The organism is Actinopolyspora xinjiangensis (assembly GCF_900104475.1).
Taxonomy (GTDB): Bacteria; Actinomycetota; Actinomycetes; order Mycobacteriales; family Pseudonocardiaceae; genus Actinopolyspora; species Actinopolyspora xinjiangensis.
This window is the reverse complement of record NZ_FNJR01000003.1, coordinates 377056-434726: the sequence shown is the minus strand read 5'-3', so window position 1 is coordinate 434726 and position 57671 is coordinate 377056. Positions and strand designations below refer to the sequence as shown.

The 57671-nt window shown below is 67.8% G+C and carries 46 protein-coding genes and 1 pseudogene (2 of these 47 only partly in view); 29 read left to right on the top strand and 18 right to left on the bottom strand.

What is annotated here, in order from left to right; genetic code table 11:
• The 6 genes in view from BLQ75_RS06920 to BLQ75_RS06895 are tightly spaced (at most 45 nt apart) and all read left to right on the top strand, a layout consistent with a single transcriptional unit that may run on beyond the window.
• Positions 1-208, top strand: the 3' end of a protein-coding gene (locus tag BLQ75_RS06920) for a fumarylacetoacetate hydrolase family protein (RefSeq protein ID WP_211481203.1). 758 nt of this gene lie to the left of the window's left edge; 208 of the gene's 966 nt are visible here — the last part of the coding sequence; its start codon lies beyond the left edge, outside the window; it ends in the stop codon at positions 206-208.
• The gene (locus BLQ75_RS06915; protein ID WP_092599474.1) at positions 208-1161 is read left to right on the top strand and encodes a cyclase family protein; all 954 of its coding nucleotides are present in this window, start codon (positions 208-210) and stop codon (positions 1159-1161) included. The genes BLQ75_RS06920 and BLQ75_RS06915 overlap by 1 nt, the downstream gene beginning before the upstream one ends.
• 10 nt (positions 1162-1171) lie before the next feature.
• Positions 1172-2296: an FAD-dependent oxidoreductase gene (locus BLQ75_RS06910; protein ID WP_092599471.1), complete on the top strand. Its 1125-nt coding sequence runs from the start codon at positions 1172-1174 to the stop codon at positions 2294-2296.
• Positions 2293-3324, top strand: coding sequence for an amidohydrolase family protein (locus BLQ75_RS06905; RefSeq protein ID WP_170837367.1), 1032 nt, complete (start codon positions 2293-2295; stop codon positions 3322-3324). Before BLQ75_RS06910 ends, BLQ75_RS06905 begins: the two co-directional genes overlap by 4 nt.
• A 45-nt stretch (positions 3325-3369) precedes the next feature.
• Positions 3370-4305, top strand: a complete 936-nt coding sequence (locus BLQ75_RS06900; RefSeq protein WP_092599468.1) for a VOC family protein — start codon at positions 3370-3372, stop codon at positions 4303-4305.
• A 39-nt stretch (positions 4306-4344) separates the two neighbouring features.
• Positions 4345-5313 (top strand): fumarylacetoacetate hydrolase family protein, encoded by a 969-nt coding sequence (locus tag BLQ75_RS06895; protein WP_092599467.1) that lies wholly within the window; start codon positions 4345-4347, stop codon positions 5311-5313.
• Positions 5314-5374: 61 nt separating this feature from the next.
• Here BLQ75_RS06895 and BLQ75_RS24690 read toward each other — a convergent pair.
• Positions 5375-6203, bottom strand: a pseudogene (locus tag BLQ75_RS24690) (peptidase associated/transthyretin-like domain-containing protein).
• 478 nt (positions 6204-6681) lie between these two features.
• On the opposite strand from BLQ75_RS24690, the gene BLQ75_RS06885 reads away from it, so the two are divergent.
• The 6 genes from BLQ75_RS06885 (at position 6682) to BLQ75_RS06860 (ending at position 11126) form a co-directional block, all read left to right on the top strand.
• Positions 6682-7443, top strand: a complete 762-nt coding sequence (locus BLQ75_RS06885) for a polyamine aminopropyltransferase (protein WP_092599731.1) — start codon at positions 6682-6684, stop codon at positions 7441-7443.
• A 344-nt stretch (positions 7444-7787) separates the two neighbouring features.
• Positions 7788-8072 (top strand): metal-sensitive transcriptional regulator, encoded by a 285-nt coding sequence (locus BLQ75_RS06880; RefSeq protein ID WP_092599464.1) that lies wholly within the window; start codon positions 7788-7790, stop codon positions 8070-8072.
• Between the two features lie 409 nt (positions 8073-8481).
• Positions 8482-9969, top strand: coding sequence for a multicopper oxidase family protein (locus tag BLQ75_RS06875; protein WP_211481217.1), 1488 nt, complete (start codon positions 8482-8484; stop codon positions 9967-9969).
• Between the two features lie 282 nt (positions 9970-10251).
• Complete coding sequence (locus BLQ75_RS06870) at positions 10252-10458, top strand: heavy-metal-associated domain-containing protein (protein WP_092599728.1); 207 nt, start codon at positions 10252-10254, stop codon at positions 10456-10458.
• Between the two features lie 186 nt (positions 10459-10644).
• A complete protein-coding gene (locus BLQ75_RS06865) occupies positions 10645-10851 on the top strand; it encodes a heavy-metal-associated domain-containing protein (protein ID WP_092599458.1) in 207 nt (68 codons plus the stop codon).
• A gap of 35 nt (positions 10852-10886) precedes the next feature.
• Positions 10887-11126: a CDGSH iron-sulfur domain-containing protein gene (locus BLQ75_RS06860; protein WP_092599455.1), complete on the top strand. Its 240-nt coding sequence runs from the start codon at positions 10887-10889 to the stop codon at positions 11124-11126.
• 167 nt (positions 11127-11293) lie between these two features.
• Here the strand turns inward: BLQ75_RS06860 and BLQ75_RS23385 are convergent, their stop codons facing one another.
• Positions 11294-11494: a hypothetical protein gene (locus tag BLQ75_RS23385; protein WP_092599452.1), complete on the bottom strand. Its 201-nt coding sequence runs from the start codon at positions 11492-11494 to the stop codon at positions 11294-11296.
• Between the two features lie 430 nt (positions 11495-11924).
• Here BLQ75_RS23385 and BLQ75_RS06850 point away from each other — a divergent pair, with 430 nt between their 5' ends.
• Both BLQ75_RS06850 and BLQ75_RS06845 read left to right on the top strand, forming a co-directional pair.
• Entirely contained in the window at positions 11925-12107 is a 183-nt protein-coding gene (locus tag BLQ75_RS06850) for a hypothetical protein (RefSeq protein ID WP_092599449.1), read from the top strand.
• A gap of 90 nt (positions 12108-12197) precedes the next feature.
• Positions 12198-14549: a heavy metal translocating P-type ATPase gene (locus BLQ75_RS06845; protein ID WP_092599446.1), complete on the top strand. Its 2352-nt coding sequence runs from the start codon at positions 12198-12200 to the stop codon at positions 14547-14549.
• A 146-nt stretch (positions 14550-14695) separates the two neighbouring features.
• On the opposite strand, the gene BLQ75_RS06840 is transcribed toward BLQ75_RS06845, so the two are convergent.
• The 8 genes from BLQ75_RS06840 to BLQ75_RS06805 form a co-directional block, all read right to left on the bottom strand.
• Positions 14696-15259, bottom strand: coding sequence for a pyridoxamine 5'-phosphate oxidase family protein (locus tag BLQ75_RS06840; protein ID WP_139182937.1), 564 nt, complete (start codon positions 15257-15259; stop codon positions 14696-14698).
• Positions 15260-15446: 187 nt separating this feature from the next.
• Complete coding sequence (locus BLQ75_RS06835; protein ID WP_092599443.1) at positions 15447-16676, bottom strand: cytochrome P450 family protein; 1230 nt, start codon at positions 16674-16676, stop codon at positions 15447-15449.
• A 243-nt stretch (positions 16677-16919) separates the two neighbouring features.
• Entirely contained in the window at positions 16920-17585 is a 666-nt protein-coding gene (locus BLQ75_RS06830) for a thiaminase II/PqqC family protein (RefSeq protein ID WP_092599440.1), read from the bottom strand.
• Complete coding sequence (locus BLQ75_RS06825) at positions 17578-19374, bottom strand: acyl-CoA dehydrogenase family protein (RefSeq protein WP_092599437.1); 1797 nt, start codon at positions 19372-19374, stop codon at positions 17578-17580. The genes BLQ75_RS06830 and BLQ75_RS06825 overlap by 8 nt, the downstream gene beginning before the upstream one ends.
• Complete coding sequence (locus BLQ75_RS06820) at positions 19371-20423, bottom strand: methyltransferase (RefSeq protein WP_092599434.1); 1053 nt, start codon at positions 20421-20423, stop codon at positions 19371-19373. The genes BLQ75_RS06825 and BLQ75_RS06820 overlap by 4 nt, the downstream gene beginning before the upstream one ends.
• 75 nt (positions 20424-20498) lie before the next feature.
• A complete protein-coding gene (locus tag BLQ75_RS06815; protein WP_092599431.1) occupies positions 20499-21275 on the bottom strand; it encodes a GNAT family N-acetyltransferase in 777 nt (258 codons plus the stop codon).
• 41 nt (positions 21276-21316) lie between these two features.
• A complete protein-coding gene (locus BLQ75_RS06810) occupies positions 21317-22102 on the bottom strand; it encodes a leucyl/phenylalanyl-tRNA--protein transferase (RefSeq protein ID WP_092599428.1) in 786 nt (261 codons plus the stop codon).
• A 7-nt stretch (positions 22103-22109) separates the two neighbouring features.
• Positions 22110-25151: a non-ribosomal peptide synthetase family protein gene (locus BLQ75_RS06805; RefSeq protein ID WP_092599425.1), complete on the bottom strand. Its 3042-nt coding sequence runs from the start codon at positions 25149-25151 to the stop codon at positions 22110-22112.
• A gap of 1055 nt (positions 25152-26206) precedes the next feature.
• Here BLQ75_RS06805 and BLQ75_RS06800 point away from each other — a divergent pair.
• The 7 genes from BLQ75_RS06800 (at position 26207) to BLQ75_RS06770 (ending at position 34500) form a co-directional block, all read left to right on the top strand.
• Complete coding sequence (locus tag BLQ75_RS06800) at positions 26207-26953, top strand: lipoate--protein ligase family protein (RefSeq protein WP_092599422.1); 747 nt, start codon at positions 26207-26209, stop codon at positions 26951-26953.
• A 241-nt stretch (positions 26954-27194) separates the two neighbouring features.
• Positions 27195-28202 (top strand): LacI family DNA-binding transcriptional regulator, encoded by a 1008-nt coding sequence (locus tag BLQ75_RS06795; protein ID WP_092599418.1) that lies wholly within the window; start codon positions 27195-27197, stop codon positions 28200-28202.
• Positions 28203-28410: 208 nt separating this feature from the next.
• On the top strand, positions 28411-29697 hold the full coding sequence (locus BLQ75_RS06790) for an ABC transporter substrate-binding protein (protein WP_092599415.1): 1287 nt from the start codon (positions 28411-28413) through the stop codon (positions 29695-29697).
• Positions 29698-29774: 77 nt separating this feature from the next.
• Entirely contained in the window at positions 29775-30809 is a 1035-nt protein-coding gene (locus BLQ75_RS06785) for a carbohydrate ABC transporter permease (protein WP_092599722.1), read from the top strand.
• Positions 30806-31672, top strand: a complete 867-nt coding sequence (locus tag BLQ75_RS06780; RefSeq protein WP_092599412.1) for a carbohydrate ABC transporter permease — start codon at positions 30806-30808, stop codon at positions 31670-31672. The genes BLQ75_RS06785 and BLQ75_RS06780 overlap by 4 nt, the downstream gene beginning before the upstream one ends.
• A gap of 64 nt (positions 31673-31736) precedes the next feature.
• The gene (locus BLQ75_RS06775; protein ID WP_211481200.1) at positions 31737-33392 is read left to right on the top strand and encodes a glycoside hydrolase family 13 protein; all 1656 of its coding nucleotides are present in this window, start codon (positions 31737-31739) and stop codon (positions 33390-33392) included.
• A 28-nt stretch (positions 33393-33420) separates the two neighbouring features.
• Complete coding sequence (locus BLQ75_RS06770) at positions 33421-34500, top strand: ABC transporter ATP-binding protein (protein ID WP_092599716.1); 1080 nt, start codon at positions 33421-33423, stop codon at positions 34498-34500.
• Between the two features lie 86 nt (positions 34501-34586).
• On the opposite strand, the gene BLQ75_RS06765 is transcribed toward BLQ75_RS06770, so the two are convergent.
• Positions 34587-35675, bottom strand: a complete 1089-nt coding sequence (locus BLQ75_RS06765; protein ID WP_092599409.1) for an endo-1,4-beta-xylanase — start codon at positions 35673-35675, stop codon at positions 34587-34589.
• A gap of 220 nt (positions 35676-35895) precedes the next feature.
• A complete protein-coding gene (locus tag BLQ75_RS06760) occupies positions 35896-36588 on the bottom strand; it encodes a glycoside hydrolase family 11 protein (protein ID WP_092599406.1) in 693 nt (230 codons plus the stop codon).
• A gap of 427 nt (positions 36589-37015) precedes the next feature.
• Here BLQ75_RS06760 and BLQ75_RS06755 point away from each other — a divergent pair, with 427 nt between their 5' ends.
• From BLQ75_RS06755 to BLQ75_RS06730, 6 genes are all read left to right on the top strand, one after another.
• On the top strand, positions 37016-37729 hold the full coding sequence (locus BLQ75_RS06755; RefSeq protein ID WP_092599402.1) for a polysaccharide deacetylase family protein: 714 nt from the start codon (positions 37016-37018) through the stop codon (positions 37727-37729).
• Positions 37730-38638: 909 nt separating this feature from the next.
• Positions 38639-39916 (top strand): ROK family transcriptional regulator, encoded by a 1278-nt coding sequence (locus BLQ75_RS06750; protein ID WP_092599399.1) that lies wholly within the window; start codon positions 38639-38641, stop codon positions 39914-39916.
• Between the two features lie 154 nt (positions 39917-40070).
• Complete coding sequence (locus tag BLQ75_RS06745; protein WP_092599396.1) at positions 40071-40454, top strand: effector-associated constant component EACC1; 384 nt, start codon at positions 40071-40073, stop codon at positions 40452-40454.
• Entirely contained in the window at positions 40451-44176 is a 3726-nt protein-coding gene (locus tag BLQ75_RS06740) for a caspase, EACC1-associated type (protein WP_092599393.1), read from the top strand. Before BLQ75_RS06745 ends, BLQ75_RS06740 begins: the two co-directional genes overlap by 4 nt.
• A gap of 166 nt (positions 44177-44342) precedes the next feature.
• On the top strand, positions 44343-45332 hold the full coding sequence (locus BLQ75_RS06735; RefSeq protein ID WP_092599390.1) for an LLM class flavin-dependent oxidoreductase: 990 nt from the start codon (positions 44343-44345) through the stop codon (positions 45330-45332).
• A gap of 129 nt (positions 45333-45461) precedes the next feature.
• Positions 45462-46265, top strand: a complete 804-nt coding sequence (locus tag BLQ75_RS06730) for an SAM-dependent methyltransferase (RefSeq protein ID WP_092599387.1) — start codon at positions 45462-45464, stop codon at positions 46263-46265.
• Between the two features lie 20 nt (positions 46266-46285).
• On the opposite strand, the gene BLQ75_RS06725 is transcribed toward BLQ75_RS06730, so the two are convergent.
• The 4 genes from BLQ75_RS06725 to BLQ75_RS06710 all read right to left on the bottom strand — a co-directional run bounded on the left by BLQ75_RS06725 (position 46286) and on the right by BLQ75_RS06710 (position 54272).
• Positions 46286-46576, bottom strand: coding sequence for a hypothetical protein (locus BLQ75_RS06725; protein WP_139182936.1), 291 nt, complete (start codon positions 46574-46576; stop codon positions 46286-46288).
• Positions 46577-46744: 168 nt separating this feature from the next.
• Positions 46745-47014, bottom strand: coding sequence for a hypothetical protein (locus BLQ75_RS06720; protein WP_139182935.1), 270 nt, complete (start codon positions 47012-47014; stop codon positions 46745-46747).
• Positions 47015-47367: 353 nt separating this feature from the next.
• Positions 47368-47859 carry a hypothetical protein gene (locus BLQ75_RS23005; RefSeq protein WP_139182934.1) on the bottom strand — a complete coding sequence of 164 codons (492 nt, stop codon included), beginning with the start codon at positions 47857-47859 and terminating at the stop codon, positions 47368-47370.
• Between the two features lie 995 nt (positions 47860-48854).
• Positions 48855-54272: an AAA domain-containing protein gene (locus BLQ75_RS06710; protein WP_244515285.1), complete on the bottom strand. Its 5418-nt coding sequence runs from the start codon at positions 54270-54272 to the stop codon at positions 48855-48857.
• Positions 54273-54761: 489 nt separating this feature from the next.
• On the opposite strand from BLQ75_RS06710, the gene BLQ75_RS06705 reads away from it, so the two are divergent.
• Positions 54762-55121, top strand: coding sequence for a hypothetical protein (locus tag BLQ75_RS06705; protein WP_092599375.1), 360 nt, complete (start codon positions 54762-54764; stop codon positions 55119-55121).
• Between the two features lie 210 nt (positions 55122-55331).
• Here BLQ75_RS06705 and BLQ75_RS06700 read toward each other — a convergent pair whose 3' ends face one another.
• Complete coding sequence (locus tag BLQ75_RS06700) at positions 55332-55841, bottom strand: Imm1 family immunity protein (RefSeq protein ID WP_092599372.1); 510 nt, start codon at positions 55839-55841, stop codon at positions 55332-55334.
• A complete protein-coding gene (locus tag BLQ75_RS06695) occupies positions 55838-56293 on the bottom strand; it encodes an Imm1 family immunity protein (protein WP_170837366.1) in 456 nt (151 codons plus the stop codon). Before BLQ75_RS06695 ends, BLQ75_RS06700 begins: the two co-directional genes overlap by 4 nt.
• A 1316-nt stretch (positions 56294-57609) precedes the next feature.
• Between BLQ75_RS06695 and BLQ75_RS06680 the strand changes: the two genes are divergently transcribed.
• Positions 57610-57671: the 5' end (the start) of a hypothetical protein gene (locus tag BLQ75_RS06680; protein WP_092599363.1), read on the top strand. It continues 328 nt past the right edge of the window; only the first 62 of its 390 coding nucleotides appear in the window; it begins with the start codon at positions 57610-57612; its stop codon lies off the right edge, out of view.

Genomic DNA, 57671 nt, shown 5'->3' with positions numbered 1-57671 from the left:
CACCGAGGACATGATCTTCGATGTGGCCGCGCTCGTCTCCGCCGCCTCCCGGACGGTCGAACTGCTTCCCGGCGACCTGGTCCTCACCGGCAGCCCGGCCGGAAACGGGCTGCACCACGGTCGGCTGCTGCGCCCGGGCGACGTCATGACGAGCACGATCACCGGGCTGGGGACCCAACGCACCCCCTGCGTCGTGGAGGAGGCGTGATGGACCGGGCCGATCCGGAGAGCGCCATCGCCGCCGCGGCGGCGCGTTGCTCGAACGCCGGCCGATGGGGAGCCGACGACGTGCTGGGAACCCTCAACTTCCTCTCCGAGGACAACCGCGTCGAAGGGGCCCGGCAGGTGCGTCGCGGCACGGTGTTCTCGCTGTCCCAGCGGTTCGACACGCACGGCCCGCAGCACGGGTGGCGGCGCCGCACCAACCCGGTCCACACCATGCTCGACACCGGCCTCGACGCCGCACGTGGTCAGGGATTCCCGCACGGGCTCGGTGGCGCCGACGACGTCGTGTTCATGCCGTTGCAGTGCTCGACCCAGTGGGACGGCCTGGGGCACATCTTCGACCACGGAACGGCCTACAACCGCCGCCGTGCCGAGGAGGTCGTCACCAGCGAGGGCGACCAGGTCACCGGGATGGAGACGGCCGCCGCCCACATCGCGGGCCGGGGAGTGCTGCTCGACGTGGGCCGCGTCTTCGGTGACGAGGGCGAGCTGCCCGACGGGTTCGCCGTCACCACCGAGCTGCTGGAGCGCACCGCCGCGGCGCACGGCGTGACCGTCGGACGGGGCGACCTGCTGTGCGTACGAACCGGCCGGCTCACCCGCGCTCGCCGCGAGGGGTGGGGAAGCTACGCGGGTGGACCAGCACCCGGTCTGTCGTTCACCACCGCCGAGTGGTTGCACGACACGGAGATCGCCGCGATCGCCACCGACACGTGGGGTTTCGAGGTGCGGCCCAACGAGTTCGACGAGGCCTTCCAGCCGCTGCACCAGGTGGCGATCCCGCACATCGGGCTGTTCATCGGCGAGATGTGGGACCTCGACGAGTTGGCCGCCGACTGCGCCGCGGACGGCCGCTTCGCGTTCTGGCTCACCGCCGCGCCGTTGCCCGTGACCGGAGCCGTCGGCTCCCCCGTCAACCCGTTGGCCGTCAAGTAGGAGTAACATGATGCCCGCCGTTCGTTCCGTACTCGTCGTCGGCGGTGGTTCCGCTGGGACCGCCACCGCCGTCCTGCTCGCCGAGCAGGGCGTCGACGTCGAACTCGTCGAGACCAATCGCGAGATCACCGCACTCGGCTCGGGAATCACCCTGCAGGGGAACGCGCTGCGCGTGCTGCGGCGGCTCGGTGTGTGGGAGGAGGTCCGACGCCGCGGTTACCCCTTCGCCTCGCTGGGGCTGCGTGCCCCGTCGGGGGAGCTGCTGGAGGAGATCACCGATGCCCGCACCGGTGGTGACGACCTGCCTGCCACGGTCGGTATGTACCGCCCCGACCTGGCGCGCGTCCTCACCGACCGGGCGATCGAAGCGGGGGTGAACGTCCGGCTCGGCACCAGCTGCACCGGGATCGAGCAGGATGACGACGGCGTGCTGGTCCGCTTCGACGGCGAGGTCTCGGGCCGCTACGACCTCGTGATCGGTGCCGACGGGGTGCGTTCGTCGGTCCGGCGGATGCTGGGGATCGAGCTGGAGACCCGCCCCACCGGCATGGGCATCTGGCGCGCGTTCACCCCCCGACCGGCCAGCGTCACCCACACTGACCTCTACTACGACGGGGCGGCCTACATCGCCGGGTACTGCCCGGTCACCGAGGACAGCCTCTACGCCTACCTGGTCGAGGACGCCCGGGACCGCGGCGGTCTCACCCCTGAAGAACGCCTCGCGGTGATGCGAGGGCTGGCCGAGCACTACCACGGGCCGTGGGACGAGATCCGGCCCCACCTCGACGATCCCTCCCGGATCAACTACACGTGGTTCGAGACACACCTGCTGGACGGGCCGTGGCACCGCGGCCGGGTGGTGCTCATCGGCGACGCCGTGCACGTCTGCCCACCCACGCTGGCCCAGGGCGCGGCCCTGGCGCTGGAGGACGCGGCCGTGCTCGCCGAGTTGCTGACCGGGGCTGACCGGATCGACGAGGAACTGTGGACGGCCTTCACCGCACGCAGGCTCGAACGGTCCCGCACCGTGGTGGACGCCTCCGTCCGGTTGGGGCAGTGGCTGCTCGACGGTGAACAGGGCGACGTCCCCGCACTGATGGACCGGGTGGCGCGCGTCGTGGGGGAACCGGCATGAGCGGGGTGGCACAGCACCCCGTCGTCGACGTGCACGCGCACGTGCTTCTCGGCGAGGTCGAGGAGGCAGTGGCCGGAGAGTCCGGACTGCGCGCCCAGCAGCGGCTGGAGCGGACCCGCCAGGGCACCGAGTCGAGCGAGATCTCCGCGCGCATGGTCGCCGAGCGGATCCCCCAGCTGACCGACCCCGACGTGCGACGGTCCGACATGGACGCCGTCGGGGTGGACGTGCGGCTGCTGTCGCCGTCGCCGTCGCAGTACCACTACTGGGCCGAACCGGATCTGGCGTGGACGGTGGTCTCGACGGCCAATCATGCTATGGCCGCCACGGTCGCCCAGGACACGGCACGGTTCCGCGGTCTCGGCCTGGTGCCCCTGCAACACCCCGAGATGACGGTCCCGGCGCTGGACGAGGCGCTGGACCTTGGGCTGGTGGGCGTGGAGATCTCCTCGCACGCCCCACGAGCCGACGGCAGCACCGTCGAGCTCTCCGACCCCGGCCTGGAACCGTTCTGGGCTCGTGCGGCGCGGCGTGGCGCGCTGGTCTTCCTGCACCCGTTCGGCTGCACGCTCGGTGACCGGCTCGACCGCTTCAACCTGGCCAACACCGTCGGTCAGCCGGTGGAGAACGCCGTCGCCCTCTCGCACCTGATCTTCTCGGGAGTGTTGGACCGGCATCCCGGACTGCGGGTGCTGGCCGCCCACGGCGGCGGCTACCTGCCCACCTACCTCGGCCGTTCCGACCACGCCTGGCGGGTGCGCCCCGACGCACGGGGTTGTGAACGGCTCCCGAGCAGCTACCTGCGCGACCTCTGGTTCGACTCGCTGGTGCACACCCCCGGGGCGCTGCGCGCGCTGGTCGCCGAGGTCGGCCCCGACCGGATACTGCTCGGCTCGGACCACCCCTTCGACATGGGGGTGCCCGATCCGGTCGCCCGCCTCACCGATGCCGAGTTGTCCGCGACGGACCAGCACGCCATCCGCACCGGCAACGCCGAACTGCTCGGTCTCGCTCGGCGCGTCGAGTGAGCCCGGGAGACACGACAACGCTCGTACAACGCGGGAGGGATTCCCATGGATCGCCTGATCACACATCTGCGGCACGTCGCCATCGCCGTCCCCGACTTCGACCGGGAGCTGGAGTTCTACCGCAACCTGTGGGGGCTGACCGAGGTCGCCTCCGACACGGGGGTGAGCTTCCTGGCGGCGGAGGGATCGCCGGAGCAGTACGTGGTGCGGCTGCGCAAGGCGGCCGACAAGCGGATCGACCTCATCTCCTTCGGCGCGGCCGACGCGGCGGATGTCGACACCTTGGCGGTACGGCTGGGACAGCAGGGGGTGCGGTTGATCTCCGAACCGGGACCCGTCGGCACACCGGGTGGCGGCTACGGCTTCCGGTTCTTCGACAACGAGGGCCGCACCGTCGAGATCTCCACCGACGTGGCGCTGCGTCCCCACCGCAGGATCGAGGAGGCCGAGTCGGTGCCGGTCCGGCTCTCCCACGTCGTGGTCAACTCCGCGCAGCCGGAGGCCACCGTCGAGTTCTACCAGCGACACCTGGACTTCGCGCTGTCAGACGTGTTGATGCATCCGGAGAACGGCCGCATGATGTGGTTCCTGCGGTGCAACGACTGGCACCACAGCTTCGCCGTGGCACGTTGCCCGCACGCCTCACTGCACCACGCCAGCTTCGAGATGCGCGGCATCGACGAATACATGCGTGGTTCCGGCAGGTTGATGCGTGCCGGAGTGGAGAAGGTGTGGGGACCGGGGCGGCACCGGGCGGGCAACAACACCTTCTCGTACTTCCTCGATCCGCAGGGCAATACCGTCGAGTACACCACCGAACTGGACCGGCTCGACGAGGACACCTGGCACCCGGGGCTGCACGACTTCACCGATCCGATGGTCTCCGACCAGTGGGGCACGGCGAACCCGATGGACGAGTTCGTCGCCCGCAAGTCGTTCAACGATCCCGACAAGGGGCTGTTCCAGGCACCGCCGGTGTGATTCCACCGAAACCACGACGGGAACCAGGAGGGGCTGGCATTGCGCTTCGCCACTGTGGAGGAATCCGACGGCTCCGTGCGGTGCGGCGTGGTCGTCGACGACGTGCTGCACCGGTTGCCGCCCGGTACGAACGTGCTGGATCTGTTGCGGGCGGGCACACTTTCCGAGTCGGGTGACGCCGCGCTGTCCGAGGGGGACACCGTTCCCCTGGCCGGGGTTCGGCTGCTGCCGCCGCTGGAAGTGCCCTCCGTGCGGGACTTCGTGGCCTTCGAGGAGCACGTCGAGGGCGTGCGCCGCAGTGTGGAGGGGCAGTCGGGTGTGGTGTCGGAGTGGTACGAGGCACCGGCCTTCTACTTCACCAACCCCCACTCGTTGCTCGGCGCGCACGACGATGTCGCGCCACCTCCGGGCTGTGCGGTGCTGGACTTCGAACTCGAAGTGGCCGCGATCGTCGGCCGGGAGGGCGCGGACCTCACCTCGGAACAGGCCCGTTCGCACATCGCCGGGTACACGGTCTTCAACGACTGGTCCGCCCGTGATCTGCAGGGACGGGAGATGCGGGTGGGACTCGGACCCGCCAAGGGCAAGGACTTCGCGGGAACCCTGGGGCCCGTGCTGGTCACCGCCGACGAACTGGAGCCGTACCGGGACGCGGACGGTTTCCTGCGACTGGCCATGACGGTTTCGGTCAACGGCACCGAGGTCGGACGCGACCTGCTGTCCAACATGGGGTGGCCGTTCGAGGAGCTGCTCTCACACGCCGCGCGCGGGAGCCGCGTGCTTCCCGGTGACGTGCTCGGTTCGGGAACCTGCGGCAACGGTGGCTGTCTGGCCGAGCTGTGGGGCAGGAGCGGTGCTCGGCAACCACCACCGCTGCGCTCCGGGGACGTGGTGGAGATGTGGGTGGAGGGCATCGGCGCCATCGCCAACGCCGTGGTCGACGGGGTCGCCAGTGCGGATGCCCCGCCGGTGCCGAGCGCGCGTCGGAGGGACAGACAGCGTCCCTGAAGCGTTTCCCTTCGAGCGTTCGCCCCCGGCTCCTCGAAACAGTCTCGGTTCATCCAACCGACTAACTGGACGGGGGAGCACCGCTTGGTCGGACCGAATCCTCACCGTCGGGTGGTTGGCCCCCGCTCGGCGGTTGTCCTCCATCGCCGGACGGTTGGCCACCTCCGCCGAGGTCGGTCGTGGTGTCCACGCCGACCGCGAGGGACACCCGGTAGCCGTTCCGCACGTCGCCGGGCACGGTGGCCAGCTGCGAGGCACCGCCGTCGTCGCCGAACACGTTGTCGCTGCGCAGCGTCACCCGCGAGAGGTTCGACACCGAAGTAGCAGGCGGGAAAGACGCTCGTGAACTTCACGCGGTCGTCCTCCTCGGCGATCTGCACGCCACGCAGGTAGTCCTCGCTCTCGGTCTCCCGCGAGTACATCGAGTACCTGCCCGTGCGATCGCAGTGCCAGACGTAGACCGCCCACGAGAACGGCGTGCCGCCGTCGGCGAGCTCCGAGACGACCAGCTCCAGCGCCATCGGAACGGCCTCGGCGGTACCGCTCGCTTCGCCGAAGCTGGGCCGGATGCCGCTGCGTTCGAGCACGTCCGGCCGGTTCGAGCCGTCGCCGGGATAGGGCTCGGCCGTCTCCTCCGGGATCTCGCCCGAGTCGGTCGAGGTCGATGTGGTGGAGCTCGGGGTGGCTGTCGAGCTGGCGGAACCACCGGATCAGGTACCGCAGGCGGTCAGCGCCGCGCCCGCCGCGCCGAGCCCCAACAACCGCAAGGTGCTCCTGCGGTCGAGAAGTGTGTCGAGGTCGAAGCCCGGCCCCTGGTCGACGAGCTCGTCCTGCGGCCGGGGCAGCTCGTGTCCCTGGTAGGTCGGTTCGGGTTCGTTCCTGCTCACCACTGTGCGATTTGTGTCTGGCCGTGTTCCGAGTGTCAGCTGGGTGGGAGCTGATGGTCCGGTCGACCATGTGGGTCGATCCGCGTTCCCTTGGTCGCGCCGGCCTTCGACGGCTGGACCCTACGGGGGCTGGTGGGGTTCGCGGCGCTGACGTCGCCGCGGAAGTCGGTCGGCGAACTCCCGGTGCGTTCGTGCTCGTGCCCGGGGAGGTCGGATACGAGGGCTCGCGCGTATGCTGCTGCCGAGGTCTTCACGCCGTACGCCGTAACGCTCTCGCGGCCCCACGCCGACTTCTGGGCGTGCCCGCGCCGTCGGTCGGGAGCGCGGGAAGTGCCGGTAGTGGACCGGAAAAGCGGTGTTCGTGGAGGTCCGCATCGGCTTCGCCGGTGCCGGATCGCCCGCGGGTGACGCTGTTTCGAGTAGCGTGCGTCGCGGCACGTCATCGACACCGTGGTGCGACAGCGCGGAAGGGATGCCACTGGTGAGTGCTCGTTTCGAGGAACTCGACTGGCGGGAGACGCCGATCGGTCTGATCAGTCTGCGTCGTCGCTGGGACAGAGCGCTGGAGCGGGACGTGCACGAGATCAAGCTGGACGAGGAGTTCCTGATGTCCAGTCTGTTCACCGTGGCGGAGGTCGAACTCGCGCGGCTGGGGCTCGCCGCTTCGTCCGCCGCCGAGCTCGACGTCGTCGTGGGCGGGCTCGGTCTCGGCTACACCGCCCGTGCCGTCCTCGGGGACCCGAGGGTGCGCTCGTTGCGCGTGGTGGAATCCCTCGGCGAGGTCATCGAGTGGCACCGCCGTGGCCTGCTGCCGCTGGGATCGGAGTTGACCTCGGACTCGCGGACCCGGCTGGTGCACGGGGACTTCTTCGACATGGCCGCCTCCGAGGTCGGTTTCGACACCGGGACGTCGCGGCGTCGTTTCCACGCCGTGCTGCTCGACATCGACCACTCGCCGAACCACGTGCTGGACCCGGGCCACGCCTGGCTCTACGAGGTCGAAGGGCTCCGGCGGCTGGCGGAGCACCTCGAACCGGGCGGTGTCTTCGCGCTGTGGTCGGACGATCCCCCGAGCGAGGAGTTCACCGCGGCCCTGTCGGAGGTGTTCGACACGGTTCGGGCGCACGTCGTCACCTTCGACAACCCCTACACCGGGGGCGAGTCCGGCAACACCGTCTACACGGCCGTACTCGGACACCCTGGGCGGCCGGTCGGAGAAAGCACCGAACCGCCTACCGCTTGAGGGAGCGACCTCGTGTCACGCCGGTTCTCGGTGAGCTCGCGGCGAACGCTCGGGGAGTTCTCAGCCGTATCGGGGTCGATGGTGAGCACGAGGATCCGTTGTGGAGTGAGGAGTTTCCGGTGCGAGGCGGGACGGTGCTGATGGTGAGGAAGTCGGCGGGTGGCAGGCTGTGCGGTCGGTGTAGCGTGCGGCCACACCGTGGAACCGTTCGGTTCCGTCGAAGTGGCGTTCGACGGTCACCGGGGTGCCTTCACGGCTCGTCCGTTCCGGCTGCAGCGGTCCCGTACTCGGTTCCGGGCGAGAACACGTACCATCGCGGGTGGCATCCGGAGAGGGGACTTCAAGTGGCGCGTGGATACACCCAGGACAAAGAGGAGTACCTCAAGCGCTTGCGGCGCATCGAGGGGCAGGTGCGTGGTCTGGCCCGGATGATCGAGGAAGACAAGTACTGCATAGACGTCCTCACTCAGGTGGCCGCGACGACCAAGGGGCTGCAGTCCGTCTCGGTGGCGCTGTTGGACGAGCACCTCAAGCACTGCGTCGCCGAAGCGATGGCTTCCGGTGGGGAGAACGCCGAGGAGAAGGTGCGCGAGGCCAGCGAGGCGATCGCGCGGTTGGTCCGCTCCTGACGGGATTCCACCGTCGGGTGCCGCCCCTCGCTCACCCGTGCGGTGCTCGGCGCGGGGCATGCTCGTTCCATCGGCCCTCGGGGGGGGGCTTCTGCCCGCTGGTGCTCCCAGGGGGCTGATTCGTGTGGCGAGCGGAGTTCCTCTCCTGCCCGGTTTTCCGGTGCTGTCCGGAGGGCGTGGCACGTGCGTTCCTGGCTGAGGGACGGAGGCGGCTTCCGGTAGATCCGGTCTTGGTGGTATCGCCCGGCATCGCTATCACCTTTTCGGGGGATATCGGATTGCCCCGTTTGGGATCCCCCCACCCGTACCCCGTATGTTGATCTTCGTGAACACTTTCCGTTCCGGAACGAACGACGAATCCTCGCGGTGGGCCCGTGGCGCCGATGACGACACGGAAGAGCGGTCGACGGTGTTCGGAAGGCGGCGTTTCCTCGGCCTCTCGGCAGGAACGGCCGTGGCGGCCGTGCAGGCTTGCGGTGCGCCCGGGCGTGAACCGGTCGGTCCCGACAGCCGGATGGTGCGACTGGCCGAACGCGCACGACGCCCGGCGAACGCGCGACGCGTGGACATCGAGCTGCGGGCGCGGCCCGGCGAAGCGGATCTCGGTGGACCGTCCGCTCCAACCTGGATGTTCAACGCCAGCCTGCCGGGGCCGGAGATCCGGGTACGTCGCGGGGACGTGCTCCGTGCCAGGTTGCGTAACGACACTCCCGAGGCGACGACCGTTCACTGGCACGGGATCGCGCTGCGCAACGACATGGACGGCGTGCCGGGGGTGACCCAGGAGGGAGTAGCCCCGGGCGGTGAGTTCTCGTACGAGTTCACCGTCCCGGACGCGGGCACTCACTTCTTCCACCCGCACGTGGGCACGCAGCTCGACCGTGGGTTGTACGCCCCGCTGATCGTGGAAGAGCGGGACGAGCCGGGACGCTACGACGACGAGCTGGTGCTCGTCCTCGACGACTGGCTCGACGGCCTCTCCGCCGGCCCCGACGCTCGGCTCGCCGAGCTACGGCGTGAGGGCATGTCCATGGACGGTGGCGGGCACGCCCATTCGGGCGGGGCGGAGCCGGAGGGGGCGCAACCCGGCCCGTTGGGCGCGGACACCGGCGATGTCAGCCATCCGCACTACCTGATCAACGGGAGAGTGCCCGCGGCGCCGGTGGTGAACCGGGCCAGGCCGGGGCAGCGGCTGCGACTGCGTCTGATCAACGCGGGGGCGGACACCGCGTTCCGGGTGGCGGTGGGCGGGCACCGCATGACCGTCACGCACACCGACGGTTTTCCGGTCGAATCACACCGGGTGGACTCGGTCCTGCTGGGCATGGGGGAGCGCTACGACGTCGAGGTCACCCTCGGTGAGGGGGTGTTTCCCGTGGTCGCCGTCGCCGAGGGCAAGGGTGGCCAGGCCATGTCTCTGCTCCGCACCGGGGCCGGAACCGCGCCCGTCGCTTCGGTGCGTCCCCGGGAACTGGCGGGGCGACCGCTGTTGGCCCGGGACCTGCACGCGAGCGAACGTGTCCGGTTGCAGACGGGGAAGCCCGACCGCACTCATACGCTGCGGTTGGGGCTGGAGCCGTCCGGGACGTACCGGTGGACCATCAACGGGCAAACGTTCGACGAGCGCACCCCGATGCCACTGCGTCGTGGCGAGCGCGTGCGGCTCCGCTTCGTCAACACGACGATGATGTTCCACCCGATGCACCTGCACGGACACACCTTCCAGCTCGTCGGCGGGGCTCGGCCGGGGCCCCGCAAGGACACCGTCATGGTGCTGCCGAAGGAAACCCTCGAGGTGGACTTCCACGCCGACAATCCGGGGCAGTGGTTGGTGCACTGCCACAACGTCTACCACGGCGAGTCGGGGATGATGACCGTGCTCTCCTACACCGCTTGAGCCGTTCCGCGCTCGTCCGGTCGTTCCCGGCCAGGACCGACGCCTCATCGTTGGGGAGTTGAGCGGGGTGTGCCACGCCGGGGTGGGGCGGTGGTCGGGAATCGACAGGGCGTCCGCCGCACCACTTGATTACCCTACCCCCCTAGGGTATTGTCGTGATCGTTGATGGACGCGGCCACGACGGAAGGGACACTCCCTCCGGGCGAGGGCCGCTCGCCGGTTCTCGGGCTCGGGGAGACCGTCGTCCGGGCCCGAGGACGGGGAGACGCGAAGGAGGTTCTGATGTCCACTGCCACTTACACCGTGGTCGGGATGACGTGTGAGCACTGCGTGCGTTCGGTCACCGAAGAGGTGGGAGAGCTGGCCGGCGTTTCGGGGGTGGACGTCGATCTCGCCACCGGAGCGCTGACGGTGACGAGCACGGCCCCCGTCAGCGAGGGCGACGTTCGGGCGGCGGTCGACGAGGCCGGGTACGAACTGGCCACCTGACACGGGATGGTCCTGCCGCCGCGGAGCGGGAGAGTGGTCGGGACAGCACCTCGCCCCCGCTTCGCGGGTGGCTTTTCGCGGCGGGTGCCGGTGGGTGGTTTTCGAGCGGTTCCGTCGTGCGCTGCCGACGGTGGCCGTCGCGTTCGTGAGGTTCAAGGGAACAACGACAGGGACGAGGAGACGTACATGAGCACCAGTGTCTACACGGTCAAGGGAATGACCTGCTCGGGATGCATGAACAAGGTGAGCACCGCGGTGAACGGCGTCGAGGGGGTCGAGGACGTCGACATCGACATCAGCACCGGGCAGCTCACCGTGACCGGTCGTGACTCGCTCGACGCCGGTTCGGTCCGGCAGGCCGTCCAGAACGCCGGTTACGAGGTGGTGAGCTGAGGACGGCACCGAACCGGTTCGGGGAGTGCGCTCTCATGAGTGATCAGCAACAGCGGGACCCGGTCGTCGTCAAGGCGATCGAGAACGGTCCCTACCAGATCAAGGGTCCGGTTCGCGTGGTCGACCACGACAACAACGAGTACGACCTCGGCCCGGGGAAGACGCGGGTGCTGTGTCGTTGTGGTCTCTCCGCGAACAAGCCCCTCTGCGACGGCAGTCACGCCCGGGAGGGATTCGTCGCGGAAGAGCGGTCTTCCGCCGAGATAGGGGAATGATCCCCGCACGCGACGACGGGCCATGAGGTCGTGGGGCTGAGCGCCCCGCCCTCATGGCCCGTTTTGCTCGTCAGCCACGGTGACTCGCTCTCCGCCGGGAACCCGCCTCGCCGGGCGTGACGCCGTTCCCGCGCCGAGTCCCGCCCGGCAGAGCGGGTGCGTGGGGGTCAGCCGTGGCGGCGGCTCGAGCACGGGGCCTTGGACGAGGCCCCGGCACGGATGATCCATTCGCCGAGGCCGCCGTTTCCGCGTGCCTCCAGTGAGCCCGAGGCCACCACGGTTCGGCAGCAAAGCCGGACGAGTACTTCGGCCGTGGTCAGTACGCGGCCGAACCGGTGGTTCCTGTGGAAGCTGAGTTGGTTGCGCACGGTGTGACTCCTCTCGTCCGGTTCTCTCGTTGTCCGCCGGGGCACCACCTACCCCCAGGGGGTGTTGTGGCCCGCAGGCTGCTTCCGCTGCCTCTGGGGGGTGTGTGGCCCGGCGGCAGGTTCCCCCTCGCTTCGCCGGTTCGCCGTGGCGATGGCCGGCCAGGCGGCCCCACGAGCCCCTTCCGGTGGATACGTCCCGGTAGTCCATGTCCCGATGCGTGCCGGCCGGCGGGCGGCGAGTGGGCCGAGGTGGTCGATCCGGCGCTTACCGGACCTGCCGCCTCTCGACTCCGCTTCGTTGACACGGTACCCCCGTAGGGTATATTTTTCTGGGTGTGGAAGCAAGATTCGTCGCTTCCGAGCTGCTACGAGCGCTACCCCTCGCCCCGGTCGCGGAGACCGGGCGGGACGAGCACGGTGAGGAGAGCTCATGAACAACGCGACGCGACTCGGCGTCTACTGCGGCGTTCTCGTTCTGGTCGGGCTCGCCGGCTGGGGAGTGGGCAGTTTGGTCGACGTGCCGGAAGGGGAACACCCCGGCGGACAGCGGCACGGGATGAGCCAGCGGCTGACGAGCTCGCCCGGCGGTCCTTCGGAGCGGGGTGCCCTCTGAGGCGCACGACCGGTCTTCATCGCCGAAAGTCTTCGTCAGGCTCCGGTTCGCGAGCGGACACGGAGTTGTGGACGGTAGGAGGAATTCAGGATGGATACAGATTCTCCGGAAGTTCGATCGTCCGGGGGGACGAGCGAAGTGGAATTGGCCATTTCGGGGATGACCTGCGCTTCGTGTGCTTCCCGGATCGAGCGCAAGCTCAACAAGATGGACGGAGTCTCCGCTACCGTCAACTACGCCACGGAGAAGGCCAAGGTCGCCCACCCCGCTGACGTCGACACGGACGAACTCGTCAGGACAGTGGAGGCGGCGGGTTACGGCGCCACGCTCCCCGCGAGCTCCGGTACCGGCGAGGGTGAGGGGGCCGACACCGAGACCGAGGACGCGGACCTGCTGGCGCTGCGGCAGCGCCTGCTCGTCTCCACGTTGCTGTCGGTGCCGGTCATCGCCATGGCCATGATCCCCGCACTGCAGTTCACCTACTGGCAGTGGATCTCGCTGACCCTGGCCTCCCCGGTCCTGGTCTGGGGTGCGCTGCCGTTCCACCGCGCGGCGTGGACGAATCTCCGCCACGGGGCCGCCACGATGGACACCCTGATCTCGATGGGAACCGTAGCGGCCTTCGGCTGGTCGCTGTACGCGCTGCTGTTCGGCACCGCGGGTGTGCCCGGCATGACCCACGCCTTCGAGTTCACCGTCGAACGATCCAGCGGCGCCGGTGCCATCTACCTCGAGGTGGCCGCCGGAGTGACCACGTTCATTCTCGCCGGCCGGTACTTCGAGGCCCGATCCAAGCGCCGTTCGGGAGCGGCCCTGCGGGCGCTGTTGGAACTGGGAGCCAAGGACGTCGCGGTGCTGCGTGACGGCCGGGAGCAGCGCATCCCCACCGACCAGCTCCGCGTCGACGACAGGTTCGTCGTTCGCCCGGGTGAGAAGATCGCCACCGACGGCGTGATCGAAGAGGGCTCGTCGGCGGTGGACGCGAGCATGCTCACCGGCGAGTCCGTACCGGTCGAGGTTCAGCCCGGCGACAACGTCGTCGGGGCCACCGTCAACGCGGGCGGACGCATGGTGGTCCGCGCCACCCGCATCGGGTCGGACACCCAGCTGTCCCAGATGGCCAAGCTCGTCGAGGAAGCCCAGACGGGCAAGGCCCAGGTTCAGCGACTCGCCGATCGGGTATCCGGGGTGTTCGTCCCGATCGTGATCGCACTGGCGGTGGGGACACTCGGGTTCTGGTTGGGCAGCGGTGTGGGGGCCACGGCGGCCTTCACGGCCGCGGTGGCGGTGCTGATCATCGCCTGCCCCTGCGCCCTCGGGCTGGCCACGCCCACGGCCCTGTTGGTCGGCACCGGTCGTGGTGCTCAGATGGGCATCCTGATCAAGGGCCCCGAGGTTCTGGAGTCCACCCGGCGCATCGACACCGTGGTGCTGGACAAGACCGGCACCGTCACCACCGGGCGGATGACGCTCGTGGACGCGCGGTTCACCGAGGAGGCCGACGAGAAGAACGTGCTGGCGCTGGCCGGTGCGCTGGAGAGCGGATCGGAACACCCCATCGCCCAGGCCATCGCCAAGGGGGCCCGGGAACGCACCGGGGACGCGCTGCCGGAGATCGACGAGTTCGCCAACGTCGAGGGGCTCGGTGTGCGGGGCGCGGTCGACGGCCACGCCGTTCTCGTCGGCCGCCCACGACTGCTGGAGCAGTGGAGCGTCCGGATACCCCAAGAGTTGGAGACGGCCAAGCAGGTCGCCGAGCGGGACGGAAGCACGGCCGTCGTGGTCGCGGTCGACGGACGGGCGCAGGCGGTGCTGGTCGTCGCGGACACCGTCAAGCCGACTTCGCGGGAGGCTGTTCGCGGGTTGCGCGACCTGGGGCTGCGCCCGGTGCTGCTGACGGGTGACAACGAGGCCGTGGCACGCGCGATAGCCGCCGAGGTGGGTATCGAGGAGGTCATCGCCGAGGTCGTCCCGCAGGACAAGGTCGCGGTGGTGCGGCGGTTGCAGTCCGAGAAACGGGTCGTGGCCATGGTCGGCGACGGGGTCAACGACGCCGCGGCACTGGCCCAGGCGGACCTGGGGCTGGCCATGGGGACGGGCACCGACGTCGCGATCGAGGCCGGTGACCTCACCCTGGTACGCGGTGACCTGCGGGCCGCCGTGGACGCCATCCGGTTGTCGCGGCGGACGCTCGGCACCATCAAGGGCAACCTGTTCTGGGCCTTCGCCTACAACGTCGCCGCGCTGCCGCTGGCGGCCGCCGGGATGCTGAACCCGATGATCGCCGGAGCCGCCATGGCGTTCAGCTCCGTGTTCGTGGTCAGCAACAGCCTCCGGCTCAAGGGATTCCGCAGCACGGTGCGGGACTCGTCGATCGACCCCGGGCTGCGCCCCGGCGGTGACGGTTCCGCGCTGGTGGGCAGTGCCCGGGCCGGGAACTGATCCCGTGCGCGGGGTGTGGGGTGGGCGAGCTCGCTCCACACCCCGTACAGGTCGCTGGAACCGCGCGCCCCGACCACGTCCGGAAGCGCGAGAGCCGTGCGAGTTCCCTCGGGGATTCGCACGGCTCTGTTGCGTCGCGGACGGATTCAGCACGGCAACCGGGTGTCCAGCGGTAGCTCCACGCGTCTGTCCACCCGGTCCTGCTGCCAGGTCCGGGTGTCGATCAACCACCACCGTTCCACCTCGATCAGGTAGAGCCGGTGTTCGGCGGGAGCCCGCAGCGAGGAGCGCGGCAGCATCCATTCCGCGCGTTGTTCCTCGTCCGGGAAAACGCTCTCGTAGAAGGCCTCGTGGTACCGGTCGAGCTCTCCGGGAGGTATCTCCGAGCACCTGCCGGTGAACTGGGCACCGTCGATCGCCGAGATCTCCGTGCCGTTGTCACCTCCCCCGAGGAAGAGCGATCCACTGACCCGGTCCCGGAAGGCGATGTCCCGACTGTGCCGGGCACCGGTGGTCGAGCCGTAGACCAGGCGCAGCGGGTCGCGGAACCAGGCGTATTCCAGGGTCGCCACCCAGGGCAGTCCCGTCGCCGAGACCGTGGCCAGGTTCAGGTAGCGGGCCCGCTCCAGCAGTCGTCGGGTCCTGCCCGCCAGGCTCGCCGGCTCGTTCGTGGTGCTCGGCTGCGGTGTCGGCGAAGCGGTGTCACTCATCCGGTGCTCCCATGGTCGCGGCTTTCGTGGGGTGTGGACCTGTCCCGCGCTGTCCGGGCCCGCGGCCGTGCCGTTCGGACCCGGTCGGTGTCGTTCGGCCGGTGCGGCGTGCCCCGCGTCGGACGAACCCCGTGGGGGTGTGCCCGTAGGCGCGAGCACGCCGCGCCGCGGTGATCGCTCCTGCCGACTACTCGTGGTGCAGGAACACCGGCAGCGAGGTGAGTCCATTGCCGATGAAGGTGTGCTCGGGTTCGGTCTCGTCGGGTGCGACAGCCAGTTCGAGCCGGGGGAAGCGGTCGAACAGCGCGGGCAGCGCGACCTCGGCCTCGAGGCGTGCCAGGTGCGAGCCGGGGCAGAAGTGAGCGCCCAGGCCGAAGGCCAGGTGCTCCTTGTCGGACCGCTCGATGTCGAAGCTCGCCGGGTCCTCGTGCACCCCGGGATCGCGGCCGTGCGCGCCGTAGCAGATCAGAATGGCGTCCCCCGCTCGGATGGTGACTCCCTCGCCGAGGTCGATGTCCTCGATCGCCCAGCGCATCGGCAGGTGCATGACGGGGCAGTGGGCACGCAGCGACTCCTCGATCGCGTCGCGGAAGCGTTCGGGGGCCGCTCGTACGGTGTTCAACTGTTCCGGATGGGCGAGCAGTTCGCGCACCGTGTGGTCGATCAGGTTGATGGTGGTGGTGCTCCCTCCCCCGATCATCAGCAGCAGCGTCGATATCAGCTCGTGCTCGGTGAGCGGATCGTCCCCTTCCTCGTGCGCGGCGAGCAGGAAGCTGGTCAGGTCGTCACCGGGATCGTGGCGCTTGGTCTCGATGAGCGTGCGCATGGCGGCGACGAGTTCCTCGTTGACGGCGAGCGACTCCTCCTCGCTGACATCGGTCTTACCCACGGCCACGAAGAGGTCGAGGACCCGGGGGCGCTGTTCGTCCGGTACCCCGAACAGCTCGCAGATCATTTCGGTCGGAAGGCGGTAGGAGAAGGCGGCGTGGAGGTCGGACGGCTCGTCACCGGGTTGTGACTCCAGCTCGTCGAGCAGTCTGGTCACGATCGCCTCGACCCGCGGCCGCATCGCCTCCACCCGTCGGGGAGTGAAGGCCGGTGTGATCAGTTTCCGGAGCCGTGCGTGCTCCTTGCCCTCGGCGGTGGCCATGGAGTCCACGTCCACCCACGGGGACAACCAGGGGACCGAGCCGGGCTGATAGCTCGGCACGTTCTTCTTGAGATTCCGGGACACCCCCGGGTGAGTCAGTAGCAGTCGGGCGATGTCGCCCCGCGTGACCGACCACGCCGAGACCCCCTCGGGTAACTGGACGGGGACGGCGGGCCCCATTTCGCGGAGACTGTCCACCTGTTCGTACATGCACTTGCCGCCCGAGCTGTCGAGGGTGGTGGTGGGCGATGCGCTGAAAGCGATCATGTCGTACTCCTTCCGTGTGAGAACCGGTCCGAGGGACTCTCGGAATCCGGGGTTCGCGAATTCGGTCGCCCGTTCCTTCGGTGAGGACGGGGTGCCGTGATCGGCCCGGAAGCGGCGGAGGCGGCGGAACGCGCGGGTGGAAGTCCGACGTGCCCGGCGGTTCCGGGGCGTTGACCTCCCCATTCCTGGCGGCGGAACCAGGGGGCTGGTGCCGGTGAACCTCGTGCGCGAGGTTCCGGCGGATCAGTGGGGTTCGAGGTTCTCGGACAGGCAGGCCCAGAAGGTGTTCTCGTAGGCGTGTACCAGCCGCGCCGTGCGTACCGCGCTCGTCGGGTCGTCGCCCTCGGCGAGCCCCGACCGGAGCGCTGCCGCCGCCCGGTCCAGAAGTTCCCGAGGCGTGTCGGCGAAGAATCGGAAGTGCTCGATCGCCCTCTCGGTGAATCCGTACCGGCCGTGCAGTGCGTCGGCCGTGCGGGCGTAGTTCGTTCCCGATTCCCCGACGTTGGCGAGCAGCGCGAGCAGCATGTCGCTGCGTGTGCCGAACGCCGCCGTCCGCGCGAGGTAGGAGGGGTAGGCATGGGCCAACGGTGCCGGTTCGTGGGCCGCCAACCGTTCCTCGTCGGTGTCCAGCTCTGCGGCGAACCGGAGCAGGAGTTCACGGGCCTGCGTTTCCCCCTGGGCCAGTTCGGCGAAAACCTCACCGGCCGAAGTGGACGAGAAGCGGGAGGCGAGCAGGGTGAAGCTGCGTTCGTCGCTGCTCACGAGGTGGTACAGCTCGCAGGCCAACCGGACGAGACGCTCGGTGGGAACCAGCCCCGCTTCCAGCAGCTGGATGAACCTGTCGTCCGCGGGCCGATCGCCCATCTGCCTTCGAGCCGCGCCGATCAACGTGTCGATGTCGTCATGCATGGGGAACCCCCTCGCCGGGCGTGCTGTCGGTGTGGCCGCCGTGGCGGACCGTTCGGCGGAGATCCGGCTCGTCCATCCCCGGGACCGGTTCGGATATCCAGGGGCCCTCGGTGGAGGGGTCCGGGACGCCGTCCTCCAGCCACGTGTAGTGGCTGTCGAGCACCCGGCGGGCGATCAGCCGGTCGTGGGAGTCGGTGTTGTCCGCCAGTTCCTCGAAGAGCCCCGTGATCCGGTGAGTCGCCTGCGCGCAGAAGGCATCGGCGAGTTGGATCGGTGTGTCGTCGCCGGTGTCCAGCGCGGCCGCGTAGGCGCAGCTCGCGCTCATCGCGTACAGCTCGGCGGCGATGTCGACGATCCTTCCGAGGTCGCGCTGGTGGGGCTCGGCCGAGGTGTCGATCCGGGCCGTGATGTCCTCGACCAGCTGGAACAGTCGGTGAGCGGCCTCGTCGGCGAAGTTCAGGTGAGCCCGCAGTGGGCCGTCCTCGACGGCCGGAGCGGCGCGTCGGCCGCCGCTGTCACCGGTCGTGGGCGCGGAGCCGCGGCGGTCCAGCACGGCCGAGGAGATGAACGTTCGCAGCGCTTCGCTGGAGCCGTCGAAGATGCGCCCGACGCGCAGGTCCCGCAACCGCTGCTCGGCGGGAACTCCCCGCTCTCCCCGCGCGGCCGCGGAGTCGGCGGTCTCGTAGCCGCGGCCGCCGCGGAGCTGTACGAGCTCGTCCGCGACCAGCCACCCCTTTTCCGAGGCGAAGAGCTTGGCCAGCTCGGCGTCCAGCCCGGTCTCGACGTGGTCCGTCTCCGCGTGGCGTCCGGTGACCTCCACCATCGCTTCCAGGGCGAACGCCGTGCCCGAGATGAACGCCAGTTTGCCCGCGACCGCCTCCTGCTCACCGATCGGCCTGCCCCACTGCACACGCGTCCCGGCCCACTCGCGAGCGATCTTCAGGCTCCACTTCGCGGCCGCGGCGCAGACGGCGGGCAGGGAGAGCCTGCCGGTGTCCTGAGCTCCGAGAGCCACAGCCAGGCCCGAGCCCTCCTCACCGATCCGGTGCTCCGTCGGAACGATGACGTCGCGCAGCCGGATGACGCCGTTCTCGAGGCCGCGCAGTCCGAGGAAGGAGCTCCGGTGCTCGACCGTGACACCGGGCGAGTCGGCCTCCACCACGAACACGCTCATACCGCCCGCGTTCCTCTCCGAGGGCGGCACCACGGCCATCACCACGAGCAGGTCCGCGACGACCCCGTTGGTCGTCCAGAGCTTCACGCCGTTGAGCCTGTAGTGGCCCGACTCGGGGTCGGGAACGGCGGTGGTGCTCATCGGCTCGGGATCGTTCCCGATCTCCGCTTCGGTGAGCGCGAACGCGGAGATCTCGTGGGCGCACCTCGGGAGGAGGACGCGCTTCTGCCGTTCCGTGCCGAACAGCAGGAGCGGTTGCGGCAACCCGATGCTCTGGTGAGCGGCGAGCAGTTCGCCCAGTGCGGAGTGGACACTGGTCACGATCATCAGCGCCCGGTAGTAGCAGACACCGGAGAGGCCGAGCCCGCCGTACTCCCGGGGAATCCTGATGCACAGCGCGCCGATGTCTCTGAGCCCGTTGATCACCTCGTCCGGTATCCGGTCCTCGCGTTCGATCCGGGGACCGTCGACGCGGGTGTCGCAGAACTCCCGCAACCGGGCGAGGAAGTCCTCCTCCGCAGTGGTCAGGCGTCTCGGATCCCCGCCCGTCAGCGCGAGGAGGTCGGTGCGGAGCCGCCCCAGGAACAGTTCGTCGCCGAAGCCCGCCGCCTTCATCGGGGTGCTCCCGGAACGGCCTCGATGACCGACAGCGGGCCGGCGGCACCGAGCCGCACGGACCGCACGGTGAAGCCGGTCTCCTCGAGCATCGCCCGGAACTCGCGCTCCGTCCGCTCCCGTCCTCCGGAGTTGACGAGCATGTTCAGATCGGTGAAGAACATGATCGGCTCGTCGGTGGAGGCGGTCTCCGGGAGCACCGAGCCCACGATCAGCAGGGTGGCGGTGTCCGGGATCCGCGCCCGGCAGGAGCGCAGCAGCGCCCGGGAGGCCTCGTCGCCCCAGTCCTGGAAGACGCTCTTGATGACGTAGAGATCACCGTCGGCGGGGATGTCCCGGAAGAAGTCGCCAGCCCGCGCCTCGCAGCGGTCCGCGATGCCCGCTCGCTCCAGAGTGGCCGGTGCCTCGGCGACGCCGCTGGGGCTGTCGAAGACGACGCCCCGCAGCCGCGGCCGGTCGGGCAGGACCGCCGCCAGCAGGGTGCCGTCACCACCGCCGAGGTCCACCACCTTCTCGAAGCCCGAGAAGTCGTAGCCCGCTGCCAGTCGTTCGGCGGCGATCCTCGACTCCTCGCTCATCGCCTCGTTGAACAGCTCGCTGGTTCTCCCGTCCTCGGCGAGGTAGCTGTAGAAATCCTTGCCGTAAACGTGGTCGAAAGCCCGTTCGCCCGTGGTGACCGAGTGCTCCAGGCCCAGCCAGGCCCGGAGCACCACGGGGTGGCAGAACATTCGGGAGAAGGCGCGCAGCGAGTCGGGCGAGTCCGAGCGCAGCTGGCTTCCGACCTCGGTCAGGGCGAAACGGCCGGCTTCCGGCTCGACGGTGATCCCGACCGCCGTCAGGGTGCGCAGCAACCGCCGCAGCGAGGGCTCGTGGGTCCCGCTCGCCGCGGCCAGCTCCTCGCTGCCGCGAACCCCGTCCCCGAGCAGGTCGGCGAGGCCGAGTTCGGCTGCCACCCCGATCGAGTGACTGGTCATGTAGCCGCCGATCCGCTCGATCAGCGCGGCGCGCAGGTCCATCTTCTCGGTGCTGCCCGTTTCGGTCGTGGTCATCGTTGTCTTCCTCCGGGTTCGGTGATCGCGGCGACCGGCTCGGCCGGGCCCGCGTGGTTCGGGGGTTCGGGCGGTTCAGGCGCGTCGTGGCGCTTCGGAGAGCGCGTGGCGCACCCAGACGTTGGGTTCGACGTAGATCGCGTGATCGTGTTCGACATCCACGGCGACCGGAGCGAGTGCGCCGGGGACTTCGACGGGACCGCTGGTGTCGAACGGCAGACCGGTCCACTCCCGCCACTGCGCCAGGCTCCCGGAGATCGTCATCGACACCGGGCAGATCTTGAGCGGCTCACCGCCCAGGCGTACGTGCACGCGCAGCCAGGGGTCCTCGGGCAGGCCGTCCGGACGGGTGAGGGCGAGGTACTCGCTCATCGAGAGGTCCGGGCGAGTGTGCTTGCGGCTGGGACGGACCGGCACCACCACGCTGTGATGGGCCGAGCCGCGAGCGTGCTCCTTGAGCGCTTCGAGGAGTCGTCCCGACAGCTTCCGCTCCTTGTGGTCGGGCGCCACGGCGACTTCCAACGCGCACAGGGTGTTGGGTTCCCGGCCGGAGTGGGTGTCGGCCAAGCACTGGCGCAGCGCCTCGTCCCATCCGGTGTCGGGGAGGTCGTCCGTGGCGCCGCTCCAGCGCAGGGGGACGCTGGCCGCGCGGGCCACGACCTCGTCCGTCTCGTCGTCGAGCGCCACGAGCTGATGTCGTGCGTGACGTTCGAACGCCCAGTGGACGAGAACGGGGTCGGGGCGGATGTAGTCCGGCCAGGACGAGTCCATGGCCAGCACGGCCGGCTCCAGGTCGGGGCGCTCGGCCAGGCTGGCGACGCGTGGTGCCGTGTCGGCGAGATCGGTGGGCATGGGCTTCTCCTACGGCGGTGTCGGGGAGAACCTCTTCGGGGTCAGTCGGCCAGGCGATGAGCGGGCAGCGCTCCGGTCGGGACAGCCGCGCCTTCGGTGGTGGAGCGGAGTAGTTCGAGGTAGCGCGGACGGGGAGTGGGGCGGGCGCCGAGGAGTCTGGCGTGCTCGCTGTCGTACTGAACGTCGACAGCGGTTCCCCCCGCCTCGGCGAAGCGACGCGTCAGGTCGGTGACGGCGACCTTTCCGGCGCCGCTGCGGCGGGTGAACTGCGAGTCCGCGCTGAACACCGCTCCGACCCGTACGCCGAACGTGCCGCCGATGAGCTCGGCCCCGTCCCAGACCTCGACGCTGTGGGCGTGTCCGTCCTCGTGGAGTCGGCACAGGCCGTTCAGCAGCTCGTCGGTCAGCCACTGCCGTTCACGGCCCTCGCGGGACCGGGTGGCGACCTCCTCGAAGCGCACGTCGACCGTGGTGGTCCAGTTCGTCGTCCGGCGCAGCTGTTGGCGCAGGCTGCGCCGCACGCGGGCCCGGGTAACGGGGATGAGCGGGCGAGGATCGGGGGAGCACCAGGCCAGGGAATAGGGTTCCTCGGCTCCCGGGACGAGTTTCACCCTGCCCGTCGCCACGTCGGACTCGTAGCTCATCTCGTTGAACAGTCGGTGCTCGACCGTCTCGGCCGGGAAGGGGTACAGCCCTCGCCGGTAGGCGGCGAGCAGGTTGTGGGGGCGCAGGTCACCGCCGAACGCCACGGGGCCGTCGGAGGGAGCGTCCGTCAGGTCCACCGTCGACCAGGGCGATTCGGACCGGGACGAGACCGTGTTCGTCATACCAGCCTCACAGGAAGTCGATGGCGGTCAGATGCCGGATGTAGCGGTCGAGCATCTCGCCGTCCACCGGCGGGATCGTGATTCCGCTGCCTTGCAGCGCCTTCTCCACGTTGTTCCTGGAGAAGGTGGGGAAGGTCGTTTCCAGGTACATCTCCGCCACGCTCATCGCCGCGGTGGAGCACCGGTCGATGAACAGCGGGGCGAAGGGGGTCATGGGGTGCTCGGGCTGCTCCACCGCGACCTCGACGATCCGTTCCACCCACTCGTTCCACGACACGGTCCTGACGTCGTGACCGTGGGATCGCAGTCGCTCGACGAGCAGGGAGATGTTCGCCTTGCCCGGGTTGGTGAGGTGGTAGACCTCGCCGCCCGGTGGTCCGCTGGAGGCGATGTGGGACACCGCGGCCGCGAAGCGGTCGACCGGCGTGTAGTCGAGGGGAAGCTCGGCGACGGGTGCGGTGCCCGTGTCGACGATGAACTTCTTCATCGCGCACATCTCGGTCGTCGTGTTCCAGACCCCCGTCGCACTGTCCCCCGAGATGTCGGCCGCCCGGTACACGGCGACCGGAAGTCCCCGTCGTGCGGCTTTCCGCAGCAGTTCCTCGGCGACCCACTTGCTCTCGACGTAGCCGACCGACAGGTGGTCCACGTGGTCGGCGGGGGTCTCCTCGGTGACGTGACCGACCCCCGCGGTGCCGAAGCCCGAGATCACCGCCATGGTCGATGTGTAGTGCACCGGTGCGTTGCGGTACCTGGCCGCCATGCGGATGATCTCGCGGGTGCCCTCGACGTTGGCCGCGCGCATGTGCGTGTAGGGGTAGATGAAGTTGACGAGCCCGCCCGGGTGGTGGATCACGTCGACCAGCCGGGAGAGCCGGTCGAACTGCTCCTCGGACAGGCCAAGCCGTTCTTCGGCCAGATCGCCCGGTACCGCCCGGATGCGCTCGTTCCGCCGGTACTCGTCCAGCTCGTGGCCGAAGTAGTGCCGTGCGTTCGCCCGCAGGCGTTCCATCGCCCGGTCGGGGTCGTCGGCCCTGACCAGGCAGTGGACCGTCGCGTCGGTGGTGGTCAGCAGTTCGCGCAGGAGGTATATGCCGAGGAAACCGGTCGCTCCGGTGAGCAGGATGTTGGCGGGGTTCTTCCAGTCGGCCGGATCGGGAGGTGAGTCGCCGACGGGGACGTTCAGCGCCGTCTCGGTATCGAAATCGACACTCTCCGCGTCGACGGAGAACGTTCCGGCCCTGGCCGACTCGACGGCGGCGGCGAAGCCGCGCAGCGTCGCACCGTCGAGCAGTGACCGGATCAACGGTCGCACCTGGGTGATCATGATCCCCAGTGAGGCCCGGACCTTGGCCAGCAGCTCGGCGGCTCTGATCGAGTTTCCGCCCAGCTCGAAGAATCCGTCGTCGGGGGCCACGTGCTCCAGGCCGAGGACCTGTCGCCACATCTCCGCCACGGCCCGTTCCACGAGCCCCACGGCCGGGTCCGAGTCGTCGGCCCGTTCCTTCGAACGCGGCTCGGCCGTTCGTTCGGGAGGTGGCAGGGCCGCCACGTCCACTTTGCCGTTGTCCTTCAGCGGCATCTCGGCGAGCCGGACGAACGTCGCCGGGATCATGTAGCCGGGCAGCCACTCGTTGACGTGGGAGCGCAGCTCTCGGGTGCCGAGCGGTGGCGCATCCTCCTCGGCCGGGACGTAGTACGCCGCGATCTCCGTCTCGCCGTCGCGGTCGTAGGGCTCCACCGCCGCGTCCGCGATCATCTCGTGCGCGGTGAGAGCGGCCTCGATCTCGGCCGGTTCGACTCGGAACCCGCGTACCTTGAGCTGGCGGTCGGCCCGACCGAGAATTTCCAGGTTTCCGTCGTGCGTCCAGCTTCCGAGGTCGCCGGTGCGGTACATCCGCGTGTCGCCCCGCTCGGCCCAGGGGTCAGGCCGGAAGCGTGAGTGGTCAGCGCTTCGCGTGAGGTAACCGAGCGCCACCCCCTGGCCCGAGATGTGGACCTCACCGGCCTGGCCCGGCGGGACGGGACGCGCGTGCTCGTCGAGGACGTGTACGACGGTGCCCGGTAACGGGCGGCCGGCCGGGGCCGAGCCGCTCTCGGGAAGCGTACCGGTGGTGATCTCCATCGTGCAGGAGGTGATCGTCGTTTCGGTCAGACCGTAGGCGTTGACGAGCCGGGAGTTCGGCATCAGACGCAGCGCGGTTCGGCAGTCCTGCGCGTGGACCGCGCTTCCTCCCACGATCGTCAGTCGCACCGGCGGTTCGGTCGGCGTGGTGGCCAGTTCGGCCAGGAAGGCGCGCCAGTACGACGGGGTCAGGTCCATCACCGACACCCGGTGTCTGGTCAGCTCCAGCGGCAGTTCGCCGGGAGGCCAGACATCGTCCGGCAGTACCAGCGTCGCCCCGTTCAGCAGGGTGTTGAGAATCTGCTCGATGGAGGTGTCGAAAGTGATCGAGGCGAACTGCAGCACCCGGTCGTCCGGGGTTATGCCGTATCGCCGGTTGATCTCGTCCAGGAGGTAGCGGAGGGAGGCGTGAGCGACCCTTATCCCCTTGGGGGCGCCGGTCGATCCCGAGGTGTAGATCGTGTAAGCGCAGTCGGTCTCCGCGAGGGGGACCTCGGGAGGAGTGTCGGGAAGCGCGAGGGACGGATCTCGTCCGGATTCCGGCTCCAGGAGAACGAGACTGTGCTCGGCGAGGTGGGGAACGTTTCCGGCGCCCGTGATGACGGCTCCGCAGCCGGTTTCCCCGATGAGTGTCGCGATGCGGTGGTCGGGGACGCCCGGATCGACCGGGAGGTAGCTCGCGCCGGCCTTCAGCGTGGCCAGCAGCGAGACGACGACGTCGATCGACCGCTCCATGTGGACCATGACGGTCGATCCGGGGCCGATGCCGTGGATCCGTAATCGGTGGGAGAGGTGATTCGACCGCCTTTCGAGCTCGGCGTAGCTGATCCGTCGGTCGCCCTGTTCCACGGCGACGGCTTCGGGGCGCAGGGCGGCGCGGTGGGAGAAGCGCTCGTGCACGAGTGTTTTCCCGTTGTTGTCCATCTGGGACCTCGATTCGTTCCGGACGGCACGACCGGTCGGGAGCCGTCGTTTCCGGGAGCCGATGTTCGACGCGTTTTCGCCGAAGCTGGAAGCGGATCGGCGCGTACGCGGGGTTCTGGTTCGGCCGGAAAGGAGACGAATGCCCTCTCCGGGTGATCGCTGTGCGATCTTTTCTTCGAGTCCTGCCGGGTGGTTGTTCACGAATTCGGCCGGTGCCGCTTGTTTCGTGTTTCCGTCGGGGAGTTATGCGGAAAGGACCGTCCTCGGTCGGAAGAATTCCGCTCGGTGTGGTGAGGAGGTCCGAGTCGGTGTCTTCGGAAACGTCCCGTCGGGGGAACGCGGTTCCGGCGCCGGGAGGGAGGTGTGGCGGGGACGCGGGCTCACGCGCACTGGACCGGCGGCGGGGACGCATCGCGTCGTGGATCTCGTCGGTGGAGGTCTGCGAATTCGGTGGTTCGCCGCGGCCGACGGGGGTGGCTTTCGGGCGGCGGCCGAGCGCCGCCGCGCGGTGGTTCGTTCGAGGGGGCGGTCCTCAGCGGTGTGGCCTTGTGAAGAGTCCAACTCGATCGCTTCCCCAGGAATAGGTGGTCAGGGTTCGTCGCTGATGACCGAACAGGGGGATCTCGCGTTCTCGAACGGTCGTCAGCTGCACGAAGAATCTAACCCCGAAAACCGGACGAATTCAACTCGAATATTATAACGAAAATATAACGGCAAATATTCTGAAGATGCGTCCGGAATTGTCAGATTTTGGTTATGTCTATTGCGTCGGAGCGGCGTGCTTGTTACGTGGATTCGTCCGTCGTGGATCGGCGGGTCCGAGGCGCTTCTCGGGTGGGTGGGGCGTCGTGGATCGGCGGCGCGCTGAGGTGCCGTGAGGGCGGCTCGCGGGTGGCGGCTCCGGGGCGGTCCTCTGGCGAGATCGGTGTCGCGCCGAACTCACTCCCCGTTCGCGAAGCTCGGGGCCGCTCGTGCGGCCGTGAGTCCGTACCACCGGCTGGGTCCCCGTGACCTGTCACGGCCGTCCTGCGGGGGGCGTTGCGTAGGCTTGATGTGTGGAGCTGTATCGGGAAGCGCTCGGGGTGGGCGCGGACCAGGCGTTCGAGGTCGCGCTGGCACACGCCTTCGTGCGCCGAGCCGGTGACGGGGCGGGCGGTTCGGTACTGCGGGTGTACCGTCCCACGGCTCCCACCGTCGCCTTCGGCCGCCGCGACACGTCGCGGCCCGGCTTCCGCGAGGCGGTCGGCCTGGTTCGGGAGGCCGGGTTCACGCCGGTCGTGCGTGCTCCGGGAGGACGTGCGGTCGCCTACACCGAGGACTCACTGGTGGTCGATCACATCGCGGCCGAGGAGGACTCGCTGGCCGGGATGGACGCCAGGTTCACCGGCTACGCGGAGATGTGGGCCGGGTTGTTGGCCGAGTACGGAGTCGACGCGCGGGTCGGTGCCGTTCCGGGCGAGTATTGCCCGGGAGCCCACAGCGTGAACGCCAGGGGGAGGGTCAAGCTCGTCGGCACCGCGCAGCGGATTCTGCGGCGTGCCTGGCTGTTCAGTGCCGTGGCCGTCTTCGACGGCGCCGAGGTGTTGCGTCCACTGCTCGCCGAGGTCTACCGAGCGCTGGGACTCGACTTCGACGGTGATTCGGTCGGTTCGATACGTGCTGAGGCTCCCGCGCTCGACCTCGACGCCTTCGAGAGCGGGCTTATCGGTCGTTACGAGCGCCGTTTCGGTCTCGCGCCGGCGAACTTGGACGAGTCCGTGTTGACCGTGGCACGTGACCTGGTCGACGACCACCGGCTCTGAGCGTCACCCGTTCGGCCGTGCCGGTGGTGAATAACCGTCGGCGGTGCCGCATCGTTGCCCGTTCGCATGGTTCGCGACTCCCGCGCGTGCCTTGATTGCAAACGCTTGCGTTGTCATATCCGCAGCTCACAAGCTTTATCGGAAAAAATCTTCACTCGATCTACGTAAACGCTTGTGTTGCGTTGTGGGTCACATTTAGTCTTCCGGATCAACCGAGGACAGCAACGTGACAGGGAGCACAATGGCCACGATCGAGGAGGTCGCACGAGCGGCCGGTGTGTCCACGGCGACAGTCTCCCGGGCGTTGCGGGAACAATCCGGGGTGTCCGAACGAACCCGGCAACGGGTGCGCACCGTTGCCGAGGAGCTGGACTACTCCATCTCCAGATCGGCCTCCGGCCTGGCCACCGGACGGACGCGGCGTATCGGGGTGCTGGTGCCCTACGTCTCGCGCTGGTTCTTCGGGCAGGTGCTGGCCGGTGCCGAGGAGGTGCTGCGCTCGGCGGGCTACGACCTGATGCTCTACGTGGTGGGGGACCGGGAAGGTCGCGAGCGGTTCTTCCGAGAGCTCCCGGTGCGCCGCAGTGTCGACGCCGTGCTGGTGCTGACTCTTTCGTTGCGCGAGAGGGAGGCCGACCGGCTGCGTGAACTCGGTGTCCCGTTGGGATTCGTGGGCGGCAGGATGGACGGCTTCAACTCGGTGTGGATCGACGATTACGGCGGTGGCATGCTCGCCGTGCGGCACCTGCTCAACCAGGGGCATCGGGACATCGCGTTGATCCACGGTGGCGCGCCCGACTCGTTGAACCTGCCCGCCCCGCACGAGCGCTGCACCGCATTCCGGGACGCGATGGCCGAGTACGGCGTGCCGGTCCGGGAGAGCTGGTTGTGCACCGGTGACTTCTCCGTTTCGGGGGGAAGACGGGCCATGAACCGGATACTCGCCGACGAGCTGCGTCCGACGGCGGTTTTCGCCATGTCGGACGAAATGGCTTTCGGCGCGTTGCACGCGTTGCGCGACCACAAGCTCTCGGTGCCGCGGGAAATGGTGATAGTGGGATTCGACGGGCACGAGATGGCCGAGTGCTCCGGGCTGTCCACTGTGGTGCAGCCGGTACACGAGGAGGGTGCAGCGGCGGCGAGGCTGCTGTTGGAACAGCTCGAACAGGGCGGCGCCGAGACCCGTGACGTGGTGCTGCCCACGGAACTGGTGGTGCGCTCGTCGACCACCGGTCACGATTCCATGTGATTCTGACTCCCGAGGGCGCCGTACGGCGCCCTCGGGAACTGGCGAAAGCCCGAACCGCTGGGCGGTCGCGGTGTGATCGCAGTGGGGCGAATTCCCGAAACGAGTTCGGCCGTTCGGCCGTAGATTGTTGGTTCCGATGATTTCGGGACGCAACGTGCGAGCGGAATCCGTCGTGAGTTTTTGATCGATTCGATTCGAGGAGATCGGTATGAAGCCATTACGCTGGAGAGCCGCATCCGTGGCGGCGATCGTGGCTCTCGCCGTCGCGGGCTGTGGCGGCGGCGGTGGTGATTCGTCGGCGTCGAGCGAGATCAGCGGTCGAGGTCCCATCACCTTCGCCACCGGCAAGGATGTGACCGGAGCCGTCACCCAGGCCGTCGAGACGTGGAACGACTCCCACCCCGAGCAGCGGGTCCGGCTGATCGAGCTGCCCGCCGACGGGGACCAGCAGCGCCAGCAGATGGTGCAGAACGCCCAGACCGAATCGGGTGCTTTCACGGTCCTCGATCTGGACAACGTCTGGAACGCCGAGTTCGCCGCGAATCGGTGGGTCGTCGAACTGCCGAGGAAGGAGTTCGACTTCTCGCCGTTCCTGGAATCCGCGATGAAAACGGCCGAGTACCGCGGCAAGCTCTTCTCCGTGCCCGCCTACTCCGACGGTGGCCTGCTGTACTACCGGAAGGACCTGCTCGGCGAGGTCGGCGCCGAGCCACCGACGACGCGCGAGGAAATGCGCGAGATATGCGCCGAGGTGCTGAAACTCCCGGCCGCCGAGGGGATGTCCTGCTACGCGGGCCAGCACGCCAAGTACGAGGGGCTGACGGTCAACTTCGCCGAGGCCGTGCACGGCGCGGGCGGGCGGATCGTCGATGACCGGGGACAACCCACGGTGGACTCGCCGGAGGCGCTGCGCGGACTCGAAACCATGGTCGAGGGCTTCCGTTCCGGCACGATCCCGCGCGCGGCGATCGCCTACAAGGAGCAGCCGAACAAGCGCGCGTTCATCGGCGGTGAACTCGTCTTCAGCCGCAACTGGCCGTTCATGTGGTCGCAGGCCAACGCCGACGACGGTTCGTCGAAGGTCGCGGGCGATTTCGGGGTCGCACCGTTGCCCGGAATCACCGGCAAGGGCGTGTCCAGCCTCGGTGGGCACAATCTCGCGATCTCGTCCTTCGCGGAGAACAAGGCCACCGCCCTGGACTTCATCAAGTTCTACACCTCGAAGAAGCAGCAGCGGCAGCGTTTGGTCAAGGGGTCGCTGGCGCCCACTCGCAGCGCCCTCTACGACGACCCGGAACTGCGGGAGAAGTACCCGTACCTGGACACCCTGAAGAAGTCCATCGAGAGTGCCGAGCCGCGCCCGCGTGTGGTCAACTACGGCGACGTCACGCTGGCCATCCAGGACGAGGTCTACGCCGCGCTCAAGGGGGACAAGCAGCCGCGACAGGCGTTGAGCGACCTGCAACGCAGGCTGGAAAAGCTGATCGAGCGGTGATCCACGCCTTCGCGACCCACCCCGGCGGGCGGATTCCGGTCCGCCCGCCGGGTGACGGGAGAGGGGAGTCCATGTCGATGACGACCGATGCTTCGACGAACTCGGCCGCCGAGGCGGGCAAACCGGGGAGCGGTCCCCCGGGATCGCCGGGGAGACGAAGGTCGGGCTCCGCGGCGGGCACGGCCAGGTTGGCCTCGGCGCTGGTCTCGCCGACGCTGCTGGTGCTGGCCGTGGTGGTGATGTATCCGATACTGGCCGCGCTGTACCAGTCGCTGTTCGTCTCCGGGCAGCGGCTCGACGCACAGGGGTTCGTAGTCGAGGGGCGGGAATTCGTCGGGCTGGGAACCTACGCGGACATCCTGTTCGGCCCGGCGGCCGAACGATTCTGGAACGCCTTCTGGAACACCACCTTCTTCACGGTGGTCACGGTCACGTTGGAGGCCGTGCTGGGGATGGCCATGGCCCTGGTGATGCACCAGGCCTTCCGGGGACGCGGGCTGGTGCGCGCGAGCGTGCTCGTGCCGTGGGCGATCCCGACCGCGGTTTCCGCGCTGCTGTGGCGGTGGATCTTCGCGCCGGACGGGGTGGCGAACGCGGTGCTGGGCCACCAGGTGCTGTGGAGCTCGCAGGCCCTCGCCTCGAAGATCGCCGTGATCACCGCCGAGGTCTGGAAGACGGCCCCGTTCGTGGGTCTGCTGGTGTTGGCGGGGTTGCAGGTCATCTCCCGCGAGGTGCACGAGGCGGCCACTGTGGACGGTGCCGGGGCCTGGCGGCGCTTCTGGCACATCACGCTGCCGCTGGTGAAACCGGCCCTGGTGGTGGCGGTGCTGTTCCGGATGCTCGATGCGCTGCGCATGTTCGACCTGCCGTTCATTCTGATCGGTCAGCAGAAGGACTCGGTGGAGACGTTGTCCATGCTGGCCTTCTCCGAAGCGACGAACGTGCACTACGGCCCGGCCGCCGCCTACGCCACCCTGCTGTTCGCCTACGTCGCACTGATCGCGTTCGTGTTCGTCAAGTTGCTCGGCGCGGACGTGATCGGTGAGGTGCGTTCGCAGGTTCCCAGGAGAGGCGGAATTCGTTCGCGGCGCGGAAAGGGGAGTGCCCGATGACCACGGCGACCGAGACGGCACGTCGAACCACGCGCCGCCGCTTCGATGCCAGGAAGTGGCTTCCGGTGCTGGGCGTGGCAGGCATCGTGCTGTACTGCCTGGCCCCCTTCTACTGGATGGTGGTCACCGCGTTCCGCAGACCCGCCGACCAGTACGACCTGAGCCCGCTGCCACGCACCTGGTCGGTGGAGAACTTCCGGGCCGTGTTCGAACCCGGCACCGGATTCGGCCGAGCCCTGCTGAACAGTTTGATCGTGGCGTCGACGACCACCGTCCTGACGCTGGTCATCGGCACCTCGACGGCCTACGCGCTGGCCAGGCTGGCCTTCCGGGGGAAGAACCTGGTGCTGTCGCTGATCATCGCGACCAGCATGTTCCCGGGGATCTCGCTGATCGTCCCGCTGCTTCGGCTGTTCACCGACATCGGCTGGATCAACACCTACCAGGCGATGATCCTGCCCAGCCTGTCGTTCGCGCTTCCGCTCGCGGTGTGGAACCTGACCATGTTCTTCCGGCAGATGCCGCAGGAACTGGAGCAGGCCGCCATGGTGGACGGCTGCACACCCGGCCAGGCGTTTCGCAAGATCATCGTGCCGCTGGCCGCGCCCGGCATGTTCACCACGGCGATCCTGACCTTCATCCTGGCCTGGAACGAGTTCATCATCGCCCTCTCCATGGTCAACGAACGGGAGATGCAGACCGTCACCGTGGCGATCTCGAAGTTCACCGGCGCCACGCAGTACGACCAGCCCTTCGGCACCCAGATGGCCGCCGGGGTCATCGTCACGATCCCACTGGTCATCGGGGTGCTCATTTTCCAGCGAAGGATCATCGCCGGTCTCACCTCCGGCGGTTTGAAGTAGCACCAGCCGGTCACGCGCGACTCGGCGTGACCGCTCAGGTCCGAAGTCATCGAAGGAGCGCGCTTTGCGGAACTCGTCCGACTCCCCAGCCACGCCCTGGTGGCGCGACGCGGTGATCTACCAGATCTACATCCGCAGTTTCGCCGACGGCGACGGGGACGGCATGGGAGACATCGAGGGGATCCGTTCGAGGTTGCCCTACTTGCGGGAGCTGGGCATCGACGCCATCTGGATCACGCCCTGGTACGTCTCACCCCAGGCCGACGCCGGTTACGACGTCGCCGACTTCCGCGACATCGACCCCCGCTTCGGCACGCTCGCCGAGGCCGAGAAGCTGATCATCGAGGCCCACGAGCACGACATCCGGGTCATCCCCGACATCGTGCCCAACCACACCTCCGACCAGCACGAGTGGTTCCGCGCCGCGCTGGCGGCTGGTCCGGCAAGCGCCGAGCGCGCCCGCTACGTCTTCCGACCGGGGCGCGGCGAGCACGGCGAGCACCCACCCAACAACTGGGTCTCCCGGTTCGGCGGCCCCGCGTGGACCCGGGTGACCGAACCGGACGGCACGCCGGGGGAGTGGTACCTGCACCTGTTCGCCCCCGAGCAGCCGGACCTGAACTGGGACCACCCGGAGGTTCGCGCGGAGTTCGAGGACATCCTCCGGTTCTGGTTCGACCGCGGCGTGGACGGTTTCCGGATCGACGTGGCCCACGGGCTGGTCAAGGACGCCGAACTGCCGGACGCGATCTCCAGCGACAACACGCGGGGCTATCCGGACGGCCAGCACCCGCACTGGGACCGCGACGAGGTGCACGAGATCTACCGGCGGTGGCGCGCGATCGCCGAGGAGTACCCGGGGGAGCGCAAGTTCGTGGCCGAGGCGGGAGCCGACAGCCCGCACCGGTTGGCCAACTACGTCCGTCCCGAGAGGCTGCACACCGCCTTCAACTTCGAGTTCCTCCGGTGCCGCTGGGACGCCCGGGAGCTGCGCGAGACCGTCGAGTCCACCACATCGACCCTCGGGCGGGTCGGTGCCCCGTCCACCTGGGTGTTGTCCAACCACGACGTGATGCGTCACCTCAGCCGCTACGGCAGACCGCAGCACAAGTGGGAGGCGGGGGAGAACTACCGCGCCGAGGGACCGGTCGACTTGGAGCTGGGAACGCGGCGGGCGCGGGCGGCCGCGCTGCTCATGCTGTCCCTTCCCGGTGGTGCCTACGTGTACCAGGGAGAGGAACTCGGACTGCCGGAGGTCGAGGACATCCCGGAGCGGTTCCTGCAGGACCCGATCTGGGAGCGCACCGGCCACACCGAGCGCGGCCGCGACGGCTGCCGCGTGCCGCTGCCCTGGTCCGGTTCTCGGCCTCCGTTCGGCTTCGGTCCCTCGGAGACGGTCGAGCCCTGGTTGCCGCAACCGGACGACTGGGCCGAGCACACCGTGGAGCACCAGCGGGGGCGGCCCGGCTCGATGCTGGAGCTCTACCGTTCCGCCCTGGCAATCCGCCGGGAGCACCCCGCGCTCGGTGAGGGCGATCTCGTCTGGAACGACTCGCCGGAGGGGGTGCTGTCGTTCAACCGGACTCCCGGTTTCGGCTGCGTGGTGAACCTGTCCACCGAACCGTGCGAACTACCCGACCACGAGCGGGTCCTGCTGGCGAGCGGCGAGCTGGACGGCTCGGCCCTGCCGCCGGACACCGCCGTCTGGTTGGCGCTGTGACCAGCCACCCGCGCGAAAGGGGTCGATGATGGCGACAATCACCTACGACGGGACCACCCGGATCTACCCGGGGGCCGATCACCCGGCGGTCGACGGTCTCGACCTGCACATCGAAGACGGCGAGTTCCTCGTGCTCGTGGGGCCGTCCGGGTGCGGCAAGTCCACCAGCCTGCGGATGCTCGCCGGGTTGGAGGAGGTGGACTCGGGCGCGATCCACATCGGGGAGCGCGAGGTCACCGGTCTCTCGCCGAAGGACCGCGACATCGCCATGGTGTTCCAGAACTACGCGTTGTACCCGCACATGAGCGTCGCTGACAACATGGGGTTCGCGCTCCGGATGGCCAAGACGCCCAAGGCCGAGATCGAACGTCGCGTGAGCGAGGCGGCCAAGCTGCTGGACCTGGAGCCGTACCTGGACCGCAAACCCAGGGCGCTGTCCGGTGGTCAGCGCCAGCGGGTGGCGATGGGGCGCGCGATCGTGCGGCAACCACGGGCCTTCCTGATGGACGAGCCGTTGTCCAACCTGGATGCCAAGCTGCGGGTCTCCACCCGTTCACAGATCGCTTCACTGCAGCGCAGGTTGGGCGTGAGCACGGTTTACGTCACCCACGACCAGGTCGAGGCGATGACCATGGGCGACCGCGTGGCCGTGCTGCACGAGGGTGTGCTGCAGCAGTGCGCGAGTCCTCGGGAGCTCTACGAGCGACCCGCCAACGCGTTCGTGGCGGGGTTCATCGGTTCTCCCCCGATGAACCTGCTCGACTGCGAACTCGACGCCGACGGGGCTCGGGTCGGGGGAAGCGCGATTCCGCTCCCGCCCGCCGTGCGGCAGGAGGTGAGTTCGGGGACGGTCACGCTCGGGTTCCGGCCCGAGGACGTGAGCCTCGTCGGAGCGGAGGAACCGGGGATCTCCACGACCGTCGACCTGGTCGAGGAGCTCGGGGCCGATGTGTACCTGCACTGCGGCCTGCCGGAGGCGCGTGGCGGGGTCGTCGTGCGTGCCGAGCCGCGCTCGGCGCCCGCCCTCGGGGACGCGGTGCGGTTGGGCGTTCGGCCGGAGGCCGTGCACGTGTTCGCGCCGACCACCGGGGAGCGCATCGCGGCGTGAGTCGAGGTGCCGGACTCCGTCGTTTCCGCGTGCACGCGGTGGGGAGCCACACCGTTGACACGGCGGGCGCCCCACGGCGGTGCCGCTCAGATGGAGGGGTTGATCCGGTTGTAGGCGGGCTTCGGGTTCAACGAGTCGTCGAACAGGCAGGCCGCGCCCTGGCCGTCGAACGTGTTGGGGACCCAGGAGTGCCGGTCGGTGTAGCCCCACGTGGTGAACTCCACGCAGCGCGAGACCGCCTCGCAGGCGTTCCAGATCCGCTCGTAGTAGTCGGCCTGGGTGGTGAGTTCGCTGTCGGTGGCGGGCAACGTCATCCGCACGTCGGCCTCGGTGATCGCGACGTCGACGCCGAGGTCGGCGAACCGCTGCAGGTTCGACTGGAAACCGCCGGGGAAGCTGTAGTCGATGGACAGGTGCGTCTGGAAACCGACGCCGTGGATCGGCACGCCCCGCTGCCGCAGCGAGCTCACCAGGTCGTGGATCGCGTTGCTCTTGTCGTTGACCCAGCCGGTGTTGTAGTCGTTGATGTAGAGTTCGGCCGAGGGATCGGCCTGGTGGGCCCAGCGGAAGGCGTCGGCGATCCAGCCGTCGCCCAGCTTCCGCTGGAAGATCGAGTCCCGGCGGGTGCCGTCGGAGTCGAACACCTCGTTGACCACGTCCCAGGCCCGGATCTCGCCCTCGTAGCGGTTCACCACCGTGGTGATGTGGTCTTTGACCGCCGAACGCAGTTCGGAGGCCGAAAGGTTGTCCAGCCAGCCCGGGCGTTGCTTGTGCCAGAGCAGGGTGTGGCCGCGTACGCTGTGGCCGTTCCGCTGGGCGTAGTTCACCACGGAGTCGGCACCGGACCAGTCGTACTGGCCGCGGTTCGGTTCCACGACCGACCACTTCATCGCGTTCTCGGCGGTCACACTGTTGAACTCGCTGGTGAGCACCGATCGGTAGTCGGCCTCGTTCGCGAGCGCCGAGGCGTTCACCGCACTGCCGACGTGGTTGTCGGTGAGATCCTTCAGCGGGGTTCGCGCCGGGGACGGCGCGGCCGTGCCGGAGATCTCCCGCTCGGGAGGCTCGGGCGTGGCCAGTGCCGGGGCCGCCTGCGAGGCGAACAGCCCGGCGCTCGCCGCCAGCACCGCGCCCAGGCGGCCGAGGCGGCAGAGCTTTCCTCTCGTTCTCGGCATTCTCAGTGTTCCTTTCTTCTCAAGGATTTGGAGCGCTCCCAAAAGAGACACGCGAGGTCTTCCCCGCTTCTCGGGGCGCCGGCTCCTTCTCCGGTGAGGGCCGGAAGGGACCGGTGGGCTCGCCGACGCGTCGGCGAGCCCACCGGCGAGCGGTCGTCGAACGAGGAGTGCGTTCGCGTGAGGCCCCTCGTGGACGGCGCCGCGGATACCGGTGAACCCGTCAGCCGCTGACCGTTATGTTGGAGCTGCCGCTGCTCTGGTAGCCCTCCGTCGCGAGGATCATGTAGTGGTCGAAGCTGCCCAGCGTCATACCGGCCCGGGCCCAGGCGTCGAAGTGGTTGCCGGTGGTGATGGTTCCGCCCGTTCTCGGTGACTGCCGGACGCTCCAGAACTGCGGGAAGGTCGCGGTGCCCTCCACGGAGGGAGCGTTGTACCGCATCGTCCGGTAGATGTCGTACGTGCTGCCGTCGCTGTAGACCGTGCCTCTGTGGTCGCTTCCACCGGGACGGTAGGTTCCGTAGTTCTCGACGATGTAGTACTCCACGAGCGGGTTCGAGGTCCACCCGTAGAGGGTCAGATAGCCGTTGCCGGACGGGTAGAAGTTGCCGGAGTAGTACACGTTCCGCCGAGCGCCGTAACTCCACCCCTTGCCGCAGACGAAGTTTCCGCAGTCGGTCCACGAGGTGCTGTAACTGCCCCCGGAGGACAGGGTCATGGAGACCGAGCCACCGCCGTTGGTCCAGAACGAGTAGTAGAATCCGTTGTGGGTTCCGGTCTCGTTCCACGTGATGGTCCTGGCGGCGTAGGCGGTTCCGGGCAGCAGCAGCGCGGACGCGCCCAGCGCCAGTGCGCCCGCGCCGCCGAGGAAGCTCCTGCGGTCGAAGGGAGCGGGGGCAGCATCGTCGGTGTTCATGATTCCTCCTGTCGAGGGGTGAACGGAGTTCGGACAGGGTGACGCGAATCGACGGTCCGTCGGCCGATCGATTCGAGTGAACGATCCCGGACCAACAGTGACCGGGATCTGTCGACAACGAGCAATGTTGGACAGGCCTCCCCCGGTTGTCAATGCTTTCCCCTGACATTCCGGAACTGGAGGATCAGTGCTGGTGGAAGCGCGGTAGGGCGGTTAATACTAAATATGTCCAGATAAAAACAAGTACACTGTGGATTGTGTTTCGAATTAGTTTGTCTTCGTGATCGCGGGGTCGTGTCGGAGTTCGGCGACATGCCTTCGACGAGTTTGACAGCACCTGCGGGTGACCCTATATTCCTCGTATTCCTGGAATTTCCACCGGCTGCTTCCCGGAGCCGCGTGCGGCACACTCCGAAGGGGACCTGTCATGACCGTTCGAGGACATCGGCGCACACCGGGACGACTGCTCGCCGCCCTGCTGGTTCTCGGGCTCTCGCTCGGTGTGACGAGCACCGCGTGGGCAGGGCCCGGCCGAACGGCGAACTCCACCGTGGTGGACTCCACCGGACAACCGGGCCGTACCGTGGCCCTGACCTTCGACGACGGCCCCAACGCGGGGGAGACTTCGCGGCTGCTCGACGTGCTCGGAACCCGCGACGTCAGGGCCGTCTTCTGCCTGTGGGGTCAACACGTGCGACAGCACCCCGATCTGGTGCGTCGGATCGTCGCCGAGGGGCACGTCCTGTGCAACCACACGATGCGGCACGAGAACATGAGCACCTGGTCCCCGCAGGAGATCAGGGCGAACCTGCGTGCCACCAACGAGGTGATCCACGACGTGGTACCCGGGGCCGAGATCCGGTACTTCCGTGCCCCCTACGGTGCGTGGGGGCGGACACCGGAGGTGGCCGCCGACATGGGGATGCAGCCGCTGGGCTGGCGGCTGTCGGTGCGGGACTGGAACCGTCCCGGTACGGACGTGCTCGTCCAGCGGCTGATGAACGGCATCTCGCGGGGCAGTGTCGTGCTGCTGCACGACGGTGGTGGTGAGCGTGCCCAGACGGTGGACGCGGTCTCCCGCGTGATCCCGCGGCTGCGTGGCGAGGGGTGGCGGTTCACGCTTCCCGCTCGCACCGGTTGAGCGAGGCGCGTCCGGATTCACCACCGGCACCGTGCGGCCCGCTCGCGTCGGCGAGTCCGGGCCGCGCGGTGCCGTGTCGCGGTGGGAAGTCGCGCCCGCCCCGAGGTCGAACGGTGACGGACGTCCGGAAATTCATTTTCCGGGTAGATTTCAGCGTTCTTGGGGGGAGCGGTCGTCGAGAGATGACGATTCCCCGTATCGTGACATGAAAAAATCGCGGCAGCGACAACGCCGTCGCGGTGAGAATGATCTGTTCCGTTTTTCGGCGCGTTGAAGTGTTGTCGGTCGCGGTTTCGGAAAGCGAGATATCGCTGGCTCTCGTCCGTCCGATCGCGGTGTTCCCTAGCGTGGAATCGACGGTGTTCTTCGGGATTCATCCGTTCGCGGCGGTGAGTTCCGCTCCGTTCCCAGCTCCTCCTCGCGGATCCCAAATCCTCTTCGTGGAGTCGGTGTAGTCGCGTTCGGTTTCTCCGGGGTGGACGCGCGGCCTGTCCGTCCGTTCGGAGTGGAACAGCGCGCGGAGTCGTGGTGACGGCGGCTCGGTTCGGGCCGTGTGCTCGTCGTGGCACCGGCTAGAGGCGTCACGTGGCCCGTTCCGCGCGGCCGGTGTGGGCCCGAGTTCGTTCTCGGTGGTGGTGGCGTTCGTGCGGGAGCGAATGGGGTGTTCGCATCGACTCCTCCGGATGAGCTGATCAATTGGTTTGGCAGCCGAACGAACTATAGTGTGATCAGAGTCTCAGAAGGTGTTTGCTCTGTCAAGGGTGCGGGCGAAAAGTTGCTGGTCAAGTGGTCTTCGCCAGTGTTGGCTCGTGTTCGTGTCGGAGGTTTTGTTCCTTCGTGTGCAGTATGGCGTTCTGGATCACACTGGGTTAGTTTATCCACTATCCTTATTCGAGAAGGGGGAACCCAGTGCGCGGCCACGGCGACGAAGCCAACCGGGACAGCCGGCGGGGAGCCATCGCTCAGTCCGCCGTGCGGCGGAGCAATCTGGCCCGGGTGCTCGGTGAGGTCAGGTTCTCCGGAACGCATTCCCGCGCGGCGCTGGCCACGCGGACCGGGCTCACCAAGGCCACGGTGTCCAACCTCGTCAACGAGCTGATCGAACGGGGCCTGGTCCGTGAGACCGGCAGGCGGCAGGCGGGCAACGTCGGCCGACCGGGGCGGATACTCGAACTCGACGGCGGGTCCTCGGCGGCGCTGGGGCTGGAGGTCAACGCGAACTACCTCGCCGTGCGAGCGGTCGACCTAGCGGACCGGGTGCTGCTCGATCGCCGGATCGCCTTCGACGCCGTCCGGGTGGGCGCCTCCCGCACGGTGGGGGAGCTGGCACGGCTCGCCGGCGAGGCCATCGCCGAGCTTGCGGAGTCGGGAGCGCATCTGGTCGGCATCGGGGTGGCGGTTCCCGGTCTGGTGGACGTGCCGAGCGGCACCGTGCGCTACGCGCCGAACCTGTACTGGCAGGACGTGCCGATCACCGAGTGGCTGCGCCGTCGACTCGCCCTCGGTGAGGAGACCACGATCACGGTCGACAACGAGGCCAACCTGGCCGCGTTGGCCGAGTTCGGCGACGAGTCGAACACGGTCTCGGAACTCGTGTACCTGACGGGAGAACTCGGCATCGGCGCCGGGTTGATCTCCGAGGGTGGACTGTTGCGGGGGTCGGACGGCTACAGCGGGGAGATCGGGCACGTTCCGGTGGATCCCTACGGGCGAAAGTGCCGCTGCGGGCAGAACGGTTGCCTGGAAACCAAGATCGGACTCGCGGCGGCGGCCCGGACCGCCGCGCCGGATCTGGTCGGGACCTTCCGCGAGCCCGAGGAGCAGGCGCGCATACTGCTCCGCCGTGCGGAAGCCGGCAACCCACAGGCGCTGACCGGGCTCGACGAGATCGGGCGTTGGCTCGGTGTCGGGATCTCGATCGCGGTCAACATGCTGAACCCGGGGGGCGTGGTGCTCGGTGGTTACTTCGCCACGGTCTCGCCCTACGTGGTTCCGACCGCGATGCGGGAGCTGCGAGCTCGAACGGTCGCGGGGGAAACGGCGGTGTGTCCCATCACCGCCTCGGTCCACGGTTTCACCGCGGCGGTGCGGGGCGGGACGAGCGTCATCACCGAGGAGGTCTTCCGGGATCCCTCCCGGGTCCCCGCCGGGGCGGGGGAGAAGCACCGCGCGACGGGGGAGTCGTAGTCGCTGTGTCCCGTCGCCGCGGCGGGAACCACGTTCGATTGAGGCAGAGAGAGTTTCTAGAGGTACTGGAGCGCGATCTCTCGAACAACATCCTGTGTGGCTACTCACCGTTGTAATACGCTCTCCGCGAGAAAGTGATCTTGTGGAGGTAAGCATGATCAATGAATCCGCCTTGGAACTCCGAGTGCCCGTGGCAGGTAACGCCGTTCTCGAGGAGCGGTTGCTGCGTTCGTTGCGTACCCACCTCGCGGAGGTGGAAGGAGTGAACATCCGAATCACGGCTGACTCCGAGCCCGCCTCGGGTGGGGAGAAGAGCGGCTCCGTACTCGGGGAACTCGCTCTGGCGATCGCTCTGGTGACCACGGGGAAGGGCACCGTTTCCGTACTGCTGGAAAGCATCCGGGCCTGGTCGGCCAAGCAGCATGACCGCATCGTGCATCTCCGGACTAAGGACGGTGCGGAGTACAGGCTTCCACCTGACACGGACGAAACCCAGCGGCATCTCGTCGAACGAATCCTGGAGAACGAACGCTCGTGAGTGACCACCTGTACAAGCGAGCACTGCTAATCGGGACTGAGAGCTACGACGACCCTGATCTGGGGGAGCTGCGGTGCGCGAGAGCCGACATCACCCAGCTGCGACAGGTACTGGAACACCCCGCTATCGGGGCGTTCACCGATGTAGGAGTGGTACTCGATCCGACCGCCGTGGAGATGTCGCGAGTGATCGCGGAGTTCCTCGGCGGTCTCGGAGCCCAGGATCTGGGATTGCTCTACATCAGCGGTCACGGCACACGGGTTCTTTCCAGTGGAGAGTTCTTCTTCCTCGCCTCCGACAGCGACAGTTCCGACGCTGACAGCATAGAGAACACCGGCGTCGGAGCGTCCTTCGTCAACGAATACTTGGAGCTGTGTGCCGCCCCGCAGAAGGTCGCGATGCTCGACTGCTGTTACAGCGGTGGTTACAGTCTCGGAATACGTACTCGTGAGTCTAAGTCGGCTGGCCCTTCCCCCAAGCTTCTCAACAGTCGTGGCGTCTATGTCGTTTCCTCGTCCGGGCCGAACGAGAAGTCCTGGGGCGGCGAGGAAACACCGGATGGTCCACTTCCTTCGGTGTTCACGGGTGAAGTGCTCGAGGCGTTGCGTACCGGACGCTGCGACACCGACAATGACGGTCTCGTATCCGTGGACGAGTTGTTCCGATACGTCAGCAACCGGATGCGGAACCGTGAGGATGCCGAGTCGGAGCAGTTCCCCACCTTCTCGTCCGACAAGGTCAACGCGGACATCGTGCTGGCACGTGCGTACTCGGGTCCCCCGCTAAAACCTGCTCCCGCGCCTTCGGCCGAGGAAGCGAAGTCGCTGCCCCGAACGGTTGCCTCGGACACGGGATCGGAAACCCGCTGGTCCGTGTTGTTGGACTATTACCGTCGGTGTCTTCGAGACGGTGAGGACACTATGCCCCTTATGGGGGTTGACCAGTCTGATGAGCGTTATGTGTGTCTAACGGGCAGCGAGTGCCTGCTCTCGGGAGACTTGGACGAGAACGGGACGCTCCCCGTGCCGGAGGAAGCGACGTCTTTCGTTGACCAGACCGTGCACGACGGTGACGAGCTCTGGTACGGCTATCCGGCTGTGGTGCTGCGACATGACGCCCGTGGGCAGCGGTATCGGACGCCCCAGTTCGCCCCACTGTTCGTCCGCCGTGTTCATGTGGTCTCAGACGACGAGGGCAACGAACGGCTCGAACCCCAGGGAGAGATCCTTCCACATCCGCAGTTGGCGGAACGGACGATGGGAACTGAGGGAGCAGCCAAGCTCAGGGAGACCTTTTATTCTCACTGGCGCGCTGGTATGCACAACCAGCTCGTGCAGGAGACAAGCTACTACCTCCGTGAGGAGTTCCGACTCCGGGAGGTCGAGCCGTTGCGTCCGCTCGAACTGGAACCGAATATCGATCGCAGGACCCCTGCGGAAGGTGCGCGCAACGCTGCCGTCCTGTTTTCTCTGCCCACACGGAATCAAGCGAACAAGAAGCTACTCGAAGAGCTCGAGAAGATAGCCACATCGGACACGAAAACACTCCGCAGAACCGCGTTGTCGCCTTTGCTTACCGGCGAGATCGAGTGGGACGAGACCAGGAGATGGCAACGGGTCGCGCCCCGACCGCTGAACGAAAGACAGGAGGAGATTCTCGCGTCCGCGATGAGCAGGACGCTCACCGTCGCGACCGGACCTCCGGGGACGGGCAAGAGTCAACTCGTGGCCAATCTCGTCGCCACCGCGGTGTCCGCAGGCCAGTCAGTGTTGATGACTTCCAGCAACAATCGCGCAGTGGATGAGGTGTGGCAGCGCTGTTCGGATCTCGTGCCGGGCTCGCTGATCCGTACCGGCAGCGCCTACACACGGGTCAACTACCGGGATAAGGAGCGGGAGGAACTGCGGAAAGTACTCGACAACGACGGATCGAACACGAATCGTGCCACTGTCTCCGCCGAACTCAAGTGGGCCAATGAGGAGTTGGATCAGGCCAGGAAGTGGATCGCCACCAAGGCCGAGTGTGAGAGTGAGCTGCTGTCGTTGGGGGAACAGCGTGCCGAACTCGTCGGGCAGTTGGACGACACGCTCGCGGGGCTGTCTCGCGAGCTCGGTGGCAGAACCGATCTGGAGTCTCTCGCCCGTCGGGCCGAACGCGTAGCCGGAGCGAGGTGGTTCGGGCGTCGACGTCGTGCGAGGTTCCTGCGCAGGAATGTGAGGAAGGGGATAAACCCCACATCGGAATTGTGCGAATCTATCGGGCGGTGGGCCAGGATCGAGCGGCTGTGGCGCGAGGCGGTCGTGCGTGCCGATGCTTTGGCCGGGGATGACACCCAACGGGAGAATCTGGAACAAGCGAACCGGAGACTGCACGAACTGTCCCGTCGGATGCTCGAACAGAGTGTCGCCGACGCGGCCCGTGCGGGACGGCAAGACATCCTCGCACTACTCCACGCGCAGGGGAAGGACTGGTCCGAGCTTCGGACGGTGCTTCGCCACGTGCGCGGCTGGGCGGTCACGAACCAGAGTGCGAGCCGGTTTCCGCTCGCACCGAGACTGTTCGACCTCGCGATCGTGGACGAGGCGAGTCAGTGCTCGATCCCCCAGGTGCTTCCGGTGCTTTACCGGGCCAAACGCGTGCTGATCATCGGAGATCCGATGCAGTTGCCTCCCGTGGTGACGCTCAGCAGCACGCGGGAGGCCGAAGCGCGTCGCGAAGCCGGTATCGACGGAGGCTGGCTGGAAGAACAGCGCCGTACCTATCATCGACACTCCGCGTTCCATGCCTTCCGTCGGCATACGGGCGGGAGTCTGCTGCTCGACGAGCACTTTCGCTGCCATCCGCGTATCGCCACCGTGTCCAACGCCTCGTTCTACGGCCGTCAACTTGCCGTGCTCACCGATGTGGGTAGACAGCGTGGTATCGACCGCCCTCCAGTGGTGTGGTCCGATGTGTCAGGGCGAGCCCAGCGCCAACGTGACGGTTCGTGGGTGAATCAGGACGAGGCTCTTCGGGTGGTCGAGTCGGTGCGGTATCTGCTTCGAAAACTTCCCGAAGACGGTGAGGTGGGGATCGTGACCCCGTTCGCCGCGCAGGCGAAGCTGTTGCAGCGATGGTGTGGCGACGAAGATCGTGTCCAGGTGGGCACCGTGCACCGGTTCCAGGGGTCTGAACGTGACGCGATCGTGTTCTCTCTGGTAGCGGGTGCTGAGGTAAAACCCGGTACCCGGGCGTGGCTCAACAACCAGTGGAACCTCTGGAACGTCGCGATCACTCGCGCACGTTCCCACCTCATCGTGGTAGGTGACCGTGAGGTATGGCGTAAACAGGGCGGCATCGGCGGGTACCTCGCCGAGATCGCCGGCAATGATGGGAGCGGTCCGTGGGATGAGCCGGATCTTACCGAGGATCGCCTCCTGATGAGGCTGTACAAGCAGCTCAGCTCTCGTACGAGTGGTGAGTGTTCGTTGGCGGAGGAGGTGCGCGGCCACCGTGCCGACGTGCTGGTTAGCGAAGGGGCCGGAGAGACCGCCGTATTACTCGACAGGGGGTACGGTGAGATGCCTCCCGGGCGTCATCTTCGCTTACGGTACGAACACAGCCGACTGCTGGCGGCCCCGGAGGAGGGGCGCGCCGCGTTCCGCGTGCCCGCATGGCGGCTCTTCGACGAGAGGTTCCTCGGACGGGAGGACGGTGGCATCCGCCCGCTCGGCGGGCGGTGACGGTGCGCGGGCCGGTAGCGGTCCCGCACCGGGCGGGACCGTGACGGCGAACATGTGATCCGTGCGATGCCGGGAATACCCCTTCCGGTCGAGCGCGTTCGAACGGTTGGCCGGAAAAACTGTGTCAGAATCTGTCACAGTATCTGTGTGGAAGGGTGCGTTTGCCATGGGTGTTCCGCTGTCCATCCTCGATCTCGCCAACGTCGGTCGGGACGAGACCCCGGGTGACAGCCTTCGGGCCAGCATCGATCTGGCGCAGCGAGCCGAGCGGTGGGGGTACCGGCGCATCTGGTACGCCGAACACCACAACATGCCGCGCATCGCCTCCTCGGCGACCAGCGTCATCATCGGACACATCGCCGCGCACACCAGTTCCATCCGCGTCGGCGCGGGTGGCATCATGCTGCCGAACCACGCTCCGCTGACCGTCGCCGAGCAGTTCGGAACGCTGGAGACCCTGCACCCGGGACGGATCGATCTCGGCCTGGGCAGGGCGCCGGGCAGTGACCAGCAGACCGCGCGGGCGCTGCGCCGCGATCCGAAGGCCGCCGAGACCTTCCCGCAGGACGTGCGGGAGCTGCAGGGCTACCTGGGCGAGGAATCCCTGGTGCAGGGGGTGCAGGCCGTGCCGGGCAGGGGGACCGGCGTCCCGCTCTACATCCTGGGCTCCTCGCTGTTCGGCGCCAAGCTCGCCGCCGCGCTCGGGTTGCCGTACTCGTTCGCCTCGCACTTCGCCCCGAACGCGCTGGAGGACGCGGTCTCGGTCTACCGGCGTCAGTTCACCCCGTCCGAGCAGCTGTCGCAACCCCACGTCATCGCGGGAGTCAACATCGTCGCCGCCGACTCGGCCGAGCAGGCGCGGGAGCAGTTCCAGGCCGCCAAGCGCAGCAGGCTGCGGTTGCTCACCGGCCGGAACCTGACCCGGGAGGAGGCCGACAGCGCCCTGGACTCACCCGCCGGGCAGCAGGCTCAGCAGATGCTGACTTACTCCGCGGTCGGGACCGCCGACGAGGTCAGGAACTATCTGGACGGTTTCGCCGAGCACGCCCGGGCCGACGAGCTGATGGTCACCTCGCTGGCACCCGAGCGGGACGCCTGGCTGCGCTCCTTCGAACTGGTGGCCGAGGTCAGCGGAATGGTCGACGCGGCGGCCTGACGCCGAGCGCCGCCATCCCTTCGGTGATACTCTCTCCCGGTTCCGGGGTTCCGCCGTTCTTCGCGGCGTGTGCCCGGGTGTGTACGCTGCCGGATTGGTAGACGATTCCGGCTGTGGGGAGTGGGTGGCATGTCGATCGGGGAACCGGCGTGGAGCGAGGGCATCGACGTCACGACGCCGAACGCGGCGCGGATGTACGACTACTACCTCGGCGGGTCGCACAACTTCGCCGCTGACCGGAGCGCGGCCGAGCGGGCGGTGTCGATCACGCCGGCCATGATCCCGGGTGCGCGGGCCAACCGGGCGTTCCTGCAGCGGGCGGTCCGCTTCTGCCTGGACCAGGGGATTCGCCAGTTCCTGGACCTTGGGTCCGGCATTCCGACGGTGGGGCACGTGCACGAGATCGCCCAGGCGCGGGACTCCTCGGCACGTGTGGCCTACGTCGACAACGAGCCCGTGGCCGTGGCCCACACCCGCCAGCTCCTCGAAGGAGTGACGGGAGCCACGATCAGCCCGGCGGACCTGCGTCGGCCCGAGGAGGTGCTGGCCGAACCGGGGGTCACCGGGCTGCTCGACTTCGACGAGCCGATGGCGGTGCTCGCGGCGGCCGTGCTGCACTTCATCGGCGACGATGAGCGCCCCGCCGAGATCGTCGACTCCTACCGCCGGGCCGTGGCGCCGGGCAGTTTCCTGGTGGTCTCGCACATCACCGACCACTACGACGAGCCCGACCGCGTCGAGGAGATCTCGCGGCTGTACCGCGACACCAGCCACACGGCCATGCACCGTTCGGTGGAGGAGTTCGCCGCGCTGTTGGGGGATCTCGAACTGGTGGAGCCGGGGCTGGTGCACGCCGTCGACTGGCACCCGGATCCGGGCGAGGTCCCCGAGGGGGCCCGCAACGCGTTCTGGGCCGCGGTCGGCAGGTGCTGAGCTTTCCCCTCGTCCTGCTTTCAGTCGTTCGCCGGCGTCCCAGCTCGTTTCGCCCGTTCGGCCTCCTGCCGCAGCGCCTTGTGGTGGATCAGCCGAAAGATGTAGGTGAGGATTCCGAAGAAGATGCTCTTCCACAGCAAACTCATCGGAAGCTCCAACGAGACGGGGCCTCCGGACACGTAGGACAGTGTCGGGAGGACCACCGCGGCCAGTCCGGTCAGGCCACATAAGGAAGCGCAGACAGCGGTGAACCACCACACCGTCCTGCTCGATGCCTTCACCTGTGCATTGGGTGGGGAGTAGCGCTGCATGCTCCCACGCTATCGGTGTGCCTCGTCCCGGCTCGGCGGAGATCGTCGAACGCCGCGGAACCGTGATCGCGGTGTCGGTGCGGTCCTGGATTCCGCCGATCGGCGCTCGTGGTCACCACACGACCTCATCGGTCACTCCGACCCGGTCTGATCACGTGGTGGTCTTGCTCAGTCGTTCGTCCGCTCGGCTTCCTGCCGCAGTGCCTTCTGCTGGATCGAGCGCCAGCTGTATATCTGGATGCCGAATGTCAAGGTGCAGAACAGCCATGACAGCAGGAACTGAGGCGAGCCGATTCGTCCGGTCACGTAGGGCGTGGCGAGGTAGAGCACCACGACGGCTCCGCTCAGCGCGCACAGGACGACGCAGGCGACCATGATCCGCCGTGCCGTCCGGCTCGACACCTTGACGGGCATATCCGGTGGCACGTATCGCCGCATGGTCTCAAGGTACCCAGCTACCGGCGCACTTCACGACGGGGATCATCGGCCGTTGCGGGACCGTGATCGGAGCGGTAGCCGGTGCGGCGAGCAACGCGCTGAGGTGTGCGTTGACTCCTGACCGAGCATCAGTCCCGCGGTGTCTCTCCCGCGAAAAGGAGAAGGAAGCGCGTGTGATCTCCATGAACCCGGCCGAACCGACAGTTGGAACAGCTTCCCCGCGAGCGGAGTGGTTTCCGGTGAGCGGTTCGTGCGACCGGCTGTCCGTCTCACCGTGGTGAAGCGCTGCCCCAGGTTGCCGAGGCAACGTTCTTCGGCAACCGTGCGGGGCGAGCGTTCCTGGGCGGACCGGCTCACTGGCCGATCGGAAGGTATCCGGTCCATTGGGTTTGAGCGATCAGCTCTTTCTTGTCCCGGAGTTCCACCTGGAACTTCAGGGAGCCGCTTTCCCGCATGTTGTAGTTACAGTCGTCCCTGCCGGCGTCGCCACCGTCCGCGCACGCTCCATCGCGGCCGTAGTCGGTGTGCCAGTCCGTTCTGATGTGCATACCGTCCTTGTATCCATCATAGGCGGTCACATGATCGCCTTTATTCCTGAAGCACCCCGTACCGCGGTAGATGTTCTTGTAGTAGCCACGGACACACCACTTCCCAGGGGCCGCTTTGCGTACCTTCATCGTCAGCTCGTCGGCATCTCGCGGTGCCGTGGCCGACGTGGTCGACGCCGGATGATCGGATGCTGTCGAGCCTCGAAGGGCTGATGCTTCCGCTATGGCGGGCGCCAGCCCGACCGACAGCACGAAGGCGGCGATCGTCGAAATCAGAATTGGTAGACGTTTCGACATTCGGGGAACCTCCTTTACGGGTGAGGGGTTCGACATGGTCGGATGTCGGCCACTCGTCGTTATTCCCGTTTTGCGTATCTCCATCGCTGCTCGGCAGAGACAGCTGTTCCAGATTGCGCGCTCCGTAGCAGCTGCCACCAGCCGCCAATCAGGTAGTGCGGAGCCACTGTCGAGTGTTGTCGCGCGAGCCGATCCCGCCGCGTTGGTAAGCCGGTCATACGGAGGAGGCGAGATGCGTCGTCATCCCGCTGATCATTCCTATGGTGTGCGCGGGTTCCCCGGTTCCGGGGCCCGGCTCGCTGGGCGATGAACCCGCCGGGGAAGCGGGCGAGAACCGTCGGGTCGTGGGGTCATTCGTGGGGAGTCTTTTCGCTGGTGGGAGCGTGGCGGTCGCGGATCGGCCCCTGGCATCGTGGCTCGCTCGCCGGCAGTGGCGGTGAGTGCGCTCGGCTCGTCGCGGTTCTCGAACAGCGTGGCCGCGAGCTCGTCGGTCGTGTTCCGGCGCCTGTCGGGCGGGAATTGTTCGCCGTCGAGTCGGTGGGCGACTTCGTCCACAAAGCATCTCCCACGTGGCGACGGGAGCGGCACAGCTGCCCGCACGAACCGCTCACCGGGGCCGGAAAGCCGCCACTGTCGGCTTGTAGCGCGGCGGCGAGCAGGCAGCGGTCATCGATCCGGGCCGTCAGCTGGGGGCGGTGTGTCGGACGCGCTCGACGTTTCCGAGTTCCGAGTCCGCTTCGCGCGTGCCCGCCGGGCCGCGGGCGCGGTAAGCCACGCCCGTCCGCCGGCTCACGGCCGCCGAACTCCGATATCCGGCGCCGGGCCGCCCACCGCCCGGCCGGTGCCTGCCCCGAGGGCCATCGGCCGAGCGGTGTCCGACCGGTACTCGCGGCCCACCACACGATCACGTCGACTCCACCCGACCGATCGTGTGGTGGTGGCCCTACGCGCCCCCTCCGCTCACCAGCCATGACCCGCCTGGTGCGGCGGTGGTGTCAGGCGTCCTTCTCGTCCACGAGCGGTGTGACGGCACGCAGCCGCTGCTGCGCCTTGGCGCTGAGCTGTCGCCAGCCGAACCGGCGCACCACCGCCCGGAACAGTCCCTTCTCGTCCAGCCAGCCGTGCAGCAGGGCCTGTTCTCCGAGCACGGTCGCCAGCTCGCGGGGTGGAATCTCGTCGATGGTGCGCGGCCCGGCGGTGCGGACCCGCGCCTCCGGTTGTTCGGGCAGCCGGAAGGTGCGGTGAGCGATTCGGTTGTCTCCCAGCGGGTTGTCCTCCACCAGCATCTCGTGGCGCACGGCCGTGGAAATGCCCTCGTTGAGGGTTTTGGAGATCTCCCCGGTGCGCCGTCCGCCGTAGGCGCGGGCGTAGAGCCTGGCCAGTCGGTCCCCGAGCACCGGCCCCTCGGTGGCCACGATTTCCGTCAATCCTTCGGCGAGCTGCTTGCGCGCGAGGTGCTGCGGATGCGGCAGCGTGCCGCTGTACTCCACGTACTCGGCGTGCTCGGAAATCGAGGTCTCACCGCTCGGCTCGGACGCCTCGGCGGTTTCCCCGGTGTCTCCGGCGACCGAGTCGGGGTCGTCGTCCGGCTCGGGTTCCGAACCTCCGATCACGGTCTCGTGCCCGGTGGTCTCGTCCTCCTCCGGTACCACGAGCGGCGCGGCCGCTCGCCCGACGACGTCCGACTCGGCGGTACCGTCCTCCACTGCCCTAGCCGGGACCGGTTCGGACGGTTCCGCGATCACCACCTCCGCGGTGCCGACCGCCGCGGCCTCGACCGCCGTCGCTGTCGCGACCGACTCGGTGACGGCCGCCGCACTCGCCTGCTCCACGGCTTCCGGTTCGGCTCCGCGCGGATGGATCCCCTGCTCACTCAGGGCCTTCCAGAGCGAGTCGAGTTCCTGAGCCTGGTCCACGTAGAACGCCGACTCCCGGATGCGGTGGAAGGTCCAGCCGCAGCGCTCCAGCTCGCGCTGCCGTGTCAGGTCGCGCTCGTAGGCTTCCGGGCCGTGCCAGGCGTCGCCGTCGCACTCCACCGCCAGTCGCGCCTTGCTGCCGATCACCACCAGGTCGATCTTGTAGGGCTCCACGGAGTACTGCGGGATCACCGAGTAGCCGCGCTCGACCAGCCGGTTGAACACCCGCTGTTCGAACAGCGAGTCGAACCTGGTGTCACGGTGTTCCTCGGAGACCGCGCTCACCAGTTCGTCCGAGTCACTTCGGGCAGCGCCGTCGATCATGCTGTAGCAGTGCTCCAGCAGTTGGTAGCGCATGTCCTCCCGGTTGTGCAGCTCGGAAAGGCCCACCGAGTGGAACAGCCAGACCTGATCCTTGGCGCGGGAGACCGCCACGTTGTAGCGCTGCACGTGTTGCGGCGCGGTCAGCGAGCTGATCCGCTTGCCCTCCCTGGCTGCCTCCACCATGGACAGGAAGATCACGTCGCGCTCGGCGCCCTGGAAGTCGGGTGGGGTGCCGCACCGCAGCTGACGTCGTTCGATCTCCTGCGGCGAGAGCCGTTCCAGCAGCTTCCGCTCGATCAGCCGGGCCTGCCGCGCGTCCCCGAGCAGCGAGATGACCCCGAAGGTCTTCCCGTCGTAGCGCGGGTCGGCCGCGCAGCGCACGATCTCCTCGACCAGTGCCTGGGCCTCGGGCTCGTTCACCTCGCCCTTCCGGTGGCCCTCGGTGACGTGGCGGGCCCGGAACGGTTCGAGCCTGTCGGCGTCGTACTGGCGCACCGGGCTCAGCCTGATGTTGTCCGGTCGGTAGGCGATGCGGTTGGAGAACTCGATGATCTCCGGCACGCACCGCCGGTGCTCGGTCAGCGTGATCTGGCCGCCGTAGCGCATCTTGGCGTCGTCGAACAGGCTGTGCAGCGGGTCCTGCCAGGCGTTGCGATAGCGGTCGTCGGCGATGTACTGCCCGGCGAGGTTGCGCAGGTCCTCCTGGTCCAGGCCCACGCCCATCGGCGAGACCTGCTTGTCGTCGCCGATGACGACCATTTTCGGCGCCAGGTACTGCAGGAACACCGCCTCCAGCCCGGCCTGCGACGCCTCGTCCACCACGACCACGTCGAACATGTCCGGCTGGATCCGGAACTGTTCGGCGATCCGGTAGATCGGCATGATCCACACCGGCACGGACGGCCTGCAGCGCATCATGGCCTCGCGGATCTCCGAACGTCGCCGTTCGGCGTGGGTTCCGGTGCCCTTGCCCAGTCGGCGGACCAGGTTGGAGTAGTTACGCAGATCGGCCCGTGCGCCGCCTCCGAGCCGTTCCGGGGCGACGGCGTGGCTCCATGCCCGTGTGGCGTACAGCCGCTCGCTCTGCTCCCGGATCACGTTCTCCAGACTGTTGATCCTGGCCCGCAGTTCGTTCTCGTCGACCGTGTGCTGCCGCAGCACCCAGTCCCGCACGGCCAGCCATCGCCAGGCCGCCTCGAAGTCCGCCAGCCGCTCGGCCCAGAGCTCCGCCGTGGTGTCGGCGGCCTCGATCTCCGTGCGCAGCCGAGGTAGGGCTTCGCTCAGCCGCTGTTCCAGCTCGTCGCGCCTCCGGAGGCGTCGTCGGATCTCCAACAGGTGCAGCAGCCTGCGGTGGTGCGCGGCGTAGTTGTCGATGTCGCGTGCCCGCGCGGCCTCCAGCAGCGCGTGGACGCACTCACCGGTGTCGGACCAGCGTGTCTCACCCGCCAGCTGGTTCTCGAGCTCCCGCAGCGGCGCGCTCGCCGCAGCCGTGGCCTCCACGGCTGCCGCGGCGTCTGCCAGTGCGGCGTAGCGCCGCACCGCCGCGAGGTCGTTCCAGTCGGGTTTCGGCAGTCCCCGCCGGGACAGGTGCTGTTCCTCGGTGGCCAGTTCCTCGCCGAGACTCAGCACCCGTTTCAGCTGGTTGACCTGGGCGAGGTGCCAGTCCAGCCGTTCGCGGAACGTGTCCTCGGCGGTGATCACCATGTCCTCGGGCCATGCCTGGTCCAGCGCGATCAGCGCTCGGTAGCACTCGGCCCAGTGCAGGAAGGCCCGCAGTTGTTCGACCGTGGTGGGGCAGCGGCCGTTGAGCCGAACCTGCCGGAAGAGCGGTTCGGCGTGTTTGATCCACTTGGCGGTGAACATCCCGAGCTTGACGCTGCCGTCGGATCGGGTCTTGATCCTCCCACCGTTGTTCAGCTGTTCGAGTGCTCCCGTGGCCAGGCTCGTCAGCGTGGGGATGTCGCCCGCGACCCGCACCTCGGTCAGCGGGTCCAGCTCTTGCAACGTGGTTTCGCAGCGTTCGGCGAGTTCGTCGATCCGGCTGGCGCGGGAACGCCAGACCTCACCACGGCCCGAGAGCACGTCGTGCAGGGCGGTGCTCAGCCACTCCTGCGAACCTCCCGCGAGTTCATCGGCGGTGTCGGCGAGTTCGAGCAGGCGTTGCCGCAGCGACTGCCGCGTCGCCTGGTCCAGTGCGCTCACCGCGTCGAACGCGGCGTGCCCCTTGAGTTCGCCGTGCCGCTGTTCCTCCTCGCCCGCCTTGGACTCGGCGGCGACCAGATCGGCGAACTCCTCGGGCGCGGCGATCTCGGCGGGGTCGACCAGTCGTTGCCGTGCCCACGGTTCCTCCGCCGACATCTCCCGGTCGTACAGCGCGGCGCGCCACTCGTTGATCTCGGCGTTGTCCAGCGGCGGTGCGCTGTCGGCCGAAACCGAGGCGAACTCGGCCAGCCACTCGTAGCGTTCCGCGTCGGCGGCGTGCCGCTGGGCGATCGTCGACAGCGTGCCCTGATAGCCGCCCACGGAGTGTTCCCTGGTCTCGTGCTGCCTGGCCTCGACCAGCTGGTGGTGCAGCCTGGCGCGTTCCCGCCGCGCCTCCTCGATCCGGTTCGAGCACTCCGTGACGATCTCGGTGGCGCGCTCGTCGTCGTACTCCTCGGTGTTGTCGGCGATCGTGTCCACGGCCACCCGCAGGTCCGACATGTCCTGCCGCGAGCTTCCCACCACTGCCACCGACAGCGGTTTGATCTCCTCGGGGAGCTTGTCGCGCACCTCCTGCAGCGCGCGGTCGGTGTGCGCGGTGACCAGCACGCGCTTGCCCTGCGCGAGCAGGTGCGCCAGCAGCGCGGCCGTGGTGTGGGTCTTGCCGGTGCCGGGCGGGCCCTGCACCAGGGTCTGCGGTTTCGAGTCGACGTGCCGCACCACCCGCAGCTGCTTCTCGTTGACCGGAAGCGGGAGGAAGGTCTCCTCGTCGACGTTCTCCCGACCGTCGGTGGAGCCGATGTTCTCGGAGCCGACGGGCTGCTGGTCGGGGTCGACCAGCGGACGCACTCCCGAGGGGACGACGCCGGTCTCGGCGAGCTGCTCGGCGATCGACTCGAAGATCCGCACGATCCCGCGCTGCGAACGCTTCCGGGTGATGATCGCGGGGGCGAAAGTGGCGACGGGGTGGGACTGGGCGCGCGCGGGCTCGTCCTCGTCCCGGTACTGGCCGTCGGGGTCGAGGGTGTGCACGAACCGGCGGATCACTCCGGCCAGTTGTTCCCGGTCGAGCGGGTGGGAGTCCAGTGTGGCGGCCTCGGCGGCCAGCTCGTTGAGCTTCTCGGCGTCGGTGAGCAGCTCGGGGGCGAGCATGTCCCGTTCGAGGGTGAACTCGTCCGCGCTCTCCTCGGAACGAACGACGGTGAGTGTGCCGGAGTCGTCGTCGAGGTGGACACCGGCGGCGGTGGTCAGCAGGTGCCGTTCGATCCGGGGGCGGCTGTCGGGCTGCCAGCTCAGGCAGCCGATTCCCAGCACCAGTTCCAGCGACTCAGGGTTGTTGCCGATCTCGGTGTAGGTGCTGAACAGCTCGTTGTAGAGCTCCCGCACCGGCCGATCGGCCAGTTCCCGCTCGGCCCAGAGGCTCCACTCCGCGAGCCAGTCCTCGTGGTCCTCGTCGATCTCCGGGTGGTTCTCGCGCCGCAGCCGTTCCGTGCCGAGCTCGTCGCTGCCGCGTTCGGTCGTCGGTGCGGCGGCGGCCGGAACCGTGTCGCGCGGCCGGGGCGTTTTCGCCGGGTCGTCGATCGGGCCGTCGAGCCATTCGGCCAGCCGCGTCGACGGCTGGGGCGGGTCCTGTTTGGGCAGCCGTTCGACGCTGAGCACGTACTCGCTCTCGGCGGGGTCGCTGTCGCGGCCCGCGAGCGAGACGGCCGGGTGCTCGGGGATTCCACTCGTCCAGCGAACCGACTGGTACTTCTCGACGGTGTGGATCGGGGTGGTGCGCAGTCGTTGCGCTTCGCCGAGGAACTGGAACAGCCGTCGCGCGCGGTCGGCCAGCGGGTCGTTCTCCCGGATCGGCGGTCGCGCTTCGTCTTCGGTGCTCGGGTCTTCGGTGCCTGGGCCCTCGATGTTCGGAGCTTCGGTGTCCGGTTGGTCGGGGGAGTCCGGCCCCGCTTGCTCCCTGCCGATCGTCAAAGTTGTTCTCCTCGCGGGGATCGCGTTGTCGAAACGGGCGGGCGACTTCCTGTCGCGCGGGCGCGTCGTCGGTGTTCGGGACGACAGTGCTTTCGAACGAGCAGCCGCCGATTTCCGGCGTATCGTGTTCCGCCGCTGTTCTAGCACTCGCCGTTCGGGTTCCGGCAGGGCAGGTGGGTTGTCGGTGTGCCGGCAGCGACGGTGTCCCGAGTGGCCGAGCGGGACGGACGGCCATCGCGGTGGGGCTCGGCCGCCCGTTGTCGAGTCGTGCTCTTCGATCACCCGGACAGCTGCTACCTGCCCGCTGTCGGGTCACCCGGATCGAGCGCGGCGGTAGATTCCGCCGATCGAGTGACCCGGCGTCCCGGGTAGTGCGAGACCATCCAACCAGAAACCCAGGTCTGCACCCCGTCTCGCCGCACAGCGCGAGCCCTGTCCTGTCGCCGGTACGCTTGTTCTCAGTCCAGAGTCGTTCCCGAGGGCGAGCAGGTGCTGCTCGGGTTCAGCGGTGGCGGCTCGGGCGCGGCGGCCGAACCGGAGAAGGTCACGCTGGCCGAGCTGCTGGCCGAGTTCAACGAGCGACACGGCACCAACCTCGGCGAGCACGACATGCTCGCCGACGTGGAGCGGGTCATCGCGGACGGGCACGTGCGGGCGGCGGCGCTGAACAACAGTGAGGAGACCTTCGCCGACGTGTTCGACTCCAGGTTCGAGGACAAGGTGATCGAACGCGGCGAGGACAACACCAAGTTCCTGCGGAAGTTCCTGGACGACCAGGAGGCGCGGGACGACTACATCCGACTGGCGCGCAGGCGGGCCTACGAGATGATTCACCGGGAGGTTGCCTGACCAGTGCGGGGGAGTTTCGTGGGTGGTCGGGTGGCTGGTGCGGCGATTTCGCGAGAAATCGCCGACCACAGGAGTTGGGTGGTGGAATCTCACGGCTCGTCTCGTTGCGGCAACACCGACATCGGGTAGCTACTGCACGACGTCGGGCCTTCCTCGCGAGAGCCGTACGAGAGAATCCGCCGACTCCTCCCGGTGATTTGCAGTCACGCCCTAGGCGACGATGTCCGGCAACGGTTGCAGGATGGCACCGGTGAAATCGCCGCGTACCCAGGTCACCGACTGTGGCCGTGCGCCGCCTGTACGGCAGAACTCCCGGACGGCGGTGCGGGCCTGTTCGAGGGGAAGTGCGCTGCGTGGGTCATGGTCGTACGGGTAGCCAGGATCGATGACCAGGCGGGGTGGGGTGCTCAACGGAGCGTCCATGCCGAAGGAGACGAACGTTTCCATCGTGGCTTCTCCTCGGAAACCCATCCAGGTCAGCGCAGCATAGCCCGCGGAGGGATTGCTGGCGAGCTGGAGGAAGTTGTCCGGTGCCCACTCAAGGACCTCATCGGTCCAGGGTTGGGCGGCGCAGTAGAACTGGGCCACCTCACCCGGTGGAAGCGGCGCATCCGTCGATCCAGGCAGGGAACAATCGATGGCCTCATCGATCACACGGTCAACGTCGTCCCAGCGCTCCACGTGATGAAACTGGTCATGAACGAGTGCGCTGATGATCATGATGGGTGAGCAACAGAGGGGTCGGACTGCTCACGCCATGTGACTAGCTGAGGGAGTTCACCCGTCTCCAGGAATTCGGTGACAAGGCGTGTCAACGTAGGAAACGAGAGCCCGTTTCCGGCACGCATCGTGTGCGAACGGCTGGTGTGGTACTCCCGCGAGGCCGGGTCTCCCACTGCCTGGCACCAATGCCCCGGTCCGGTGTACTCGGCGTAGCCGTATCCACCAGCGACCGCGATCTTGAGCGAGTGATCAGGGGCCAACCGGCCCGTCCGTGGGTGCTGTTTCATCGGTCGAGATTCGTGGGTCAGTATCGCTTCGTTCGCATTCGGGTCCGACAGCTCCGCCAGGAACGTCTCCACCTCGCTGTCCGTCACCAGAGTTGATTCGCGAAGGTTCTCAGTCACCGTGCTATCCGGTTCTAATTCGAAGTGCTTGGCACGAATTGTCACGACGGTTCCCTCCCCACGTAGCGCGCTCGTTCCCCGTTGTCGCATGGCTCGACGGTAGCCCCGCCAACCGACAGTGGAAGCTCTCCAATGGACGAAGCCGTTGCGAAAGATCCTCTCCCGCGTCAAAAGTCAGCCGACCGTGTCGGAATCGCTACGTAGGCACGCCACGCCAGTCGTGGTGCAGTGCTGTCCGGTGTGGACGATCAGCGAGTTAGGGCTCAGGAGCGCGGCCAGCACCCGCTGCCCGTCCGGGGCGCCCCCACAACCGCTGATTCGCCGTCTCACGCCGCCCAGCCGCGAGCCGCACCAGCGTCGACACTCCCGGCGACAGCACCTTCCGTTCGCGCACCCACACCACGGCCGCATGAACAGCGCCTTCGGCCCCTCTCTGGTGGTCCAGGCGCGGACCTCGATCCACTCGCCCAGCTCGCCCTCGACGTCGGAGAACTCCCGCCACTTCAAACAAATGGAGGATCGTAAACACCCATCCGAAGTATGTTTCTATGCATTTGACTGAATTGAATTTTCGCTTGGATGCTGTCAAACGAAAATAGGGCACTATGGTGATCATCATAGTGCCTTGTGCTGATTGTGTGGTCGCTGTGATTATCGCTCCTGCGATTGCATAAATCGATTGGGGTCAAGGGTTATTCGCAGTCGGCTGAGATCATGTAAGTTTCTATTTGTTCAACTCTCCTCGAACTATCTGGGGTATCACATGGTGAAACGTTCGGCAGTACGTGTTACGACACTGGCACTTTCGGCGGCTTTGGCAATTGGTTTATCCGGAGGGGTGGCGCAGGCCGCGACCGACCGACCCGCTACGCAAGAACACACTTGTGTTGCGGACACGTCGAGGAAGGAGATGGCGTAAGCAGCGGACAACCCCGAAAAGCCACGGGACACGCGGTACGTCGAAGAGCTCGATCCGGACAAAATCGATAAATTCAACGAGCACTTGGTCGAGGCCGGTAACGACCCACTTCCGGAAGATGCCACGGAGCTGGAATTTCGTACGGATGGCTCTGTAATCGTCCATCTTTCCGGTGGGACAACGCAGACACGGCACGGGCCCGATGGAACTGCTGAGGACTCAGGTGTCCGTCCTATGGGGGTGAAGCACGAGATCAAGAAGGTCGTCGCTGGGTGCCTCGGCGTTTCTGTCGCCGCGCTCAGTTCCTGGGGAGCTATGGTCGAACAATTCGTCACATGGCAGAAGGCTACGAAGTTTCTGGTGCCTCGGTTCGGCGTTATTGGTACAATGAGTTGTGTCAGTGGTATCGTCCGGAAATGTGTCTGATACACAACACCGGAGTGTGGCTACGAAGTTCGAGGGCTTCTTCGGCGGGCCACGCCTGGCCACCACGGGGCTCGCTGT

What these genes read in the sequence shown, in the direction of transcription:
- BLQ75_RS06865 (WP_092599458.1), top strand. Translation starts at nt 10,645, where the DNA reads ATGAGCACCAGTGTCTACACGGTCAAGGGAATGACCTGCTCGGGATGC.
- BLQ75_RS06805 (WP_092599425.1), bottom strand. Translation starts at nt 25,151, where the DNA reads ATGGACAACAACGGGAAAACACTCGTGCACGAGCGCTTCTCCCACCGC.
- BLQ75_RS06900 (WP_092599468.1), top strand. Translation starts at nt 3,370, where the DNA reads ATGGATCGCCTGATCACACATCTGCGGCACGTCGCCATCGCCGTCCCC.
- BLQ75_RS06745 (WP_092599396.1), top strand. Translation starts at nt 40,071, where the DNA reads ATGATCAATGAATCCGCCTTGGAACTCCGAGTGCCCGTGGCAGGTAAC.
- BLQ75_RS06810 (WP_092599428.1), bottom strand. Translation starts at nt 22,102, where the DNA reads ATGACGAACACGGTCTCGTCCCGGTCCGAATCGCCCTGGTCGACGGTG.
- BLQ75_RS06835 (WP_092599443.1), bottom strand. Translation starts at nt 16,676, where the DNA reads ATGATCGCTTTCAGCGCATCGCCCACCACCACCCTCGACAGCTCGGGC.
- BLQ75_RS06770 (WP_092599716.1), top strand. Translation starts at nt 33,421, where the DNA reads ATGGCGACAATCACCTACGACGGGACCACCCGGATCTACCCGGGGGCC.
- BLQ75_RS06815 (WP_092599431.1), bottom strand. Translation starts at nt 21,275, where the DNA reads ATGCCCACCGATCTCGCCGACACGGCACCACGCGTCGCCAGCCTGGCC.
- BLQ75_RS06780 (WP_092599412.1), top strand. Translation starts at nt 30,806, where the DNA reads ATGACCACGGCGACCGAGACGGCACGTCGAACCACGCGCCGCCGCTTC.
- BLQ75_RS06910 (WP_092599471.1), top strand. Translation starts at nt 1,172, where the DNA reads ATGCCCGCCGTTCGTTCCGTACTCGTCGTCGGCGGTGGTTCCGCTGGG.
- BLQ75_RS06860 (WP_092599455.1), top strand. Translation starts at nt 10,887, where the DNA reads ATGAGTGATCAGCAACAGCGGGACCCGGTCGTCGTCAAGGCGATCGAG.
- BLQ75_RS23005 (WP_139182934.1), bottom strand. Translation starts at nt 47,859, where the DNA reads ATGTCGAAACGTCTACCAATTCTGATTTCGACGATCGCCGCCTTCGTG.
- BLQ75_RS06730 (WP_092599387.1), top strand. Translation starts at nt 45,462, where the DNA reads ATGTCGATCGGGGAACCGGCGTGGAGCGAGGGCATCGACGTCACGACG.
- BLQ75_RS06700 (WP_092599372.1), bottom strand. Translation starts at nt 55,841, where the DNA reads ATGATCATCAGCGCACTCGTTCATGACCAGTTTCATCACGTGGAGCGC.
- BLQ75_RS06850 (WP_092599449.1), top strand. Translation starts at nt 11,925, where the DNA reads ATGAACAACGCGACGCGACTCGGCGTCTACTGCGGCGTTCTCGTTCTG.
- BLQ75_RS06755 (WP_092599402.1), top strand. Translation starts at nt 37,016, where the DNA reads ATGACCGTTCGAGGACATCGGCGCACACCGGGACGACTGCTCGCCGCC.
- BLQ75_RS06905 (WP_170837367.1), top strand. Translation starts at nt 2,293, where the DNA reads ATGAGCGGGGTGGCACAGCACCCCGTCGTCGACGTGCACGCGCACGTG.
- BLQ75_RS06795 (WP_092599418.1), top strand. Translation starts at nt 27,195, where the DNA reads ATGGCCACGATCGAGGAGGTCGCACGAGCGGCCGGTGTGTCCACGGCG.
- BLQ75_RS06765 (WP_092599409.1), bottom strand. Translation starts at nt 35,675, where the DNA reads ATGCCGAGAACGAGAGGAAAGCTCTGCCGCCTCGGCCGCCTGGGCGCG.
- BLQ75_RS06760 (WP_092599406.1), bottom strand. Translation starts at nt 36,588, where the DNA reads ATGAACACCGACGATGCTGCCCCCGCTCCCTTCGACCGCAGGAGCTTC.
- BLQ75_RS06840 (WP_139182937.1), bottom strand. Translation starts at nt 15,259, where the DNA reads ATGAGTGACACCGCTTCGCCGACACCGCAGCCGAGCACCACGAACGAG.
- BLQ75_RS06870 (WP_092599728.1), top strand. Translation starts at nt 10,252, where the DNA reads ATGTCCACTGCCACTTACACCGTGGTCGGGATGACGTGTGAGCACTGC.
- BLQ75_RS06790 (WP_092599415.1), top strand. Translation starts at nt 28,411, where the DNA reads ATGAAGCCATTACGCTGGAGAGCCGCATCCGTGGCGGCGATCGTGGCT.
- BLQ75_RS06735 (WP_092599390.1), top strand. Translation starts at nt 44,343, where the DNA reads ATGGGTGTTCCGCTGTCCATCCTCGATCTCGCCAACGTCGGTCGGGAC.
- BLQ75_RS06785 (WP_092599722.1), top strand. Translation starts at nt 29,775, where the DNA reads ATGACGACCGATGCTTCGACGAACTCGGCCGCCGAGGCGGGCAAACCG.
- BLQ75_RS06820 (WP_092599434.1), bottom strand. Translation starts at nt 20,423, where the DNA reads ATGACCACGACCGAAACGGGCAGCACCGAGAAGATGGACCTGCGCGCC.
- BLQ75_RS06830 (WP_092599440.1), bottom strand. Translation starts at nt 17,585, where the DNA reads ATGCATGACGACATCGACACGTTGATCGGCGCGGCTCGAAGGCAGATG.
- BLQ75_RS06915 (WP_092599474.1), top strand. Translation starts at nt 208, where the DNA reads ATGGACCGGGCCGATCCGGAGAGCGCCATCGCCGCCGCGGCGGCGCGT.
- BLQ75_RS06720 (WP_139182935.1), bottom strand. Translation starts at nt 47,014, where the DNA reads ATGCGGCGATACGTGCCACCGGATATGCCCGTCAAGGTGTCGAGCCGG.
- BLQ75_RS06725 (WP_139182936.1), bottom strand. Translation starts at nt 46,576, where the DNA reads ATGCAGCGCTACTCCCCACCCAATGCACAGGTGAAGGCATCGAGCAGG.
- BLQ75_RS06825 (WP_092599437.1), bottom strand. Translation starts at nt 19,374, where the DNA reads ATGAAGGCGGCGGGCTTCGGCGACGAACTGTTCCTGGGGCGGCTCCGC.
- BLQ75_RS06845 (WP_092599446.1), top strand. Translation starts at nt 12,198, where the DNA reads ATGGATACAGATTCTCCGGAAGTTCGATCGTCCGGGGGGACGAGCGAA.